Origin of the sequence: Pseudomonas coronafaciens pv. oryzae str. 1_6, from assembly GCF_000156995.2 — a bacterium.
Classification (GTDB): domain Bacteria; phylum Pseudomonadota; class Gammaproteobacteria; order Pseudomonadales; family Pseudomonadaceae; genus Aquipseudomonas; species Aquipseudomonas tremae.
This window is the reverse complement of the sequence record NZ_CP046035.1, coordinates 173,015-229,531: the sequence shown is the minus strand read 5'-3', so window position 1 is coordinate 229,531 and position 56,517 is coordinate 173,015. Positions and strand designations below refer to the sequence as shown.

Below are 56,517 nucleotides of genomic sequence, written 5' to 3'. Positions count from 1 at the left end.
AGAAAAGAGCCGCTTCTGCGCATCGGCAGCCGCTTCGGACCTGGACATGCCCACTGCCGTGCCGGTCGACCTGAAGAAAAAATCCGACGAATAGAATAACGTAACGTCGTGTGCCGAGTGCAGCCCCGGCGGGCTCGCTCGGCGAACACGTTATGCAGCCCCCCGCTCCAACGCCTCCAGCCCTCGCCCGACCCCCACAGCCTTCACCGACTGACTGAACACTCGGCCCCAAAAACGATCAATGGTAGGGCAAATTAAAAGAAGCCCCAGATTGCCGACGCTCAAGGAGCCGAATCGATGCAGAAAAAAGTGGCTGTAATCCTGTCCGGCTGCGGCGTCTACGATGGCGCCGAAATTCACGAAAGCGTTCTGACCCTGCTTCGCCTGGATCAACGTGGTGCGCAGGTTCAGTGCTTCGCACCGGACATCGCTCAGCACCATGTCATCAATCACCTGACCGGCGAAGAGATGCCTGAATCGCGCAACGTGCTGATTGAATCCGCGCGCATTGCCCGCGGCGAAGTGAAAGACATACGCGAGGCGAACGCCGAAGATTTTGACGCGCTGATCATCCCCGGTGGTTTCGGCGCAGCAAAAAACCTCTCTGACCTCGCCCTGCAGGGCCATTCGTGCCAGGTGGAAGCCGGAGTGCTGGAGCTGGCCGAGGCGTTCGCCGAAGCCGGCAAACCGGTCGGACTGATCTGCATCACGCCAGCCCTGGCGGCCAAGATCTATGGCCCGGGCGTTACCTGCACCATCGGCAACGACGCCGAAACCGCTGCAGCCATCACCAGGATGGGCGGCAGCCACATTGAATGCGCGGTTGATGACATCGTCGAGGACGAGGCACGCAAGCTGGTCAGCACCCCCGCCTACATGGTTGCCAAAAGCATCGGCGAGGCCGCGGCCGGCATCAACAAGCTGGTTGACCGGGTATTAGAGCTGACGCAACAAAGCGATGCCTGATCAGCCCGCTCGTGATTCACCACTCGTCAGGCGAGCGGTGAATCACGACACGTGTCGTGGCGATCCAATTCGGCTTATGCTGTACTGTATGCATAAACAGTACTTGAGTATAACCAGATGTCCAGCCCCTCTCCATTCCGTGGTCGTGGCACGGCAAGCAATCCGCATAACCGCTTTGCGCCCAGCCAGTCTGTGGACGAGGACGATGGCTGGTATCAGGAAGTCCCGCTGACGCAGGGCACACAGGTCACCCACGAGACCGCCAAAAGCATCATCACCCGCAACAGTTCTCCAGACATTCCCTTTGATCGTTCGATCAACCCGTATAGAGGCTGCGAGCATGGCTGCATCTATTGTTTCGCCAGGCCCAGCCATGCGTATTGGGATATGTCTCCGGGCCTGGATTTCGAAACCCGACTGATCGCCAAGACCAATGCAGCGGCGCTGCTGGAGCAGCAACTTTCCAAGCCAGGCTATCGCTGCGCGCCCATCACGCTTGGGGCTAATACCGACCCCTACCAGCCGATAGAGCGCGAGTACCGGATCACACGCGCCACACTTGAGGTGTTGCTGCGTTATCGTCATCCCGTCAGCATCATTACCAAAGGTTCACTGATCCTGCGGGACCTGGATCTGCTGGCGGAAATGGCAAAATTGCGGCTGGTATCGGTATTCATCAGCCTGACGACGCTGGACGACGAACTCAAATGCATTCTGGAACCCAGAGCCGCTGCACCTAAGGCCCGTCTGCGCGCCATCCGCGTATTGCGTCAGGCGGGCGTACCGGTTGGCGTCCTGTGCGCACCAATGATCCCGATGATCAATGACAGCGAACTGGAAGCACTGTTGAGCGAGGCGAAAGCCGCAGGTGCATTGAGCGCAAGTTACGTGATGCTGCGCCTGCCACTCGAGGTAGCTCCGTTGTTCGACGAGTGGCTGAAGACGCATTACCCGCAACGCGCGGATCATGTCATGAGCCTGATACGTCAAAGCCGCGGCGGGGCGCTTTATGACAGCGAGTTCGGGTCCCGGATGCGCGGTGAGGGACCGTTTGCCGACCTGCTGGCACAGCGTTACGCGATGGCGGTCAAACGTCTTGGGCTGAACCGTCGGGAAAGCTTCGCACTGGATTGCGAAGCGTTCTGCCCTCCCGGCGGGCAAATGTCACTGCTGTAACAACTTGGTACTATCGTGCAAACCCGCGAGCCAGAGCCATCGCATTCAGTTTCGCTTAAGCTTGGACGATTAGTCTGTAACCCTGAGTGTCACCAGCAATAACGCTCACAGGATTTTGTTCGTGATTCCTTGTTACAGGATCACATCCGGCTCTGGTCAAACAGGCATGAGAAATCCACATCAATCCGTCAGAGAGGATGAACAGATGAGAGACACGGATAACCAGCATTCGGCTACGTCGTCCAGCACAGACAGCCAAATGAGTAGCGCCGACGTAGCGTTGAAACAAATCGTCGATGGCTTTGTACATTTTCGTAACGAGGTCTTCCCCCAGCAGGAAGAACTGTTCAAGAAGCTGGCCACCGCGCAGTCGCCACGGGCTATGTTCATCACCTGCGCCGACTCGCGCATCGTGCCCGAACTGATTACCCAAAGCTCGCCTGGCGACCTGTTCGTGACGCGTAACGTCGGCAACGTCGTGCCGCCATACGGTCAGATGAACGGCGGTGTTTCAACCGCGCTGGAATATGCCGTGGTTGCGCTGGGCGTGCAGCATATTATCGTCTGCGGCCACTCCGATTGCGGCGCCATGCGTGCCGTGCTCAACCCGGACAGCCTGGACAAGATGCCGACGGTAAAAGCCTGGCTGCGTCATGCCGAAGTCGCCCGTACAGTGGTCGAGCAAAACTGCAATTGCAGCGGCGAGCTGGAAACCATGCAGGTCCTGACTCAGGAAAACGTGATTTCCCAGCTGCAACACTTGCGTACCCACCCTTCGGTTGCGGCGAAGATGGCCAGCGGTCAGCTGTTCATTCATGGTTGGGTCTACAGTATCGAAACCAGCGAAATCCTGGCCTACGATGCCGAGCGTGACAGCTTCGTACCCCTCGATGGCCAAGGCCCGGCACCTATGGCCTCCCCGAAAGCACGCTTTTCAGTCGACTGATATCCTTCACGACTGAAGGCAAGCACCTCTTTTTACGGTGACGGCTGCGCATGATGCGCGCCGTCAGCCTTGCCTCGCCTGAGGAATCACGGAGAAGCGTCATGGGAATTGCAGAACTGAAATCCGCCTTGCCACGGGAGCTTTTAGCTTCCGTGGTCGTGTTCCTGGTCGCTTTGCCGCTGTGCATGGGGATCGCGATCGCTTCTGGCATGCCGCCAGCGAAAGGTCTGATCACCGGCATCATTGGTGGTCTGGTCGTCGGCTGGATAGCCGGTTCGCCGTTGCAGGTCAGTGGTCCTGCCGCAGGTCTGGCGGTGCTGGTCTTCGAAGTCGTGCGTGAGCATGGCATGGCCATGCTGGGGCCAATCCTGCTGCTGGCCGGGCTGCTCCAGTTGCTCGCCGGACGCTTCAAGCTGGGCTGCTGGTTCCGGGTCACGGCACCCGCGGTGGTTTACGGGATGCTGGCGGGTATCGGTGTTCTGATTGTTCTGTCACAGGCTCATGTGATGTTCGACAGCGGCCCGCAACCTTCCGGGCTGCATAACCTGATCGGCTTCCCCGCCACAGTGATGCAGGCCATCGGGCCAGGCACCGGCATGCAAGCCGGCATGCTCGGTCTGGGCACCATGCTGATCATGTGGAGCTGGGAAAAATTTCGTCCTCAATCCTTGCGCTTCGTCCCCGGCGCCTTGCTGGGTGTCGGTATCGCAACCGGTATAAGCCTGTTCCTGGCCCTGCAGGTCAAGCGCGTTGAAGTGCCGGACAACCTGGCCGACGCTATTGACTGGCTGCGTCCGGCGGACCTGATGAACCTGGCTGACCCGGCAATCCTGATTGCTGCAGTCGTGGTGGCATTCATTGCCAGTGCTGAAACGCTGTTGTCTGCGTCGGCGGTCGATCGCATGCACAGCGGCGAGCGTTCCGACTTCGACAAGGAACTGAGTGCTCAGGGCGTGGGCAACATGCTCTGCGGCCTGCTCGGCGCGCTGCCGATGACCGGCGTTATCGTGCGCAGCTCGGCGAATGTTCAGGCCGGCGCAAAAACCCGTTACTCGACCATCCTTCACGGCACATGGCTGTTAGCATTCGTGCTGCTGCTGTCAAGCGTACTGCAAAGCATTCCGGTCGCAAGTCTGGCTGGCGTACTCGTCTATACCGGTCTGAAACTGGTCGATCTCAAGGCATTTCGTGGCTTGGGTCGTTATGGCCGGATGCCGATGTTCACTTATGCAGCAACCGCTGTGGCGATCATCTTCACCGATTTGCTGACTGGCGTTTTGGTCGGTTTCGGCATGACACTGGTGAAGCTGGCGTTCAAGGCGTCACGCTTGAAAATCAATGTTGTGAAACTGGAAGGCGAAAAAGACTACGAACTGCGTCTGGTAGGTGCAGCAACCTTTCTCAAGGTGCCGGCACTGACCAAGGCGTTGGGCACGATTGCGCAAGGCAGCACCTTGCATGTGCCGCTGGGCAACCTGTCCTATATCGATCACTCCTGCCTTGAACTGCTGGAAGAGTGGGGGCGTTCCAACGCCGCTCATGGAACCCGGCTGGTCATCGAGCCGCGCGGTTTGAAGCGTCGTCTGGAAGGGCGCATCCACACGACAACGGGTATCGGTTCAGCCGCAAGCTGATCGCCGCTACCTGGAAATGATGGGGGTCGGATGGGTCTTCGCGTAGCAGCGGAGCACTGTCGGGCCCCTTCCATTGCTGGCGAAGACATTCAGTCGGGCGCCTGAGTCAGACGACGGAGCGTTCCAGCTCCAGACCGATGCCAAGTTGTCGGGACAGGCTTGGCCAACGCTTCCACGCGGCTCCCGTATCAGGACTTATCAATTTCTCGCGATACGCCTCCACAGAGTCCAGTGCGAAACTGTCCTCATCGAGCAGTTGATCCACCGCATGATGGACCGCCTCGTCCAGCTGGTTGGCAAATTGCTCGCCAATCAATTGATGCGCGATCACGCTGGCCACCGTGGTGTTGGACGGTATCAGCGGCTGACCGAAATGCTTGATGTACAGATCGTTCACTTCCTCGACCAGCCTGTGCGCCAGATAAGCCTCATCCAGCAGGCCTTCCAACCCCTCATGCCCGGTCATACAGGCTGGCGGGGCGGCAAAGAATTGCTCGGCAATCTTCAACACCGGCTTGATCTGCCCTTCAATCCCGGCTTCCACCGCGACATCATGAGCGGCGTCCAGCAGGTCCGGCACCAGATCGATATAAGCGGTGACAAACCGCGTCAGAACATCTTTTGCATCGACATCCGGCAAGTGGATGGCTGGATGAAGATGGGGTAGCTTTTGTTCCAGTTGCTGCAATAGGTGGCCGGTTCGGGCCTCATGTTGATGGGCTTGTTGTATCTGCTCGCGCAATGCGGCGGTGTTCATGGCGTCAGGCACTCCCGAGGGTATTGAACCCCGTGGTTTGGTTAAGGAAAGTCATACGTTAGCTTGATTAACTAAATGCTTAAGACGTTTTTGTCATAACTGGTGCACGTTTATATATATCGGCTATATCGAACAGGGCTCTGGCCGCCCGATTGGTTATAAACGGCATGCTCAGAATTGCTGCAAGGCCCGGAGGCAATGGCCGGCCTTACCTTTTGCGCAGACCGGCTATTCTGATGTCGATCAACCCTTTCCCGACACACAGACTGATGTAAAAGTGAGCCCGCATGACTCGATCTGTTTCGCGAAGCCGCTTCGCTGGCCGGCTGATACTGCTGCTGATCATCATGTTCACGTGCGGATATGCACTGCCGCCGCTTTATGACTGGCTGATACGAGCCGTAAGCGGACATGACAAGACCGCCGATGCCTACAGCCAGCCGATTGATGCAGCCCGTCAGGTCGAGGTTCGTTTTGCCGCTACGACTGCAGCGGGCATGGTCTGGCAGTTCTATCCGCGTGCCGGGCAGATGATTGTGCATCCGGGCGCGATCAATGAAATGATCTTCATAGCGCAAAACCCCACGGACAAGCCGATGAAGGCCCAGGCAATACCGGGTATTTCACCCGGCAAGGCAGCGGCCTGGTTTCACAAGACCGAATGCTTCTGTTTCACCCAGCAAACTCTGCAGCCAGGCGAACGCATTGAAATGCCGGTGCGTTTCATCGTTGATCGCGATCTGCCTGCAGATGTGAGGCAATTGACGCTTGCCTATACATTGCTCGACGTCACCACGCCCTAGGTTCTGCCTTGGATATAGTCCATCATTCCCAACCCACGCCATCCAGCCAAAGTCATGACCAGAACCCAGAAGACCGTTTTTATCGTTGCCGCGCTGGTTGCGCTCATTCTGGGGCTGATCGTCAGCCGCTTGCTGCCCGATGACGGGCCAGCCAGCCAGGCAGCGCTCAATGACGCAGGTATTGTTCTGCTACCGAAAAGCCGGCAACTGCCAGCGCTGAGCATGATCGACCAGAACGGCGCTGCCATGCCCCTTGATGGGCTGAAAGACATGTGGACATTGATGTTTTTCGGCTACACCTTCTGCCCGGATATCTGCCCGACGACCTTGGCGCAGATAAAGCAGATTCGCAGCGAGCTTCCTGAAGCAACCGTCAAGCGAATGCGTGTGGTGCTGGTCAGTGTCGATCCCGCCCGCGATACCCCGCAGCAGCTCAAACAATATCTGGGCTATTTCGACACGCACTACGTCGGCTTGACCGGGCCGGTGGCCGACATCCAGAAACTGGCCAACAGCGTGAGCATTCCGTTCATACCCGCCGATACCAGCAAACCGAACTACTTTGTCGACCACAGTGGCAACCTGGCCCTGATCGGCCCGGACGGCACTCAGCGAGGCTTTATTCGCGCCCCGCTGAATACCCGAAAACTGGTGAAACAGCTTCCGGGGTTGCTGGAGAAGGATTAAAGCGTCCGAATCTCCAGCCTCGATCAGTTCAGATCAAAACGCCGGAATCACAGCGCCTTTGTACTTCTCGGCGAGGAAGGTTTTGACTTCCGGGCTTTGCAGAGCGGCGGCCAGCTTTTTCATGGCGTCCGAGTCCTTGTTGTCCGGACGGGCTACCAGAATATTCGCGTAAGGCGAATCGCCATTTTCGAGGATCAGCGCGTCCTTGGTTGGGTCAAGCCCGGCCGTCAGCGCATAGTTGGTGTTGATCAGCGCCAGATCGACTTGAGTCAGCACACGCGGCAGCGTAGCGGCTTCCAGCTCGCGGAATTTCAGGTCTTTCGAGTTGTTGACCACATCAGAAGGCTTGGACAGGATGTTGGTAGGGTCTTTCAGCGTAATCAAACCCGCCTTGGCGAGCAGCAACAATGCACGACCTTCGTTGGTGGCATCATTAGGCAACGCGACGTTGGCACCGCTTGGCAGGTCTGCGAGGGACTTGATCTTGTCCGAATACGCGCCGAAAGGTTCGATGTGAACCTTGGCCACAGCCACCAGATCGGCATTCTTGCCCTTGTTGTACTCGTCCAGATACGGCTGGTGCTGGAAGAAGTTGGCGTCCATACGATTTTGCGAAACCTGTACGTTCGGCTGGATGTAATCGTTGAATACCTTGATCTGCAGGTCTACGCCCTCTTTGGCGAGCGTCGGTTTCACGAACTCGAGGATTTCGGCATGCGGCACGGCCGAAGCAGCCACGGTCAGGGTTTCGTTGGCCTGCGCGGACAAGGCAGTAACAGCGGCCAGTACGGCCAATAGTTTTTTCATGCAACAACTCCTTTGAGGCCCGCACGTAACGGGCCGATGCCAACTGATTCGATCAGCGGTGCGTAAAGTGCGCAACCAGCCTGTCGCCGATGGTTTGCAGTATCTGCACCAGCACCAGCAACAATACGACCGTCACAAACATCACATCGTTCTGGAAACGCTGATAACCGTAACGAATAGCCAGGTCACCAAGCCCGCCAGCGCCAACCGCACCTGCCATCGCGGTGAAAGACACCAGCGCAATGGCGGTCACGGTGATCGCCGCCAGAATGCCGGGCCGCGCTTCTGGCAGCAGCGCCTTGAGAATGATCTGCCGGGTGGTGGCGCCCATAGCCTGAGTGGCTTCGATGATGCCGCGGTCCACTTCACGCAACGCGGTTTCTACCAGACGCGCAAAAAACGGCGTGGCGCCTGCGATCAGCGGCGGCAACGTGCCCAGAATACCCAGCGATGTGCCGGTGATGATTTCAGTCAGCGGCATCATCACGATCAGCAGAATGATGAACGGCAACGCACGCAGCATATTCACGATCAGGCCGACGGTGGCGTACAGCTGTTTGTGTTCCAGCAACTGACGAGGCGACGTCAGAAACATCAATACGCCCAGCGGCAGGCCTAAGAGGACGGTGAAGCCCAGCGACACAACGAGCATGATCATGGTGTCGCCGGTGGCGACCCATATCTCGTACCAGTCAACGTTGGAAAACAGGTTCAGAAAAGCGTCCATCAGCGCAGCACCTCCATATGGACATCGGCAGCGGTGAACCGCGCGAAGGCAGCGTCCATGTCGCCACCGGTGATCGCCAGCGTGAGTTGGCCGTAAGGGGTGTCCTTGATGCGATCGATACGACCGGCCAGGATGCTATAGTCGACACCGGTTTCACGCGCTACGGTGCCCAGCAGCGGCGCGTAGGTTGCCTCGCCCTGGAAGGTCAGGCGCACGATTCGGCCCTCTACATGAGCGAAGTCGTCACGCTGTTCGTTTTCATCGATCTGGTCGTCTTCCTGCACAAAACGCCTGGTGGTCGAGTGCTGCGGGTGCAAGAACACATCCGCCACCCTGCCCTGCTCGACGATGACGCCTGCGTCCATGACCGCCACCTGATCACAGACGCGACGAATCACGTCCATTTCATGGGTGATGAGCACGATGGTCAGTTTCAGTTCGCGATTGATCTCGGCCAGCAGTTGCAGGACCGACGCAGTGGTCTGCGGGTCCAGCGCGCTGGTGGCTTCGTCGCACAGCAGGATCTTGGGTTTGGTCGCCAGAGCGCGGGCAATGCCGACGCGCTGCTTCTGACCGCCAGACAATTGAGCCGGGTACTTTTTAGCGTGATCGGACAGCCCGACCCGCTCAAGCAACTCGGCCACGCGCTGATCGATCTGCTTGCGCGGCATGTCGCCCGCCAGGGTCAGGGGCATCGCAACGTTGTCGGCTACGGTTTTGGAGGCCAGCAGATTGAAGTGCTGGAAGATCATCCCGACTTGCTGCCGAAAGCGGCGCAGGCCGTTGGCATCGAGTGCCGTGACGTCTTCGCCATCAACCACGATCTGCCCGCCGCTAGGGGTTTCGAGCCGGTTGATCAGGCGCAGCAGGGTGCTTTTGCCAGCACCTGAATGGCCAATGATGCCGAATACCTGGCCGTCGTCGACGCGCAGGCTGGTGGGGTGCAAGGCCGGTATTTCCTTGCCTGCCACCCGATAGGTTTTGTGGACGTTATGAAACTCGATCACGGAGCGAACCTTGTGGGGGCGCGTTAAAAAATCAGCGCAGTGGATCATGCTCCACCTGCTTCGTTACCTCGGCCAGATTGAGCCGGGCGCGCATTTTAGCCTGTCCTGCCCGCTGTGCTTAGCATTTATTTGCAAGCGGGTCTGTGTATTGGGCATAACGCGACCGTTGGTACTAAACGCGCTCAATTGAACTGAACGGCTGTTTCCTGCACCTGTCACTTTCTCGATACCGTGATTTCCCGCTTGCATCAGGGAAGTCGTAATCAGCGAACCCAACTCAACGATTGGGTCCAGATAAGGAGTTGTTTCTGATGGCTAGCGAGAAAAATCCGCCCATTACCTCTACACCCAAAAGCGAAATGGCAGGCACCGACACACTGGACCGGGGCAACACCAACGCCAAGCTCGAGAGCCTTGAGCAGTTTCGTTCGGACGCGACCAGCCAGGCGCTGCGCACCAACCACGGCGTCAAGATCGCCGACAACCAGAACACCCTGAAAGTCGGCAGTCGCGGCCCTTCGCTGCTCGAAGACTTCATCATGCGTGAAAAAATCACGCACTTTGACCACGAGCGCATCCCGGAGCGTATCGTCCACGCCCGCGGCACCGCAGCCCATGGCTACTTTCAGACGTACGAAGACCAGGGCGCACTGAGTAAAGCAGGCTTCCTGCGTGATCCGGGCAAGAAAACCCCGGTTTTCGCACGCTTCTCGACCGTTCAGGGCCCCCGTGGCTCGGGCGACACCGTGCGTGACGTGCGTGGCTTTGCGGTCAAGTTCTACACCGACGAAGGCAACTTCGATCTGGTGGGCAACAACATGCCGATCTTCTTCATTCAGGACGCGATCAAGTTCCCTGACTTCGTGCATGCGGTAAAACCAGAACCGCACAATGAAATCCCTACCGGTGGTTCGGCGCACGACACCTTCTGGGACTTCGTGTCGCTGGTGCCGGAATCCGCACACATGGTGCTGTGGACCATGTCTGACCGTGCCATCCCGAAAAGCCTGCGCACCATGCAGGGCTTTGGTATCCACACGTTCCGCATGATCAATACCGAAGGCAAATCCACTTTCGTCAAATTCCACTGGAAGCCCAAGTTCGGCGTGTGCTCGCTGGTCTGGGACGAAGCACAGAAGCTGGCCGGCAAGGACACCGATTTCCACCGCCGCGACCTGTGGGAGTCCATTGAAATGGGCGACTACCCAGAGTGGGAACTGGGCGTGCAGATCGTCGCCGAGGAAGACGAACACAAGTTCGACTTCGATCTGCTTGATCCGACCAAGATCATCCCGGAAGAGCTGGTGCCGGTTACCCCGCTGGGCAAAATGGTGCTCAACCGTAACCCGGACAACTATTTCGCCGAGACTGAACAGGTCGCCTTCTGCCCAGGCCATATCGTGCCAGGCATCGACTTCTCCAACGATCCGCTGCTGCAAGGTCGACTGTTTTCCTACACTGACACGCAGATCAGTCGCCTCGGTGGTCCGAACTTCCACGAGATCCCGATCAACCGTCCGATTGCACCGAACCATAACGGTCAGCGCGACGCCCAGCACCGCACCACCATCGACAAGGGCCGTGCTTCCTACGAGCCGAACTCGATCGATGGCGGCTGGCCGAAAGAAACGCCAGCGGCCGCAGTGGACGGTGGTTTCGAGACTTACCCTGAGCGCGTCGAAGCGCACAAGGTACGTGAGCGCAGCGAGTCGTTCGGCGATCACTTCTCTCAGGCCACCCTGTTCTTCCAGAGCATGAGCCACCACGAGAAAGAGCACATCATCGCGGCCTACAGCTTCGAGCTGGGCAAGGTCGAGCGCGAGTACATCCGTGCCCGTCAGGTCAACGAGATTCTGGCCAACATCGATCTGGAACTGGCCAGCCGAGTGGCAGCCAACCTGGGCCTGCCGGCACCAACAGCCGGAACCGTGCCTGCACGTTCGACCTCGGTGAAAGAATCGCCGGCGCTAAGTCAGGTCAACCTGCTGTCTGGCGATATCGTTTCGCGCAAAGTTGCCATCCTCGTGGCCAATGGCGTAGACGGCAAGGCGGTCGAAGCCATGAAAGCCGCGCTGACTGCCAAGGGTGCACACGCCAAGGTACTCGGCCCGACGTCTGCACCGGTGAAGACTGCTGACGGCAAGAGCCTGCCAGTGGACGCTTCGGCGGAAGGCCTGCCTTCGGTAGCATTCGACGCGGTATTCGTACCAGGCGGCGCGGACTCGGTAAAAGCCCTGAGCACCGATGGCGTTGCGCTGCACTTCATCCTGGAAGCCTACAAGCACCTCAAGGCCATCTCCGTTGCCGGGGAAGCCAAGGATCTGCTGAGCTTGCTGAGACTGGAAGAAGACGCAGGATTGCTGGTTGTGTCCGACACCAAGTCGTTCGAAACCTTCTTCGATGCGATGGCACAACACCGCGTATGGGATCGTGAAGTGAAAGCCAAGGCTGTTCCGGCTTGATCTAAACGCCTGAGTGGCTAGATTAGCGGGGCCCCCCCCGCCGGGGGGGGGGGCGGTGTTGGTTGGGTGGGGGGGGGGGGGTTTTTTTTGGGGGGGGGGGCGCAACCGAGCAAAAAGCAAATGTGGGGATTTGCCATGCACAGCGTCACGCACGGTATTTCCGCGCGGAGCGTGAGGAACGATAAGTGCCTGAAAGTCCGCTTTTGAAACAGCAGGTCAGGACTTGGCAGGTGTCAGAATAATGTGCGCTTTTTCATTGCGCTCGATTTCCCGGCGCAATTGCAGCTCAAAATCCGGATTGGCCTTGACCACCCGCTTGGTCAGCAATGTAGCCAGCCACGGGTAATCTTCAGTGCGTGGCACCACTAACAGCACATCACAATTGAACGCCACGGTATCTGCCGCGATGTCGTCCAGCTGACGGCGCAGTGCACGCATATCGCCGATTTTCAGGTCAATCGTCGTACTTTCTGCAGAAGGATCGACAAGCTTGGCCACTCTTCGTGCTTCAGCCTCTTTCAAATCCGCTTCGGCTTTCTCCAGCTCTGCCTTGCGCGCATGAGCAATAGCGCCGTTGACTCCGCTGGTCAGCGCCGGCGCCTTGGGCATCAATGCTCGGGCGCGGCTCAGCGCACTGGCCGCTGCGTTCATGTCGCCCTTTTGCAGGCTGATCTGGCTGCGACTCAGGTATGCCTCTGCCAGACGGCGCTGAAAAGGCTCAAGACGGATGTCCGAAGCATTGGCAGCCTGCAACGTAGCGAGCTGATCCTCTGCGGTCGCCAGCTCGTTGCTGGCGATGTTCTGTTCCAGTTGCGCAAAGGCATCAGGCTGAACATCGGACGCAGGCGTCTCGGCATCAGGCGCGCTCTGACAGGCACCCAACAGGATGGAAAATGCGACCAGCAGCAGATAGCGTGGGGCGAGCGGCTTCATTCCTGCGATTCTCTAGTTTGCGCAAAAAACGAGCAAGTCTACACCGCTCGCCTGGGTAGAACAAAGCTGAGCAAGAACAACGCCGCAGCGGATACCACTATAGACGGTCCTGCCGGGGTGTCCTTGAACCATGATAATGACAGCCCGACACACACTGCAATCACGCCCAGCACGCTTGCGCCCAATGCCATCTGTTCCGGTGAGCGGGCGTGACGTTGTGCCGCAGCTGCCGGAATGATCAACAGCGAGGTAATCAGCAAGACCCCGACGATTTTCATCGCGACCGCGATCACCACAGCAATCAACAGCATCAGCGCCATGCGCAGTGCGGCGACAGGCAGGCCTTCGACACGTGCCAGTTCCTCATGCACGGTTATCGCCAACAGCGGTCGCCACAGCGCAACGATCAGCACCAGCACCAGCGCACTGCCGCCCAGGATCCAGGCCAGGTCATCAGGGCTGATTGCCAGCAAATCACCGAACAGGTAGGCCATGAGGTCGATGCGTACTTCATGCATGAAGCTGAGCACCACCAGCCCGAGCGACAGGGTGCTCGGCGCCAGAATACCCAGCAATGTGTCCGACGCCAGCGGCTGGCGTTGTTGCAGCGTCACCAGCACCACTGCCAGCAACAGGCAACCGAATGTCACTGCGATGGTCGGGCTGATGTCCAGCAAAAAGCCAAGCGCCACGCCGAGCAACGCGGCGTGGGACAGTGTGTCGCCGAAGTACGCCATGCGCCGCCAGACCACAAAAGACCCGAGCGGACCAGCAACTACAGCGAGGGCAACGCCTGCGAGCAAGGCATACAGTAGAAAATCAGCCATGCTTGCAGTTGTCTCCATGAACGTGAGTGTGGGGGTGCGTAGCGGCGTCAGTCACCACCGCACCATGCAAGTCATGAGCGTGGTCGTGATGATGGTGATAGATCGCCAGGCTTTGCGCATTCTTGCCGAACAATTCAACGAACGCCGGATCATGACTGACCTGTTCGGGATGACCGGAGCAGCACACATGGCGGTTCAGACACACCACCTGATCGGTCGTGCTCATGACCAGATGCAGGTCGTGGGACACCATCAGAACACCGCACCGGTGGCGATCGCGCAGCCGGGTGATAAGGCTGTACAACTCGGCCTGCCCGGCCACATCGACACCCTGCACGGGTTCGTCGAGCACCAGCAGCTCCGGCTCGCGCAACAGGGCGCGGGCCAGCAAGACGCGCTGCATCTCACCACCGGAAATGCCCTGCAAGGGACTGTCGATGACTTTCTCGGCACCGACTTCTTCGAGCGCCGACTGTGCGGCAGCACGACTCACACCGGGCACCAGCCTCAGGAAGCGCAGCACCGACAGTGGCAGGGTCTGATCGACGTGCAGCTTTTGCGGCATGTAACCGACACGCAACTTCGGTTTGCGCCAGACCGTGCCCGAATCGGGCTTGAGCAACCCCAGAACGGCGCGCACCAGCGTGGTCTTGCCTGCGCCATTAGGGCCGATCAAGGTGACGATTTCACCGGGGCGCACGCTGAGCTGGATGTTGTCCAGCACCACTTGCCCGGACAGCGTGACGGCAACCTGCTCCAGACGTATCAATGCATCTGTCATCAGGCGGCCTTGCAGCCGGAGCATACGCCGACGATCTCGACCGTCTGGCCTTCAACCGCGAAGCCCACGCCGGCAGCCGCGTCGACCACGGCATTGCTGATCGCGGGGTGTTGCAACTCGATAGCGGCATGGCACACACGGCAGATCAGGAACTGGCCCTGATGCGCGTGCGTCGGGTGATTGCAGCCGGTGAAGGCGTTGAGCGAGGCAATACGATGGACCAGACCATTCTCGAGCAGGAAATCCAGCGCGCGATAAACCGTAGGCGGTGCAGCGCGGCGACCGTCTTCTTCACTGAGAACCGCCAGGATGTCGTAGGCACCCAGTGGCTTGTGGCTTTGCCACACCAGTTCCAGCACGCGACGGCGCAATGTAGTCAGGCGCAGCCCCTGCTTTATGCACAAAGCGTCGGCTTCGGCGAGCGCCGAATGAACGCAGTGGGAATGATCATGGGGGCGACTGGCCAGGGGGGTATTGGGCATGAGCAGCGACGATATTGGCTAGAGACGTTATTATGTTACCTGTTCCTGACTTATATGAGTGATTCGCGTGCGTCGTCTTTTCAATCTACTTGCTGTTTTGTGGGTCAGCCTGCTGATCGTTGCTCCTGCTCAGGCCGAGGTCAGAGTACTGACCAGTATCAAGCCATTGCAGCTGATTGCAGCGGCTGTGCAGGACGGTGTCGGCAAGCCGGAGGTGCTGTTGCCGCCCGGAGCATCACCGCATAACTACGCTCTGCGCCCGTCCGACGTACGGCGCGTCGGGGAAGTCGATTTGCTCTACTGGATCGGCCCGGACATGGAAACCTTCCTGCCGCGCGTGCTTCAGGGCCGCAAGTTGCCTTCGGTAGCCGTGCAATCGCTACCAGGCATGCACTTGCGCCACTTTGGTGAAGACAACGCTTCTCACGATGATCACGATCATGCCCATGACCACGATGCAGATGAGCATGACCACGATCACCGACCTGGCAGTCTCGACTCGCACCTATGGCTGTCGACAGTAAACGCGCGGGTCATCGCAGCGAAGATGGCTGCTGACCTGAGCGCTGCAGACCCGGCCAATGCGGCTCGCTACACCAGCAACGCCGAAGCGTTCAGCAAGCGTCTCGATGCGCTGGACGCGCGCATAAAGGGTCGCGTGAGTGCTGTTGCAGGCAAGCCTTACTTCGTTTTCCACGAGGCATTCGACTATTTCGAAGAAGCGTACGGGCTCAAGCACGCGGGCGTGTTCGCCATCGCAGCCGAGATCCAGCCCGGCGCACAGCACGTCGCCGCCATGCGCGAGCGCCTGAAGGCGGTGGGCAAGACCTGCGTATTCAGCGAACCGCCGCTGCGCCCACGCTTGGCCGAGACCCTGAGCGCAGGCCTGCCGGTCAAGCTTGCGGAACTCGACGGGCTGGGCGGCTACACCCCGGCCACTGCGCAGGGTTACGAGCAGATGCTGGAAAAGCTGGCGAATGATCTGGCGGGTTGCCTGAGCAGTCTTTGAAGGCTTGAATGTGAGGCGCAGCGTGCGCCTCTGACTTTGGCCGGAGGTCGTGGGAGCGAGCCGGGCAACGCTTCGCTTGCTCGCGAAGGCGATAGCCAGACACAGAAAATGCAGTGAATGTACTGCCCTATTCGCGGACAAGTCCGCTCCCACAAGTTGCTCACAGGGCATTGTGGGAGCGAACTTGTTCGCGAAGGGGACTGTGTAATCGACGAAAATACATCGACTCACACACCGTCTTCGCAAGCAGGCGGGGCGTGGGGACGCTCATTCAGTTGCCTGGACGTCAGTCAGAGCGCAAACGGCAAAGCGATGTGTGGCGTCTGGCGCTCAGCCAGGCGGCGCTCGAACTCCGCAGGGTCGTGGATCAGCACATCCTGCCCGGCGAATGTCTCGGCAGCGATCAAACGTGACAGCCAGAAACGCACGCAAGCTATGCGCAACATGGTTGGCCAAAGCTTTGATTCCGCAGCAGTGAACGAACGCAAGCCGGCATAGGCGCCTAACAAGGCGCGCGCGCGGACCGCGTCGAGCTGGCCGTTTTCGCGTGAGCACCAGTCGTTGAGCGCGATCGCCAAGTCATAGAGCATCGGCCCCGAACAGGCGTTGTAAAAGTCGATCAGCCCGGTCAGGTGCGTCCCTTCGAACAATACATTGTCGCGAAACAGGTCGGCATGCAGGTTGGCGCGCGGCAGTGCCATGATCTGCGGCTTGAGGTCTTCGATTTCCTGAAGGCTGGTTTCCAACAACGTGCGCTGGGCATCCCCCAGGTGCGACAGGAAATTGCGGCCTTCGCTAAGCATCCACTCCAGACCTCGATCGGTCTTGCGCTCCAGAATCTGCTCGCGGGTCGCCAGATGCAGATTGGCCAGCAGTTCGCCGATCTGTACGCAATGCTGGGTATTGGGCTCGCTGATATGCTTGCCCGGCAAGCGCGGCTGCAAAAGCGCAGGCTTGTTCGCCAGCTCGCGCAGGGCCTGACCGTCAGTGGTACGCAAAGCGTAGGGCACCGGCAAGCTGGCATCGTGCAACACGTCGAGCAGCTCGATGAAGAACGGCATTTCCTGGACAGGACCGCGCTCGACCAGTGTCAGGACGAATTCGCCCTGCTCCAGGCTGATGAAGTAATTGGTGTTTTCACTACCGGCAGCAATGCCCTGATAGTCAAGCAAACGGCCGAGCCCGTAATGGGCGAGAAATGTTTCCAGCTCGGGCCGAGCCAGTGGGGTAAAAACGGACATATCAGGACTGCCAACAATTAAAGTGAATGTAAGGGTGCTACCAGCTGAATATTTCCCACTGAGGGATCAGCATATCCGGTTGGTCCGAACGAATGAAGTTAGGGCTTGTACCATCGGCGCGCACCAGAAAATAGGGTTTGCCGTGCTTCGGGGTGATCTTCACCGCATACAGGAAGCCGTTCTGGCGATATTCCTTGATGGTTCTGTCGCCGTCGGTGCGAATGGTAACGTCCGGCGCTGCCGACGGCGGATCTTCCGCTGCCACGGCAAGCAAAGGGCAAAGCGCCAACAGGCCGGTCAATAACAGTCGATTTACCTTGCGCATGATAACCTTGTCCCTTTGTCGTCAATGGTCCGTGCATTCTAGCGCCGACCCCGCCGAAAAGGTTGATTCTGCTCATGACCCAAGCGCCGCTCGTCCTGGTGGACGGTTCGTCCTACCTCTACCGCGCCTTCCACGCACTGCCTCCCCTGACCACGTCCAAAGGGTTGCCGACCGGCGCCGTCAAGGGCGTGCTGAACATGCTCAAGAGCCTGCGCCGCCAGTACCCCGAAAGCCCGCTGGCCGTGGTCTTCGATGCCAAGGGCGGGACTTTCCGGGACGCGCTGTACACCGACTACAAAGCCAACCGTCCCAGCATGCCGGACGACCTGCGTGTGCAGGTCGATCTGCTGCATGCCTGCGTCAAAGGCATGGGCTATCCCTTTCTGTGCGTCGAAGGCGTCGAAGCTGATGACGTGATCGGCACCCTGGCGCGCAGCAGCGCGGCGGCGGATCGCCCGGTGGTCATTTCCACCGGCGACAAGGACATGGCGCAGCTGGTCGACGGGCATATCACGCTGGTCAATACCATGACCGGCAGCGTGCTGGACGTTGCAGGCGTGAAGGAGAAGTTCGGCGTCGGCCCGGAACACATCATCGATTACCTGGCGCTGATGGGCGACAAGGTCGATAACATCCCCGGCGTGCCCGGGGTCGGTGAAAAAACCGCAGTCGGCCTGTTGGTCGGCGTCGGTGGCGGGATCAAGGAGCTTTACGACAACCTCGAGAAGGTCGCGACCCTGCCGATCAGGGGCGCCAAGACCCTCGCCGCCAAACTCGAAGAACACCGTGAGATGGCCTTCCTGTCATACGAGCTGGCGACCATCAAGATCGACGTGCCGCTGGACATCGAGCTGGACCAGCTGCATTGCGGCGAGCCCGACCGCGACACGCTGATGGAGCTGTACGCCGAGCTGGAATTCAAGAGCTGGATCGAAGACCTGCAGCGCGACGCCATGCGTGCCGGGCAGGAACTTGTGGTCGAAGAGCCCACCGTGGCGGCTAAAGAAGCCGCATACGAAGTCATCCTCGAGCAGGACCGTTTCGATGCCTGGCTGAAAAAGCTTCAGGCTGCCCCGCTGTTCGCCTTCGTGACGCAGAGCAACGGCAACGACGCCCAGCGCGCGCAGCTGGTCGGCCTGTCTTTTGCCATACAGACCCACGAAGCGGCTTATATCCCACTGACCCACTCGTACATGGGCGTTCCGCAGCAGCTGGATCGGGACACCGTGCTCAAGGCGCTCAAGCCGCTGCTCGAAGACCCGGACAAGACCAAGGTCGGTCAGCACGCCAAGTTCGCCATCAACCTGCTCGCCAACTGCGCGATCGGCGGCGATCAGGCTCATGGCATCGATTTGCAAGGTGTGCGGTTCGACACCATTCTGGAATCCTACGTGCTGGACTCCACCGCGACCCGCCATGATCGCGACAGCCTGGTAGCCAAGTACCTCACGCACACACCGGTCAACTTTCAGGACATCGCTGGCAAGGGCGCCAAGCAGCTGACCTTCGACCAGATTGCCATCGAGCAGGCTGGCAACTATGCCGCTGAAGAAGCCGACCTGACGCTGCGCCTGCATGAAGTATTCGAAACGCGCCTGGCAGCGATCCCGACCCTGCAGCCGGTACTGAGCGACATCGAGATGCCGCTGGTGCCCGTGCTGGCCCGTATCGAGCGCCAGGGCGCGCTGGTTGATGCAAACCTGCTGGGCATCCAGAGCGTCGAACTGGGCGACAAGATGACCGCACTGGAGTGCGAAGCCTTCGCGATTGCCGGTGAAGAATTCAACCTGGGCTCGCCCAAGCAGCTTGGCGTGATTCTCTATGAGAAACTCGGCATGCCGATCCTGAGCAAAACGGCGACCGGCCAGCCTTCTACTGCCGAGGCCGTGCTGTCCGAACTGGCCGAGCAGGACTTCCCACTGCCCAAGGTACTGATGCAGTACCGCTCGATGAGCAAGCTGAAAAGCACTTACACAGATCGCCTGCCCGAGCAGATCAACCCGCGTACAGGCCGTGTTCATACGTCCTATCATCAGGCAGTGGCCGTGACCGGACGCCTGTCCTCCAGCGACCCGAACCTGCAGAACATCCCGATTCGTACCGCCGAAGGGCGTCGTATCCGACAGGCATTCGTGGCGCCGAAGGGTTATAAGCTGCTGGCAGCGGACTATTCGCAGATCGAACTGCGGATCATGGCGCACCTGGCCAGGGACGAAGGCCTGCTGCATGCGTTCCGCAACGACCTGGACGTTCACCGGGCGACAGCGGCGGAAGTCTTCGGTGTCGAACTGGAAGGCGTCACCAATGACATGCGCCGCAGCGCCAAGGCGATCAACTTCGGCCTGATCTATGGCATGAGCGCGTTCGGCCTGGCCAAGCAGATCGGTGTGGACCGCAAGCAGTCACAAGCCTATGTAGACCGCTATTTCGCCCGTTACCCTGGCGTGCTGGATTACATGGAGCGCACTCGCGCCCAGGCTGCCGAGCAGGGCTTTGTCGAAACCATCTTTGGTCGTCGCCTTTACCTGCCGGACATCAACGCCAAGAACCCGTCCCTGCGCAAAGGCGCAGAGCGCATGGCAATCAACGCGCCGATGCAGGGCACGGCGGCAGACATCATCAAAAAGGCGATGGTGGCGGTGAATGGCTGGCTGGAAGAGTCCGGCCTGGATGCGCGGGTCATTCTGCAGGTCCACGACGAACTGGTACTGGAGGTTCGCGAAGACCTGGTCGAGCAGATCAGCGAGCAGATCCGTCCGCACATGAGCGGTGCGGCAGAATTGGCCGTTCCACTGCTGGTGGAAGTGGGTGTCGGCAACAATTGGGACGAGGCACATTGAGCCTGAAAAGACGAACCTGTAAGAAGGTTCGTCAAACCCTGAAGGAAATGTGAACTTTTCTTCACTGCTGGAACTTAACCTTTTGGAGAGCAGTCAGAGGTTCCGATTGATTGAAAAATCCATCGTGCTCCTAGTTGTGTTAAGTGTTGGCATATATCCAGATCCCACCCTAAGGTCTGGACCTTAAGCCCCGGAACTTCCCCCTCCCCATGCGAAGTCCGGGGTCTTTTTTTGCTTGCGATTTACTCCGCAGGCGCCTTGTCTTCCAGCGCCATCCAGTCGGCCAGAACGGTGTAGGCCTCTTCCAGCCCCATGCGCTTGGGCGCAGAGAACAGCTGGATGCTCACAGCATCGCCCCAGCCCTTGCGAATTTCGGCCTGAACCTTGAGCAGCGTGTTCTTGGCTGCGCCATAGGTCAGCTTGTCGGCCTTGGTCAGCAGAATGTGCATCGGCATGTTGCTGGCGATCGCCCAGTCCAGCATCAATAGGTCGAAGTCAGTCATTGGATGACGGATATCCATCATCAGGATCAAGCCCTTCAGGCTTTCGCGACTGCCCAGATAGGCTTCCAGGTGACGCTGCCAGTGCAGCTTGAGCGGGATCGGCACTTTGGCGTAGCCATAACCCGGCAGGTCGACCAGACGACGGTCTTCGTCCAGCCCAAAGAAGTTCAGCAGCTGCGTACGCCCTGGCGTCTTGGACGTTCGCGCCAGGCTGGCGTGGGTCAGGGTGTTCAGCGCGCTCGACTTGCCCGCATTGGAGCGACCGGCAAATGCGACTTCAAAACCTTCGTCATCGGGGCATTGGTCGACCTTGGCGGCGCTGAGCATGAACGTGGCCTGTTGGCACAGACCGAGAATAGGGTTTTTGAGTTGCATGTGATTTCCGGTGAAGGCCTTGCCTGCAAAGGGTGCGGCAAGAGGTGTCGATTTCATTGGGGTGCGCAGAGTATATAGTGCTGCAAATTCTGTGTGTGTTTTCGCCTGCCGTCTGCACGACAACAACGACGAAGCAAGACATATGCGCGCATTAGAACGCAGTCTGCTTTCATCCTGAAAGGTTTTTGCTGAGCATCGGGTCCGCCGGGGCAATGCGGCACCCGCCCAGAACCTTCGACGCCCCTTATTACAATGCTCTGGCGGACGCCTGGAACATTCAGACATGACCTGCTTCACTCCTTATGCAAAAAGGCCATCCAAGGCCGCCCATTTTTACAACCTCAGCGTTACACTAACGAACTCAGGCTTTCGCGCCCGGTCGAAACACCGTCGCTTGAAAGCGATCCAATCTGCTCAGGAGTAAAGCATGCGTAATCTGATCATCAGCGCCGCACTGGTTGCCGCCAGTCTGTTCGGTATGTCCGCCCAGGCCGCCGAGCCTATCGAGGCCGGCAAGCAATACGTCGAGCTGAAAAGCGCTGTGCCTGTGGCCGAGCCGGGCAAGATCGAAGTCATCGAACTGTTCTGGTATGGCTGCCCGCATTGCTACGCGTTCGAGCCGACCATCAACCCGTGGGTTGAAAAACTTCCGTCCGACGTACACTTCGTCCGTATCCCGGCCATGTTCGGCGGCCCGTGGGATGCTCATGGTCAACTGTTCATCACCCTCGACACCATGGGCGTAGAACACAAGGTTCACGCTGCGGTGTTCGACGCCATCCAGAAAGGCGGCAAGCGTCTGACCGACAAGAACGACATGGCCGATTTCGTCGCCACTCAGGGCGTCAACAAGGAAGACTTCCTCAAGACGTTCGATTCGTTCGCCGTAAAAGGCAAGATCGCGCAGTACAAGGAACTGGCCAAGAAGTACGAAGTGACGGGCGTTCCAACCATGATCGTCAATGGCAAGTACCGCTTTGACCTGGGCTCTGCCGGTGGTCCGGAAGCGACCTTGCAGGTAGCCGACCAGTTGATTGCCAAAGAGCGGGCGGCTGCTGCAGCCGCCAAGTAAGCGCTCGTCATGCGCCGCTGGGGCAAAGGTAGCCCGCGTATCGTTGGCCTGCATGATCCGCAGGTCAACGAACATCATCTGATGCAAAACGGCTTGCCGGAAGACGGCAGGCTGCGTTTGCTCAGCTTCAATATTCAGGTCGGCATCAGTACACAGCGTTACCACCATTACCTGACGCGCAGCTGGCAGCATCTGCTGCCGCATGGCGGACGTGCCGGCAACCTGCAGAAAATCGGTGAGCTGATCAACGATTTCGATCTGGTGGCACTTCAGGAAGTCGACGGCGGGAGCATGCGCTCCGGCTTCGTCAACCAGGTCGAGCATCTCGCTCAACTGGGCGGCTTCCCGTACTGGTATCAACAGCTCAATCGCAACCTCGGGCGCCTTGCCCAGCACAGCAATGGCGTGCTGAGCCGTTTGCGCCCAGCCAAGATCGAGGATCACCCGCTGCCCGGCCCTGCCGGGCGCGGCGCCATTCTCGTGCGTTTCGGCGAGGGCGAGGACGCGCTGGTGGTGGTCATGATGCACCTGGCCCTCGGCACGCGCACGCGCACTCGGCAACTGGCCTACATTCGCGAACTGATCGGCGGCTATCGTCATCAAGTGCTGATGGGCGACATGAACACCCACGCCAATGATCTGCTGGAACACTCGCCGCTGCGGGATCTGGGCCTGCTGGCGCCGCAGATCGAAGCCACCTTTCCAAGCTGGCGACCGCAACGTTGTCTTGATCACATTTTGCTCAGCCCGACCCTGACGCTCGAACGGGTGCAGGTGCTGGCCCAACCCATTTCCGATCACCTGCCGGTTGCCGTCGAGATTCGCCTGCCAGCTTCACTGCGTGGGGACTCACTGCCTGTGCCCTCTGGTGGAAGCCTTGCATGAGCGACGACGCGGAGCGTTGGAAAGAGAAATACCTTAAAGGGATCGAGCAACAGGACAGGCTCGAAAAGCGCTGGGATGCGCGGCTCGACTTGCTGCGTCGCGGTCTGGTGCGCAGCAGCCTCGCGGCAGAAGGCTCTGACCGGGCGGTCGATGAATGCATGAAGGAAATGCGCGAAATCGTCCGCACCGACGACATGGACGCCGGCCTTGCGGCCTTGATCCCGCGCCTTGAAAAAGCAGTGCTGGATTCCGAGCAACGCCGTGAAGTGCGGGTCGGGCAGATAAGCTCGGCACTGACTGCACTGGTTGCGCAATTGCAGGCACTTCCTCTGTCACGAGAGACGCGCAAGCCACTCAAGCGCTTCGCCAAAGACCTCGAAGAGCGAGCCTCGCAGGCACGCGAGCTGCCCCTGCTGCTCGGCGAGTTGAGCAACCTGCAGGGACAGGCCCTCAGCCAGCTTGAAAAAAGTGAAGAAGGGCCGCGCCAGGGCTTGCTGCAACGCTTGTTCGGCACTCGGGAAGGGCACGGTAGTGAACACCCTTCTGAAGCGGCGCAGGCTGAAACCGTTCAAACCGATACGCCCGCCCCTGCGCCACAACCTCGAGAAGAGACGCCTGAAGCGCTCGAATCGGCCACTGCGCCAACAGCATCCCCACCGCCCCTCACGCCAGCGCCGGTAGAGATCGCAGAGCCTGTCATCGAACACTCTGCAGTGCCTGAGCCTGTGACTGAAACCGCCCCACCGGCCACCGTAGCGCTCGCCGAACCTGATGCGCCCTCACCGGTTGTCGAGCCTGTTGCTACGTCAGCACCCGAATTCGCTGCCGTGCCGATCGCTGAAAGCGCCTATGCGTACGTCGAACCCGTCGATTTCACGGACAGGCTCGCGCCCATACCGAGCGTGCCTTACCAGCAACGCCCGGCGCCGGTCGTCATGCCACTCGACGAGCAGGAAGAAGCCCTCGCACCAGACCCGGAAGATGCTGAAGACGATGACGGTTACGCGCTGCCCTCTTCCCCCGAGCCCAGCTACAGCTCGGTAGCTTCTCACATTGAAGAAACACTGCTGGGCCTGCTCAACGACCTGACCTTGTCGGAGCATTTTCGGCCGCAGGTCGAGGATATGCAGCTACGCCTGAAACATGGGCTCAACTGGTATGAGCTGCTGCCTATTCTGGATGACCTGGCCGTGCTCATGCTGGCGATCAATAACGGTGGCCAGCAGGAATTCGGTATTTACCTCAAGCAGCTCAACGAGCGGCTCGAATCATTCCAGAGCCACTTGCAAGCCGCCAGTGAGGACCACGCCGAGGTTCAGTCCACTGCTCGTGACCTGAGCGAACAGTTGCGCGAACAGGTAGGCGGCCTGCAAACCAGCGTTCAGGACGCCTCCGACCTGACCAGTCTGAAGCAGGTGCTGGATAACCGCCTGGAAGGCCTGCTCAGCACCATGGACCACTATCAGCGTAAACGCGACGACCGCGAGCAAGAGGTTGCATCCCGACTGCAAAGCCTTTCGGCTCGTGTGGCGAGCATGGAACAGGAAGCACTGGGGTTCAGAAGCAACCTGGAAGAACAGCGCCAGAAAGCCTTGATTGACCCCCTCACCGGCCTTGCCAACCGTGCCGCCTGGGGCGAGCGCCTCGAACTCGAGATGACCCAGTGGCAACAAGCGAAAAACAGCCTGTTGGTGTGCATACTCGATCTGGATCACTTCAAACGCATCAACGACGGGTACGGCCATCTGGCAGGCGACAAGGTGCTGAAGATTGTCGCCAACGTCCTCAAAAAACGTCTGCGGCCGAACGACTTCATGGCCCGATTCGGCGGTGAAGAGTTCGTCATGCTGCTGCCCGCCACACCTATCGGCACAGGGCTGACGCTGCTTGACGAACTGCGCACGGCGGTCGAAGAGTGCCCGTTCCACTTCAAGGGCGAACGCGTCACGATCACCGTATCCCTCGGAGTCACCGCGCTGCGACAGGGCGAACGTAGCGATACGGCTATCAAACGCGCTGATCAGGCGCTGTACAAAGCCAAGGAAAACGGTCGCAACCGGGTAGAGCAAGGCTGACTGAAACATTTTGACTGAACGAATGTTTCGACGGTGAAGCATTTCTTCTGCGTTTTGTTATGATGTTTCATTACCTCCCGACGCTGCCAATCCCATGAAGCTGTATCTCTCTGCACTCCTCATGCTCATCCTCACGGCGTGCTCCAGCGGCCCCAAGCTGGACACCAGTCATCCGTCGGCGAATTTCGACAACCGGGTTCAGTATGTCGTGATGCACTACACCTCGACGTCGATGGAGCGATCCCTGCAATTGCTGACCCACGGCGAGGTCAGCGCTCATTACCTGATCGGCGACGACAAGCAGGCCACGATCTACAAGCTGGTGGATGAAAATGCCCGGGCATGGCACGCTGGCGAGAGCGAATGGGAAGGGCGCACATGGCTCAATTCCAGCTCGATAGGCATCGAGATCGTCAACCCGGGCTTCAAGGACACCCCGACAGGTCGCTTGTGGTATCCGTACACCGAGGCACAGGTCCAGTCGATCACGGTGCTGCTCAAAGACATCGTCAAGCGCAACAAAATCGACCCCAGGCACGTGATCGGTCACAGCGACATTGCGCCCTTGCGCAAGCAAGACCCAGGTCCGTTATTCCCGTGGAAACGCCTGGCCGCTGAAGGGCTTGGCGTCTGGCCCGATGAAGCACTGGTTGCGCAACGTCAGGCGCTGCTGGCAGTCAACCTGCCGAGCATCAGCTGGTTTCAGCAACAGCTCGCGCGCCTGGGCTACAGCACACCGCAGACCGGAGAGCTCGACGTCGCGACACGCGAGGTGCTGGCCGCCTTTCAGATGCACTACCGCCCTGCCCGTTTCGAAGGCGAACCTGACGCCCAGAGCGCGGCAATTCTGCAGGTGCTTAACCACTCGAACTGACCGCATGGCGCAATCAACAGCGTGTTGCCGCTTAACCCCTTAAAGCGGCAATGCCATGTAGAACTGCGTGCCCTGCCCCGGCCTTGAGTAGACGCCCATTCGGCCGCCGTGCAGCTGGACGATTTCCTTGCACAGCGCCAGCCCCAGGCCGGCACCACCTTTTTTGCGGCCGACCTGAACGAAGGGTTCGAAGATCCGGCCCTGCTGCCCGTAGGCAATGCCCTCGCCGTTGTCTTCGACACTGATGATCGCCCGCTCGCCGTGGCGTCTGGCCTGCAAACGGATAAGGCCTTTGGGCGGCGTATGGCGCAGGGCGTTATCCAGCAAGTTGTCCAGAACACGTTCCAGTTGAGACTGGTCGGCATGCAGGCGTGGCAAAGGCTCCTGGATGTCCAGCATCAGCACGATGTCCCGCTCCAGAGCCTGATCTTCGAAGCGCGCCTTGGCCTCTTCCAGCAACGTTTCGATGGAACACGGCGCCAGCTTGAGCTTCTGCAGACCGTTCTGATAGCGCGAGAAATTCAGCAGGTCGTTGATCAGTTGCATCAACCGCTGCATTTCTTCGGTCACCGTATTGAGCAAATCCGCTTCGCGCGATTCCGGGGCGAAATGCAGGCGCTCCTGCAACAGACCGAACGCCATGTGCATGCCGGTGACCGGTGTACGCAGCTCATGCGAAGCGCGCAGCACAAACTCGCTGCGTACTCGCTCGAAAGCCCGCTGCTCGGTAACATCGTGCAGCACCATCACTGCACCCAGGATATGGCCTTTGGTGTGGCTCACCGGCGTCATGCTATAGGTCAGCAATCGCGACTCGCCATCAATGTCGATGGCCAGATCTTCCGGCGCGCGCTCCAGCGTCCCGCCACGCAGGATCAGATGCAATTGCTCATCCAGTTCGGGGCGATTCAGTGCAGCGCCGAGACTCTCGCCGAGGCGACTCTCATCCCACCCGAGCTGAAGCTGGGCCACCGGGTTCAAGTGTTCCAGATGCCCTTGGCGATCAATCATCAACAGGCCATCGTCAATACTGTCAAGCACCGCCTGCAAGCGCTGTTGACCCGCCAGCAGCTCGTCGACATTGGTCGCCTGATGCTGACGCAGGGCCTCAGCCATGATGCCGAAGCGTCGGGTCAGCAGGTTCATTTCTGCAGCCGAAGATATCGGCAGAGTGACCTCATAGTCGCCTTCGCCGATGCGATCAGCCGCCTTGGCCAAGGCTTCGATCGGCGCACCGAAACGACGTGCAATACCGTGTGCGGTCACGAAACCGATACACAGCACTGCCAGCCCGACCAGTCCCAGCAGGCCCGCGATCCACAAAGCGCGGTCCCGCGAGTTGATCTCGGCATTGCTGATGTTTTCCAGCGCCTTGCGATGCACGTTCAACAGCCCGTTGCGCAACGCATTGAAGCTTTCGCTCAGTGGCGGCGTACCACGAATACCGCGCGGGTCGTCCCCCAGACGGTTCCAGACCTCGATGAAGTGCCGGTAGTCCCGTTTGGTGGACTCGAACCCGGTACGCACGTTCTGCTGCGGATCCTGCACCGAACCCTGCTCCAGCAACTCTTCGAACTGTGCCTGCATCTTCTGCAGTTCGGGCTTGTTGCGCTGCGAGCCGGTCATCAACACCAGTTGATCGCCCAGGTTCTGACGCAGCTTCAGGCCAAGATCCAGAATGGCGAAGTTGTGCTGAATCAATGATTCCTGAGTGCGGGCCATCTGCATGACGCTGACGAGCCCCAGCAACAATCCGAGCAGCGCGACCGTGATCAAGGCCGAGATGCTCAGAAAAAGGCGTGTGCGCAGCTTCATGGCCAGTTTCATCAGAAATTATTCACAAGTTGTACTGTTTACGTTTGCGGTAAAGCGTCGAAGCGTCGATACCCAGTGTCTTGGCTGCCTGATCGAGGGTTTCGCTGGTCGCCAGCACGGCCCCGATGTGAGCTTTTTCCAACTCGTCCAGACTCAGCGCCGCACCCACTCGTGGTGCATTATTCGTCGGTTGCTCAGCCATGCCGAGGTGACTGATCTCGACACGCTCCTGCGGGCAGATGATGCTGGCTCGCTCGATCACGTTGCGCAGCTCACGAATGTTGCCAGGCCAGCGATAGTTGAGCAGCGCGGCTCGCGCCTCTTCACTGAAGCCTCGGGCCGGTCGCGCGTATTCCTTGACGAAACGCGCCAGAAAACGGTCTGCGAGGGTCAGTATGTCTTCGCTGCGCTCGCGCAGGGCAGGCAGATGCAAGGTGATCACGTTCAGCCGGTACAGCAAATCCTCGCGGAAGCGCCCGCTACGCACCATGTCCTCCAGATTGAGGTTGGTGGCCGCCAGAATGCGCACGTCTGCACGACGGGTCACCGGGTCACCCACTCGCTCGTATTCCTTGTCCTGAATGAAACGCAGCAGCTTGGGTTGCAGCGTCAGCGGGAAATCACCGATCTCGTCAAGGAACAGCGTGCCGCCATCGGCCTGATTGACGCGACCCAGCGTGCTCTCGCTGGCACCTGTGAACGCGCCGCGGCTGTGACCGAACAGCTCGCTTTCCATCAATTCAGCAGTGAGCGACGGGCAGTTGATCGTGACGCAAGACTTCTTGGCCCGCTTGCTCCAGCCGTGTATCGCCCGTGCCAGCTCGCCTTTACCGGTACCGGACTCACCCAGAATCAGGATATTGGCATCCGTAACCGCCACCTGGCGGGCCGTTTCCAGAATGGCCATCATGGATGGGCTGTGCGAATCCAGGCCGTCTTTTGGCTTGCGAACTTCGCCTTCAAGCGCTTCGAGACGCGCCGACAGCTGACGTACTTCCAGCTGCTTGGCGGTCGCGAGACGCAATTGATCAGGGCTGCAGGGCTTTACCAGATAGTCGGCTGCGCCGGCCTGAATGGCATCCACCGCGGTGTCGACCGCCGAGTGCGCGGTGACGATGACCACGCGCATCCACGGTGCCTGAATACGCATCTGCGCCAGCACATCAAGGCCATTGTCTTCGCCCAGACGCAAATCGAGAAAGCAAAGGTCAAACACCTGGCGTTGCATAAGCGTGTCAGCCTGCGCTGCGCTGTTGGCAGTGGCGACACTGTAACCTTCGTCTTCCAGACAGTACCGGAAGGTGCGGAGGATGGCGGACTCATCGTCCACAAGCAGAATACGGCCCTGATTCTCAGTGGCTGCTTCCATTTTTCCTACGCTCCTTAATGAATTGTCTCAGTTAGTCTCGGAATCATCGGGCAAGTTGCATGGTCAATTCTGATTGATTCTGCGGCATGCATGGTAGCTCTCTGTTCGCCCAATGGCGAACGAGCCGATTAATCTGCGTTTATGCCGTTAAAACCGTCTATCCGGAGACGACAACCCACTTCAAAAGGAAAGCTCACATGTTCTCATTGAAAAAGATTGCCCTGATCACCGCGTGCGCTGCGCTGCTTGGCAGCGGCCCCGCTCTCGCCCAGGCTGACCTGCAGACCCAGCTTAGCGAGGCGCGTCAGGAAGGCTCTATCTGGACAGCCTTCGCATTGAACAAACATTTGAGCCCGTTCAAGATCGAAGTGGATGTCGAGCAAGGCACAGCCATTCTCAAAGGCAAGGTCGAGGATCAGGTTGATCGCGAGCTGGCCGAGCGTATCGCGCTAGACACAAAGGGTATTGAAAAAGTCGACAATCAGCTGGAGATCGATCCTTCCGTCGCCAGCGAGCCTGGCTCCAGAACAAATATGGCCCAGCGTTTCGAAGATGCGACGCTGGTCGCGACGGTCAAGTCCAAGCTGCTGTGGAGCAGCGTCACCGAGGCGCTGAACATCGACGTCGACAGCAAGGACGGCGTCGTGACCCTCAAGGGACGTGCGCAAAGCCCGGAGGCCAAGGAACTGGCGGGCAGTCTGGCGAGCAATACCGACGGTGTGGTCAGCGTCAACAACCTCATCAGCCTGAGTGCTGCCGATTCCATTGCCGCGAAAGCTCAGCCGCAAACGCTGACACCGACTGAAGAAATGAGTGACGCGTGGATCACCAGCAAGGTGAAAGCGAGCCTGATCTACAGCCGCAATCTGGACGGGATGAATATCAAGGTGGACACCAAAGCCGGTGTCGTCAGCCTCAACGGCGTGGTCGCCAACTTCGCCGAGAAAGAACTGGCCGTTGAAATCGCGCGAAATATTCGCGGCGTCAAAGGCGTCAACGGTGACGCATTGAAAGTCATGGCGCGCAGCGCAGGCTGAACCGAGCGGGCTTTTCAACGCCTCCTTCGTGCAGAACGCACGATTACAAAGGTGTAATCGTGCAGCTTGCTTGCAGAAGGCTTGGCGATTAGTTCGTAAGCCACTGATTTAGTTGATATTAAATACGATTATGAAGTTGGCATGCAGTCTGCAATATCCCTTTCAACGAGGTCGTTGTACCTAGACCCATCAGATTGAAAGCCAGCACAGGCCAGGGGAGTTTGCAGATGAACAGCCAGCGTATTGCACAGTTTCGTATCTCCCCTCTGCACCTTCAGCAAGGTTTGTTCTTGCTGCTGGCCTTGCTTGTCACTCTGATCGCCATTCAGCAGTTCCAGCGCTGGAATCCATCCAGCGAAGCAGCTCAAACCATTCAGCCGTTCATCCATAGCAATAGCATTTCCTATCGCGAAGTAAGCGCTTCTGCGAACAAGGATATGTCTTCGAGCGTCCGTCCTGTAGACGGCCTGGTTTCGGTGGATGAAGTCGCGCCACAGCAAAAATGGGTTTTTTGACCCGATTTGAAAAAAACGCAGCACCCTTTATTAATTAAAACGGCATCAAAAAGGAGTATCACTATGTTGAGTTGGGCTATCACGTTTCTGATCATCGCCATCGTCGCTGCAGTACTGGGCTTCGGCGGTATCGCAGGCACGGCAACCGGTATCGCCAAGATCCTGTTCGTCGTATTCCTGGTGATGTTCGTGGTGTCGTTCTTCTTCGGTCGTCGTGGTCGAGGCTAAAGATGCACACGTCATTTCGCACGCTGGCCGCCGCCCTGCTATTGGGCGGCAGTGCCATGGCCATGGCTGCCAACGATGGGCAGTCCAGGGTCAATGAGCTTTTGAGTTCTGCCCCTGAGTACCGCACAACCTGGACGAAAGTCGTCAAGAAGGAAGAGCGGTTGCCGGAGTGGGTGATAAACCTGTCTGGTGCCTCCGAGCAGCAAATGACGGCAGTTACCGAGGACGGTGACAATTATCTGGTGGGGCCGCTTTGCGAAACCGCCGATACGTGCAAAAGCAAGCGCCTGATCGTGGCTGTGAGCCTCGATAAGGAAGATGCCTACGCCATGTTGGTCGAAGTGCCTGCGGGTCTTCCTGCAGACAAATCGCCGACACGTCATGCGACTTATCGCTACCTGGGTAAGCCTGACGAAGGTATGAAAGGTCTGTTGCAAGAGCAATTGCGCAAAGACCCGAACTGGTATTGATTCATCCAGAAAGGCAGTGACTGCATAAGCCACTGCCTTTCTGCGTTGTGCGACCTGAAGAGGGTACGCACATGACCAGGGGGCCGGGATGCGTTGATCGAAAGGATCGACGTGACCTAGGAGTACAGGGAGTACTTCCATCATGGGCCGGGTCAGGCAAGCCGCCATGCACGTCCATAAGGCCACCTCGATTTATCAGGCGCCCTTCTGTCGCCATGCATGGCGCTTTATATTCCCCCCGAATTACTAGCCCTAGATGGCATCCCTCGGCAACATCAGCCCAAGCGGCAACCGTACTCTCGCTTCCAGTCCACCGCCCGACCGGTTTCTCAACTCGACATTACCACCGTGCATGGCAGCAATACGCTTGACTATCGCCAGCCCCAGACCGGTGCCTTTGCCGCTACGGGCACGATCGCCCCGGATGAACGGATTGAAGATGGTGTCCAGCTCGGACGGATCGATACCCGCCCCTCTGTCCAGCACGCTCAACACCACGTAAGGCGCATTTCTGTCGCCTGAGACATAAGCCGCCACTTCAATACCGTTACCTGCGTGATGGCGGGCATTGCCGATCAGGTTGGTCAACAGACGCTTCATCGACACTCTACGTAGCGGAAAGGGCGGTATGGGTTCCAGGCACAGTCGGATGCTGTCCTCGTCGTTGTTGAACGGCGCAACGACATCGCGAACCAGGTCGCCCAGATCGACCTCCTCGATTTCTTCGTCACGCCCATCACGAATGAATGCCAGGAACTGATCGAGAATCGCATCCATATCCTCGATGTCACGCACCATGCCTTCAGAAAACTCGTTGTCGTTCATCAGCTCCAGAGAAAGACGCAGACGAGTGAGCGGTGTGCGCAAATCGTGGGACACACCTGCCAGCATCAGTTCGCGCTCCTGACCTGCCTGTTCGACGTCTTCGGCCATCTGGTTGAAGGCTCGATACACTTCAGTCATCTCGCTGGGCGTGTCACTGACCGGTAGACGCACGCTGCGGCCCTGCCCCAACTGTCGAGCGGCAAACACCAGCCGCTTGAGCGGCTGATTCAACTGACGCACGAAGATCCAGGCTGATGCGGTGGACAACAACCCGATAGCCAGGAACCAGCCCAGCACGCTCCAGATTTTCTGCCCGCGCAACGGATGCGGATAGAGCGGTACTTTCAGCCAGCCATCCCCCAGGCTCGGCGCTCGTACCCAAAGTGCAGGCGGTGCATGCACACGCAGACGCACTTCGGTGTCGGCCCCCAGTTCAGCCTGCATCTGCCGCTGGTAAATCTCGCTGTACGGCCAGTGCTGCTCGCCTTCCGGCACGCCCCCGCCAACCACCCGGATAAGGCCGGCCGCCTCGGCAATCGCTTCGCGATCATTTTCATCGGCAGCCCAATACGCGCGCAGGGTCAGCGCAACGCCGTGGCTGTATTGCCTGTCGACCAGCACGTCCTCGTTCATCAACAGATAAACCAGCGTCAATGCCTTGGAAAACAGCACGACGATGAGCACCAGCCAGAGCGTGCGGGAAAAAAAGCTTTGCGGGAACCAGAGCGGTGTCTTCATAACTGCAGCCATACACTTTGCAAGGCGAGCGAGGCTCGCAGGTTTGCCGAACGCGGGCGAGACCCGATGGACGAACGCAAAAAACCAGCACGTCGATAACCTCCTGAAAGGTTATTGACGTAACTGGCAGGGATGACGAATTTCTGTGCTGACAGCCAGGCTGTCAGCGATTTCCGGCACCATCCGGAACGAATACATAGCCGACGCCCCAGACTGTCTGGATATAACGAGGCTTGGACGGGTCTGGTTCGATCAGGCGACGCAGACGGGATATCTGCACGTCGATGGACCGTTCCAGCGCATCCCACTCGCGGCCACGGGCCAGGTTCATCAGTTTGTCCCGGGTCAGTGGCTCCCGAGCATGCATTACCAGCGCCTTGAGTACTGCGAATTCGCCCGTGGTGAGCATGTGCACTTCTTCACCGCGCTTGAGTTCGCGTGTCGCCAGCGACAGCACGTAGTCGCCAAAACTGACTGATTCGTCCTCGCTGCCGGGCGCACCCGGCACCGGAGCTGCCTGACGACGCAATACAGCCTTGACCCGCGCCATCAGCTCATCCGGGTTGAACGGCTTGGCCAGGTAATCATCGGCACCCAGTTCGAGCCCCTTGATGCGGCTCAGCTCATCGCCCTTGGCGGTCAGCATGATAATCGGCACCTGATTGTTCGCGGCACGCAGCCGGCGGCACGCGGAAAGGCCATCTTCCCCAGGCAACATCAAATCCAGCACCACAAGGTTGAAAACCTCACGGGCCAGCAATCGGTCCATTTGCTCCACGTTTGCCACCGCGCGGGCGCGGTAGCCCTTGCTGGTAAAAAACCGTTCCAGGAGACTGCTCAACCCAGGATCGTCATCGACAATCAGGATTTTTTCGCCTTCAGCATTTTGTGCGGTGCTGCTCATCGGATGCTCCTCTGATCTCGGGGCGCATTATGGCGTAGCTGCGGTGATGCGCACCGTGTGCATTGTTAGCAGATTTTACTGGGGGCGACACTTGCGCCTGTCTTTTCGCTCAAAAACAGCTCGTTTATCGACCAATCCCCTAATCCGCCTTTGCCGGGTATAATGCGCCGCCTTCAAAGTCAGGCAAAGCCGTGCTTATGGCGGTTCGCCAGCCATACATATAAATGCTGGCGAACGAAATCCAGGCAAGACAATTCGTACGAGCCCCGTTTTTTGCTCACAACTCCAGGTGGTCTTATGGACAGCATCAACAGCCGCATCGCCGAAGAACTCGGTGTACGCCCACAACAGGTCGCAGCGGCCGTAGCACTACTGGATGAAGGCTCGACCGTGCCCTTCATTTCCCGCTATCGCAAGGAAGTGACCGGCAGCCTGGATGACACTCAATTACGCCATCTGGAAGAGCGTCTGCGGTATCTGCGCGAACTGGACGACCGGCGCGTCAGCATTCTTGCCAGCATCGAAGAGCAAGGCAAGCTGACCCCGGAACTGGCCCGAGACATCAAGCTGGCCGACACCAAGACGCGTCTTGAAGATTTGTATCTTCCTTATAAGCAGAAGCGCCGCACCAAGGGCCAGATCGCCCTTGAAGCCGGATTGGGCGAGCTGGCCGACGGCCTGTTCAACGACCCGAGCCTTGCTCCTGAAGCAGAAGCAGCCCGCTTTGTCGACGCCGAAAAAGGCGTGGCCGACGTGAAGGCCGCACTGGAAGGCGCCAAGTACATCCTGATGGAGCGCTTTGCCGAAGACGCTTCACTGCTCGACAAGCTGCGCGGTTTCCTCAAGCAGGAAGCGGTGATCAGCGCTCGGGTGGTGCCTGGCAAGGAGGAGGAAGGCGCCAAGTTCCGCGACTATTTCGAACATGACGAACCGCTCAAGAGCATGCCGTCACACCGCGCGCTGGCGATTTTCCGCGGGCGCAACGAAGGTTTCCTCAGCTCCGCACTGAAAGTCGGTGAAGAACTGCCGGGCACCATGCACCCCTGCGAGCTGATGATCGGCGAGCGTTTCGGTATCCAGAATCAGAACCGTCCTGCCGACAAATGGCTAGCCGAAGTGGTCCGCTGGACCTGGAAGGTCAAGCTGTACAGCCATCTGGAAACCGACCTGCTGGGCGAGCTGCGTGAAGGCGCCGAAACCGAAGCCATCAACGTTTTCGCCCATAACCTGCACGACCTGCTGCTCGCCGCTCCGGCTGGCCAGCGGGCCACAATGGGCCTCGACCCGGGCCTGCGTACCGGCTGCAAGGTCGCCGTGGTGGATGCCACCGGCAAGCTGCTCGACTACGCGACCGTTTATCCGCATGTACCGAAAAACCAGTGGGACCAGACCATCGCCGTGCTGGCAGCCCTGTGCGCCAAGCACTCGGTCGATCTGATTGCCATCGGCAACGGCACCGCCAGCCGCGAAACCGACAAGCTGGCCGCTGAGCTGATCAAGAAATACCCAGGTTTGAAGATGACCAAGGTCATGGTTTCCGAAGCGGGCGCCTCGGTCTACTCCGCCTCGGAACTGGCGGCCAAGGAGTTCCCGGACCTCGACGTGTCGATCCGTGGTGCGGTATCGATTGCCCGCCGCCTGCAGGATCCGCTCGCCGAACTGGTGAAAATCGACCCGAAATCCATTGGCGTCGGTCAGTACCAGCATGACGTATCGCAGCTCAAGCTGGCTCGCGGCCTGGACGCCGTGGTTGAAGATTGCGTGAACGCCGTAGGCGTGGACGTGAACACCGCATCGGTGGCGCTGTTGGCGCGCATTTCCGGCCTGAACACCACGCTGGCCCAGAATATCGTCGCGCATCGCGATGAAAACGGTGCGTTCAAGACACGCGCAGCGCTGAAGAAAGTCAGTCGCTTGGGCGAAAAGACGTTTGAACAGGCCGCAGGCTTCCTGCGTGTCATGACCGGTGACAACCCGCTGGACTCTTCCGCCGTTCACCCTGAAGCCTACCCGCTGGTACAGCGCATTGCGGCTGAAACCGATCGTGATATCCGTTCGCTGATAGGTGATGCCAGCTTTCTCAAGCGTCTGGACCCGAAGAAGTTCACTGACGAGACCTTTGGTCTACCGACGGTGACGGACATTCTGCAAGAGCTTGAGAAGCCTGGCCGCGATCCACGCCCGGAGTTCAAGACCGCCGAATTTCAGGATGGCGTCGAGGACCTCAAGGACCTGCAACTGGGCATGATCCTCGAAGGCGTCGTGACCAACGTCACTAACTTCGGTGCTTTCGTCGATATCGGCGTGCATCAGGACGGTCTGGTACACATCTCCGCGCTGTCCGAGAAATTCATCAAAGACCCGCGTGAAGCAGTCAAGGCCGGCGACGTGGTGAAAGTGAAAGTCATGGAAGTCGATATCCCGCGTAGACGTGTCGGTCTGTCGATGCGCATGAGCGACACACCCGGCGAAAAAATCGATGGTGCGCGTGGCGCGCGTCCAGGCTCGGCACCGCGTCAGCAGAACAACGCCCCGCGCAAGGAAACCTCTGCACCTGCACCGGCCAACAACGCCATGGCGTCGCTGTTTGCCAACGCCAAGCAGTTGAAGAAGCGTTGATGGACATTCCCGAGGATCTGACCCACAGCGCCTACTTCAAGATGCTCGGCTGCGAGCTGCGGCGTCTTGACGAAGGCGTTGCCGAAGTTGCACTGCCACTGGAAGCGCATCTGCGCAATCGCGGCAATGTGATGCACGGCGGGGCAATCTTCAGTCTGGTCGATATTGCCATGGGGCTGGCCTGTTCCAGCGTTCATGGTTTCGACCAGCGCAGCGTGACCATCGAGTGCAAGATCAACTATGTACGTGGCGTGTCGGACGGCGAAGTTCTGTGCATCGCCAAGGTCCTGCACGCGGGTCGCCGCACGCTGGTGGTAGAAGCGGAAGTTGTCCAGGGCGACAAGCTCGTCGCAAAAGCCCAAGGCACATTTGCAGTCATCTAGACTCGCTCAGAGGCTGATGCAATCAGTCATTGCGAAGTGGACCTAGCCGTACCGACATCATTTGAGTTAATTTCGGCACCATTAGCGTGGTGCCGAGTCCATTTGGGTGGTACGACGAAGAGCAATGATTGTGAACTGGCGTCAACGACCCGACCAGGCGACCACGCCAGTTCCTCTCCTCACCCTTGCAGACCATCAAGTCCACCCCCATATCGGGGCGACCGATGCGTGAAGGATTACACCTTGAGCGAACTTTTAAACCGCCGTCTTGCTTTGCTTGGCGAGCGCAACAACCTCTCTTTGCTGGAGCAGTGCCTGCACGGTATCGAGCGTGAATGTCTGCGCGTTACTGCAACGGCAGAACTGGCGTGCACGCCCCACCCTCAAGCTCTGGGTGCAGCACTCACCAACGGCCAGGTCACGACCGATTACTCCGAATCACTGCTGGAGTTCATCACGCCCGCACTGAAGAACCCGGCCGAGACCCTCGACAGCCTGGACAAGATCCATCGATTCGCCTACAGCAAGCTGAACAACGAGCTGCTCTGGAGCCCTTCGATGCCGTGCCCTTTGCCCGACGAAGAGCACATACCGATCGCGTATTACGGCACCTCGAACATCGGCAAACTCAAATACGTCTATCGCAAGGGTCTGGCGCTGCGTTATGGCAAGACCATGCAGTGCATTGCCGGTATTCACTATAATTTTTCGCTGCCGGAAGATGCCTGGGCGCTGCTCAAGCAGACCGAAGACTTTGCCGGCGACGCGCGGGACTATCAGTCGCATTCCTACATCGCGCTGATTCGCAACTTCCGCCGCTACAGCTGGCTGCTGATGTACCTGTTCGGTGCATCACCGGCGCTGGACGCAGGTTTCCTGCGCGGCCGTGAGCATCAGCTGGAACACTTTGACGCCGACACGTTGTACTTGCCGTACGCCACCAGCCTGCGCATGAGCGATCTGGGTTATCAGAGTGACGCTCAGGCTGACCTGACGCCGTGCTACAACGATCTGGTCAGCTACACCGACAGCCTGCGCAAGGCTGTGGCAACGCCTTATCAGCCATACGTCGATGTCGGTACTCATGACCAGAACGGCGAATGGATTCAGCTCAACACCAACGTGTTGCAGATTGAAAACGAGTACTACTCCAACATACGTCCCAAGCGCGTGACCTATAGCGGCGAACGCCCGATTCAGGCGCTGGTGGCCCGCGGTGTGCAGTACGTTGAAGTGCGCTGCCTGGACATCAACCCGTTTCTGCCGACCGGCATCAGCCTGGAACAATCACGCTTCATCGACGCGTTCGTGCTGTATTGCGCCCTTGAGGAAAGCCAGCAACTGGCTGGCCACGAGTGTTCCAATGCAAGCTCGAACTTCCTCTCGGTGGTCAAGGAAGGTCGCCGTCCGGGCCTGAACCTGCTGCGCGACAACAGCCCTGTCGAGCTCAAGGCATGGGCGACCGAGCTGTTGGAGAAAATCACGCCCATTGCCCGACTGCTGGATCAGGCGCAAGGCATAGATGAACACGTCAAATCCATCGACGTGCAACAGGCCAAGATCGACGACACCGCGCTGACCCCTTCAGCCCAGGTGCTGGCCAGCATGAAGGCGCACAACGAAGGCTTCACGGCGTTCTCCCTTCGCCAAAGCCAGGTCCACGCCGAATACTTCCGCACTCACCCGCTGAGCGCTGAAGAACAGGCACACTTCGAAGCCCTGGCCAAAACCTCCCTTGAGGAACAGGCCGAGCTGGAAGCGACGGAGGAAGTGGTGGATTTCGACACATTCGTGGGCTCGTATCAGGCGAGCATTCTGTCGATCAGCAACTGATGCGCAGGTGACGCCGAGCGTCACGAACCGCATTCCCACGCTGGAGGGTGAGGAACGACAGGTGTCTGTAAGAACACCTATCGTTCCCACGCTCTGCGTCCGCTCCAGCGCTTATATAGCCTTCTCGAAAATCTTCGAATTACGCTGATAGTTGTACAGCGAGGCGCGGGCGCTTGGCAGGCGGTCTACGCTGCTGGGCTCGAAACCGCGCTCGCGGAACCAGTGCGCAGTGCGGGTGGTGAGGACGAACAGGGTCTTGATGCCCAATGCCCTGGCACGGTTTTCAATACGCTCCAGCAACTCGTCACCGCGACCACCATGCCGGTACTCGGGGTTGACCGCCAGACACGCCAGCTCGCCTGACTCCGAGTCGGCAATCGGGTACAACGCGGCACAGGCAATGATCATCCCTTCACGCTCGACCACACTGAACTGGGTAATCTCGCGCTCCAGCACTTCTCTGGAGCGGCGTACCAGAATGCCCTGCTCTTCCAGCGGGGTGATCAGGTCCATCAGACCGCCGACGTCTTCGATGGCCGCCTCGCGCACCAACTCGAATTGCTCCTGCGCGACCAACGTGCCGCCACCGTCGCGGGTGAACAGCTCGGTCAGCAGTGCGCCATTCTCGGCATAGCTGACGATATGGCTGCGGGCCACACCACCACGACAGGCTTCTGCCGCTGCATCCAGCAATTCCGCCTGATAGTTGCTGCCCAGGCGCTGCAAATGGGCAGGCACCTGCTGAGGGCGCAACTCGCGTACCAGCCGTCCCTGCTCGTCCAAAAGGCCCTCATCGGCGCCGAACAGCAGCAGTTTGTCGGCGGCCAGATCGATAGCGGCGCGTGTGGCGACGTCTTCGCAGGCGAGGTTGAAGATTTCGCCGGTCGGCGAGTAGCCCAGCGGCGACAGCAGTACGATGTGACGCTCGTCCAGCAGACGATTGATACCCTTGCGGTCAACCCGGCGCACTTCGCCGGTGTGCTGATAATCGACACCTTCCAGCACGCCGATAGGCCGGGCGGTCACCACGTTGCCGCTGGTGACGCGTAACCGCGAACCTTGCATGGGCGAAGCAGCCATGTCCATCGACAGACGTGCCTCGATCGAGATGCGCAGCTGACCGACGGCATCGATCACGCATTCCAGTGTCTCGGTATCGGTGATGCGCAAATCGCGATGATAACGCGGGGTAATCCCGCGCTGGGCCAGACGGCTCTCGATCTGTGGACGCGAGCCATGCACCAGCACCAGCCGCACCCCAAGGCTGTGCAACAGCACCAGGTCGTGGACGATATTGCCGAAGTTGGGGTGTGCGACGCCGTCGCCGGGCAGCATGACGACGAAGGTGCAATCGCGGTGAGCATTGATGTAAGGAGATGCATCGCGTAGCCAGTTGACGTATTCGGGCATGACAACAAGAGCCTGTAGAAAAATGGACGAAGAGAAAAAGCACGCACAACGGTGTGGTGGTTATCGTCGGAACAGGCTTGGCACGCGCAATCTCCTTGTATTCGGCTCTTGTGGAACCTGACTCATTGAGGCGTCAGGCAATAATGTTCGATCAACTGACGTAACAGACGCACTGTAGGGTCCAGACGTGACATTTCGAGGTATTCCCCCGGCTGATGCGCGCAGGCAATATCGCCAGGCCCCAGCACCAGCGTTTCGCAACCGAGGCGCTGAAGATAAGGCGCTTCGGTGCCGAATGCTACTGCTGCCGCTGTGTGGCCGGTCAGTCGTTCGGCAACGCGCACCAGTTCGGCATCCGCCACCTGCTCGAACGGCGAACACTCGGGGAACAGTGGAGCGTAGTCGATCTGCACCTGATGCAGTTCAGCCAAAGGTTGCAGCTTGTGCCGGATCGCAGCACGCAATACGTCAGGGTCCATGCCCGGTAACGGGCGCAGATCGAACTCCAGCGAACACTGGCCGCAGATGCGGTTCGGGTTGTCGCCGCCATGAATGCAGCCCAGGTTCAGGGTAGGCTGCGGCACAGTGAACTGCGGATTACGGTATTCCGATTGCCATTGCGTGCGCAGGCCCTTGAGTTCGCTGATCGCGTCGTGCATGGCCTCCAACGCGCTGTGCCCCAGGCTCGGATCAGAGGAGTGGCCGCTGCGCCCGAGAATATGGATGCGCTCCATCATCACGCCTTTGTGCATGCGGATCGGCTTGAGACCGGTCGGCTCGCCGATTACCGCTGCGCGGCCCAGCGGGCGTCCGGCGTCTGCAAGCGCACGGGCTCCGGCCATCGAGCTTTCTTCGTCGCAGGTGGCGAGGATCAGCAGCGGCTGCTTGAACGGCTGATCAAGCAACCCGCGTACGGCTTCGATCACCAGTGCGAAAAAGCCTTTCATGTCGCAACTGCCCAGCCCGACCCAGCGGCCATCGACTTCGGTCAGCTTCAGCGGATCGGTTTTCCACAGCGCTTCGTCGAACGGCACGGTATCGCTGTGGCCGGCCAGCACCAGACCGCCAGGCCCGGTGCCGAAGGTGGCCAGCAAATTGAACTTGCCGGGTGACACCTGCTGAATATCACAGGCAAAACCCAGATCCCCAAGCCAGCCGGCCAGCAGATCAATGACAGGACGGTTGGTCTGGTCCAGGGAAGGCTGAGTGCAGCTCACCGAAGGCGCAGCGATCAAGGCGGCGAACTGGTCTTTCATGGACGGCAACGGCATGGACGCTTCCTGTAATCAAGACGAAACACAGCCCATCATAGGGCCATAGCAACCCAGGAATAAACCGTTTCGGGCCATGTCCTGTACACTGGCGCCATCAGCAGCCGTTCAGTCATGGGCTGCGCTTCCGTTATCAGTATCAGCGTTTGGATTCCCCCGGCCATGCAAAAAGAAACAGAAATCAAACTCCGCGTCAGCCGCGAGACCCTCGCTGCACTGCGCGAACACCCGTTGCTCAAGAAGCGCAACAAAAGTGGCTGGGAGCGCCTGGAACTGTCGAACCAGTATTTCGATACCCCTGAACGCGAACTGGCCCACGCCAAAGTGGCGCTGCGCATCCGTCGTGATGGCGATCAGATCATCCAGACCATGAAGACTCGCGGGCAAAGTGTGGCCGGCCTGTCCGAGCGCAACGAATACAACTGGGATCTGCCCAAAGCCAAGCTGGACCTGAAAAAACTCGAAGGCGACTGCTGGCCCGAGCAACTGGCCGAACTGGACAAGAAAACCATCAAGCCGCTGTTCACCACCGACTTTGTGCGTGAAAAAGCCGAAATTGCCTGGGGTCGTGGCAAAACCAAAGTGGTGATCGAAGCCGCGCTGGACCTGGGCCAGGTGGTTGCAGGCAAGCAGAAGGAAGAAATCTGCGAGCTGGAGCTTGAGCTGCGCGAGGGCGACCCTGCGGCGCTGCTGGAACTGGCCGCTGAACTGGCTGCAACGCTGCCGTTGATGCCCTGCGACATCAGCAAGGCTGAGCGCGGTTATCGCCTGCTCGACGCCAGCAGCTACTCATTGAGCCTCCCGGCGCCTGTTCTGAACGCAGAAACCCCGCTGGATGATGCTTACTCGGCGCTGGCCTGGCATTTGCTGGGCAGCAGCCAGCGTCTGGCCGAGCAGTACCGTTTCAACGGCCACTGGCGTTTGCTGCAGGACTGGGTCGAGATGCTCGCCGAATTGCGCGCACTGACCAGCAGCCTCGGCCAGGCCGCACCACGCACTTCGACGGCCCAGCTACGTACCTCGCTGGACGCGCTGCTGGAAGACTGGCGCCCACTGGTTCAGGCTGGTCAGGAAGATGGTGATGTGCGTGGCGCTGCTCACGAGCAGTTCCTTGAAGAATTGCAGGACACCCGCTGGGGCGAGTTTTCACTGAACACCTCGCGCTGGCTGCTGGCCCGCAGCTGGACCGCCGAGCGCAACACGCGTGGCAACCGCCAGGGCGCTGCCCTGCTGAGCAGTTGGCTGCCTCGCCTGCTGGGCGAAGAGGCGACGTCCCTGCAACTGAGCCGCTATCAGCAGCAACCGGAAGACCTGGCCGAGCAACTGCCACGGATCGAACGCATGCAAGCCTGGCTGCACTGGGCACGCGCCGCGCTGGACCTGCCAGAGCTCGATCGCCTGTACGGCGAAATGCGCAAACTGGAAGAACTGGCCCATCTGGACATCAGCGACGAAGTGCTCGATGCCCGTGTTCAGCAAGCCATCACTGTCTTCCAGAGCCGCGCATGGAAGACCTTGTTGCGTTTGTAAGGCTGGAGCTGTGTTCTCTCGTGTAACTATCGTTCCGCACGCTCCAGCGTGGGAATACCTCGGGTGACGCCCTGCGCCCTGCTTTGGGTGTGCGGCGCGGCAGGCAATTGGCAAGAGGTCATGAATTCAGCCTCCCTGGCGCAATAGCGGCAGGCTGGTGGTGGATTTGATCTCTGACAGTGCCACTGTCGAGTTCACTTCCTGAATACCGGGCACCAGCGACAGCTTTTCGAAGAAAAACCGCTCATAAGCCTCGATGTCCGGCGTCACGATGCGCAGCAGAAAATCCACCGCCCCCATTAACACATAGCACTCCAATACCTCTGGAAAACCACGAATCGCATCGGTGAACTCGGTGAAGTTGGAGCGCCCGTGGGCATTGAGTTTGACCTCGGCAAAAATCTGCGTGTTCAGACCGATTTTCTTGCGGTCCAGCAACGCGACCTGGCGCCGGATTACCCCCTCATCCTTGAGCCGCTGAATGCGACGCCAGCAAGGAGATTGCGACAAGCCGACCTGCTCGGCGATCTGCGCGCTGGAAAGCGAAGCGTCCTCCTGCAGCAAAGCCAGAATCTTGCGGTCGTACACATCCAGCTCGGTTTGCATAATTATTCTTCCGCAGCAGTCACTGACGCATTAACAAGTCTTAACAAGACTAATCCAGTTGATGATGGACCAGAAATTTCTTTTGCCGCATGTAAAGATTTCTACCATCGTTCTGGAGTATCAGCATGCCCAACCTCGAAGCCGTGACCACCCTCTCGCAACGCCCCGACAGCTGGTCATCCAGCAATGCTTCGTGCTGCGCGCGCTATCGGATTGTTGCCGAAGCCGAGCCAGCGTTGCTTTGCCAGGTGCTGAACCTGTTTGCGATGCAGTACCTGATTCCTCACCAGCTCAGCGTCGTGCAGCAGGAAAGCATGCTGGTCATCGACCTCCACGTCGCCAGGCTGAGCTGGCACCGGGCCCAGGTCATTGGTGAAAAAATGCGCAACCTGATCGACGTCTGCTCGGTGGATGTCGAACAAACCGACGCTCTCAAAACCCCACAGACTCACGTCGCGCTGGCCCGCGGCTGAATCAATTCGCCTGCTTCGGTAATTCCCGGTCGCACAGAACGAGTAACGCTGTCACGCTTGGCGTCTACGCTTGTTCAGCGTCACATGACCAAATTGCCCCAAGGAGCGCGCATGGCAGCCCTGTCCCCTTCTTCACAGGATCGCTGGCTCGATCTGAACGATGTGTTGCGTGACCTGGTTGCCGAAGGCTACCTGAGTCAGGACGACTCGGAGACCGCACTCGCGCAACGTCGCAGCGCGGTAAACATTCAACTGCACCCGCTCGAATTTCTGGCGTCGCTGCAGTTCGACGACCTGAAGCGTCCCGGCAAAAAGCTGGACGTAGAAACCCTGACTGCCTGGCTGGCAAAAATCTGTGGCCAGCCTTACATGCGCATCGATCCGCTGAAGATCAATGTCGCAGCGGTCACGCCACTGATGTCCTATGCATTCGCGCAGCGCCACAAGATTCTGGCCGTGGCAGTCGATCGCGAATCAGTGACCATCGCCAGCGCCCAGCCCTACGTGCGCTCGTGGGAAGCCGACCTCTCACATGTGCTCAAGCTTCAGGTGAAACGCGTCGTCGCCAACCCGGCAGACATCCAGCGCATGGCGATGGAGTTTTTCAGGCTGGCCAAGTCGGTCAGCGGCGCCAATGCGTCCGAACAGAAAATGAGCAACATGGGCAACTTCGAACAGTTGCTCAAGCTCGGGGCCAGTGATCAGGAGCCCGACGCCAACGATGCGCACATCGTCAATATCGTCGACTGGCTGTTCCAGTACGCGTTTCAGCAACGGGCCAGCGATATCCACATAGAGCCGCGCCGTGAACAAGGCACCGTGCGCTTTCGCATCGACGGCGTGCTGCACAACGTCTATCAGTTCCCGGCACAGGTCATCATGGCCATTGTCAGCCGCCTGAAGAGCCTCGGACGGATGAACGTCGCCGAAAAGCGCAAACCGCAGGACGGTCGGGTCAAGACCACCACGCCCGAAAATCGTGAAGTGGAGCTGCGCCTGTCGACCTTGCCCACAGCATTCGGCGAAAAGATGGTGATGCGGATTTTCGACCCGGAAGTACTGCTCAAGGACTTCGACCAGCTGGGGTTTTCCAGTGATGACCTGCGTCGCTGGCAGGAGATGACCCGCCAGCCCAACGGCATCATTCTGGTCACCGGCCCGACCGGTTCGGGCAAGACCACCACGCTGTACACCACTCTTAAAAAGCTCGCGACCTCTGAGGTCAACCTCTGCACCATCGAGGACCCTATCGAGATGGTCGAGCCCGCCTTCAACCAGATGCAGGTGCAGCACAACATTGATCTGAGCTTTGCCGCTGGCGTGCGCGCCCTGATGCGGCAAGACCCTGATATCATCATGATCGGCGAAATTCGCGACCTGGAGACAGCTGAAATGGCTATTCAGGCGGCACTGACTGGTCACTTGGTGCTGTCGACGCTGCACACCAACGACGCGCCCAGCGCCATCAGCCGCATGCTCGAGCTGGGAGTACCGCATTATCTGCTCAAGGCGACGATACTCGGCGTGATGGCCCAACGCCTGGTGCGTACGCTGTGCCCGCACTGCAAGGCGCCGATCAATCTGAACGAGACTGACTGGCAAACCCTGACACGCCCCTGGCAAGCCCCCGTACCGGCTGGTGCGCATCAGGCAGTTGGCTGCGTGGAATGTCGCGATACCGGCTATCGGGGCCGCGCCGGGGTTTACGAGATCATGGTCATGTCAGACAACATCAAGGCATTGATCTCCGCAGACCTGGACCTCACTGCCATGCGCCGTCAGGCCTTCAAGGAAGGCATGCGCAGCTTGCGCCTGTCGGGTGCACAAAAGGTCTCGGCTGGGCTGACTACACTGGAAGAAGTGCTGAGGGTGACGCCGCAGAGCGAGCAGCGCTGAGCGGGTTGAGCGCCCTCTTCAGCGGCTGTGCCAACAGGCTTGTTAAGGAAAATCCGCTAAAGTGAACTAGCCGGTACACATTGATTGAACTAGTTCGTGGGTTTAGCTATCCAACCCTCAGAACAACCACAGTTGGAGTACCAAATCATGCGTCTCAAGTTTGCTGTCGCCACCGTAGCCTTGCTTTCCATCCCGATGGGTTCAGCGATGGCTGACACCTTTTGGCGTAATGTGCTGTCCTCGGGCGCCACCACTGGCTCGACTTACCTGACCTTCAAGGATCACAAGCTGATCGTTGCCGCTCAAGATGACGCCGGCAGCTACGTTGCCAGCAATGGCGACATCCGCGGCCCGTTCCTCGAAGCCGCTATCCAGCAAGTGCGTAAAGAAAATCCGGGCCTGAAAGCCACGGACATGGAGCTGGCCAACGCGATCCTGGACAAGAACCTGGTCGCTGAAAACCAGTAAGCGTCACGCATAAAAAATGCCGCTCGATGAGCGGCATTTTTTTATCCGGCAATTACTCGCCGATGGCGCTTTTGTAACCTGCAGCGTCCAGCAGTTTGGCCAGATCAGCCTCAGCGTTGGCAGGTTTCAGCTTGAAGATCCAGGCACTGTAAGGTTCGCTGTTAAGCAATTCGGGCGAGTCGCCCAGTGCTTCATTGACCGCGACAACCTCACCCGCAACCGGTGAGTAGATGTCCGAGGCAGCCTTGACCGACTCGACAACACCAGCGGCATCACCGCCAGCGAATACCTTGCCGATCTCCGGCAGTTCGACGAACACCACATCGCCCAGCGCTTCCTGTGCGTGATCCGAGATACCGACGGTCACTGTACCGTCAGCCTCCAGGCGTGCCCATTCATGACTTTCGGCGAAACGCAGCTCGGCGGGAATATTGCTCATTTAGTCATCCTCAACATCGGGTCAGCGGAAAACCCGCCATAGGTTAAATCAAGGCTTTGCCATGCCGCACGAAGGCCGGCTGCACGACACGCACCGGATACCACTTGCCGCGGATTTCCACCTCGGCCCGGTCAGCAGTCGCCATCGGCACACGCGCCAAGGCAATGGATTTGCTCAGCGTAGGAGAGAAGCTACCACTGGTGATCTCACCTTCGCCAATTTCTGCGATTCTTACAACCTGATGCGCCCGCAAGACGCCGCGCTCTTCGAGCACCAGACCGACCAGCTTGGAGGCAATGCCGTCAACGCGTTCGCGCTCCAGAGCCTTGCGCCCAATGAAATCACGCTCGGAAGGCTCCCAGGCGATGCTCCAGGCAATATTCGACACCAGCGGTGAAACACCCTCGCCAATGTCCTGACCATAAAGGTTCATACCCGCTTCGAGGCGCAAGGTGTCACGGGCGCCAAGGCCGATGGGAGAAATGCCCGCACCGACCAGATCATTGAAAAAGCTCGGCGCCTGCTCGGCCGGCAGCATGATTTCCAGACCGTCTTCGCCGGTATAACCGGTACGCGCGATGAACCAGTCAGCGTCATCACGACCTTCGAACGGTTTAAGCTCATTGATCAACCTGGCGCGAGAGCTGGTCACCAGGTCGGCAATTCTGGCCCGCGAGCGTGGCCCCTGAATAGCTAGAATCGCCATCTCGCTCCGTTCGTTCAGCTGCACCTCGGCGTCGCCCAGTTGCGACTTCATCCAGGCCAGGTCCTTGGCGCCATTTGCGGCGTTGACCACCAGACGATAACCCTCGGCCGTGAGGTAGACGATCATATCGTCGATGATGCCGCCTGCGTCGTCCAGCATGACGCTGTAAAGCGCCCTGCCCGGCGTCTTGAGCCTGTCGACATCGTTGGCCAGCAGATAACGCAGCCAGCTTCGGGCATCACGACCGAGCACGTCGATCACGTTCATGTGAGAGACATCGAAGACCCCACAGTCGCGACGCACCTGGTGGTGCTCCTCGACCTGCGATCCATAATGCAATGGCATGTCCCAACCACCAAAATCGACCATTTTCGCCCCAAGGGCGAGGTGCAGGTCGAACAGGGGGGTACGCTGTCCCATGGGTTTCTCCTTCCGGGCGTGGCGAAGGTGCGGGCAGAAAATATCGGCAAGCCCCCCAATAAACCGGAGTTTGCAGCACATTACAGCTGACCGAATAATCTGACAGACCGCACCAATTGCGGCGCATTGTAGCCGCAAGGTGCGGGACCCGCACCTAACCAATCTGACGGGCAGAGCGCCGAATCAACACAATGACGGGTAATAATCCTACAAGCACAAGTGACAAAGCTGGCAACGCTGCTCGCGCCCACTCGCCCTCACTGGTCATTTCGAAGATCCGCACGGCCAGCGTATCCCAGCCAAACGGGCGCATAAGCAGGGTGGCAGGCATTTCCTTGAGCACATCCACGAACACCAGAAGCGCTGCGCTGAGCGCGCCAGGCACCAGAAGTGGCAAATACACGTTGAGAAACAACTTTGGCCCGCTGACGCCGAGGCTACGGGCCGCTTCGGGCAAGGAAGGACGAATGCGCGACAGACTGTGCTCCAGCGGACCGAAGGCCACCGCAATGAAGCGCACCAGATACGCCAGTAACAGAGCCGACAGGCTGCCCAGCAACAGCGGCTTGCCTGCGCCTCCCAGCCAACCCGAAAGCGGGACGACCAGCGCACGGTCCAGGTAACTGAATGCCAGCATGATCGACACCGCCAACACCGAACCCGGCAGCGCGTAGCCAAGGTTGGCGAGGCTGACGCCCGAACGTATGGCAGGCGTAGGCGCCATGCGTCGGGCGAAGGCCAGAACCAGCGCAACGCTGACGGTGATCAGCGCCGCCATGCCGCCCAGATAGAGGGTGTGCAGAATCAACCCGATGTAGCGCTCGTCCAGATCGAAACGGCCTCGCTGCCAGCCCCAGATGATCAACTGCAGCACCGGCACGACAAAAGCACAGATAAACACCAGTCCACACCAGGCGCTCGCGCCCCACGCCTTGAGGCCCCGCAACGGGTAGAGCGCGGCAGCCCGAGGCCGTTCGCTGGCGGGTCGGTTTGCACCTCTGGCCCGGCGTTCGCCGTACAACAGAATGAGCACCGCCAGGAGTAAGAGACTGGCCAGCTGAGCAGCGCTGGACAGGCTGAAGAAGCCATACCAGGTCTTGTAGATGGCGGTGGTGAAAGTGTCGAAGTTGAACACCGAGACAGCGCCGAAGTCTGCCAGCGTTTCCATGAGCGCCAGCGCCACACCCGCACCGATCGCCGGACGGGCCATGGGCAGCGCTACGCGCCAGAACGCTTGCAGAGGCGAGTCGCCCAGTACCCGCGCAGCTTCCATCAACCCTTTGCCTTGCGCCAGAAAGGCGGTGCGTGCCAGCAGGTAGACGTAGGGGTAGAAGACCAGCACCAGCACGATGATCACCCCGCCGGTAGAGCGCACTCGCGGCAGGCGCAGGCCTGAACCGAACCATTCGCGCATCAAGCTCTGCACCGGCCCGGAAAAATCCAGCAGCCCGACAAAGACGAATGCCAATACGTAAGCAGGGATTGCGAACGGCAGCATCAGCGCCCAGTCCAGCCAGCGCCGGCCCGGGAACTCGCACAGGCTGGTCAGCCAGGCCAGGCTAACCCCCAACAGCGTGACGCCGACACCGACCCCCAGCAGCAGGATCAGCGTGTTGCTCAACAGACGCGATATCTGGGTTTCAAGCAGGTGGGACCAGATCTGTGTGTCGACAGTCTCCCACGACAGCAGCAACACGCTCAGTGGCATTAATACCAGTACCGCGATGGCAAAAACCAGCGGGTACCAGCGGCGTTGGACGGGATGGGCCAAGGGGTTCTCGAAATCAGGAGTGATACGTCACTAAGTGATACATCTATCGAAACCGGAAGCAGAGCGTCCAGAACGGCGCTCCCACGCTGGAGCGTGGGAGCGATAAGGCGGTGGGTATTAAATCAATTCCAGCCGGCACGATCCATCATGCGTATCGCTTCCGCCTGACGCTTGCCTGCCACTTCAACCGGCAGGGTGTCGGCCTTGAACTGACCCCAGCTAGCCACTTCTTCCGAGGGCGACACCTTCGGGTTGGCCGGGAACTCCTGATTGACGCTGGAGAAAATCGTCTGGGCCTCAGGACCGGTCATCCACTCGACCAGCGCCTTGGCGGCTTCCGGGTGCGGGGCATATCTGGTCAGCCCGATGCCCGACAGGTTGACGTGTACGCCCCGGTCGGACTGGTTCGGCCAGAACAGTTTTACCGCCAGGTCCGGCTTCTGTTTGTGCAGGCGTCCATAGTAGTAAGAGTTGACGATGCCCACATCGCACTGCCCGGCGTTGATCGCTTCAAGCACTGCGATGTCATCGGAAAACACGTCGGTGGACAGGTTGTTCACCCAGCCCTTGAGGATCTTCTCGGAGGCTTCGGCGCCGTGGGTTTCGATCAGGGTGGCGGTCAGCGACTGGTTGTAGACCTTCTTCGCAGTGCGCAGGCACAGGCGTCCTTCCCAGTGCTTGTCGGCCAGCGCTTCGTACGTCGTCAACTCGGCTGGCTTCACCCGGTCAGTGGAGTAGGCAATGGTACGTGCGCGAAGGCTAAGCCCGGTCCAGCTGTGTGTGGACGAGCGATACTGAGGCGGAATGTTGGCGTCGATAACAGGCGAGGTGAACGGCTGCAGGATACCCATCTGCTCGGCCTGCCAGAGGTTACCGGCATCGACGGTCAGCAATAGGTCGGCGGTCGCATTTTCGCCCTCGGCCTTGATGCGCTGCATCAGCGGCGCTTCCTTGTCGGTGATGAACTTGATCTTCACGCCGGTTTTAGCGGTGTATGCATCGAAAACCGGTTTGATCAGCTCGTCGATACGAGAGGAGTACACCACCACCTCATCGGCAGCCTGGGCGGTGCTGCCCAGTAAAGTCAGTGTCAGGGCAGCCAGAAGACGCTTGCTTGCCTGCATCGGGGTATCTCGCGTTCGCAAATGAGGCGAGATGATAGTGAATCCCATTTGCTATCTCAATCGAAGAGGCGCCAGAGCCATTACCGGATGTTTCCGGCTTGCTCAGCACACCGCTTTCGCTCTGGAGAAGTTGGCAATTCTGCGCAGCCTTTCCACGTCGAACACTTCAAGATGCCCTTCATCAAGGCGCACAATCCTGCGCTCATGCAGGTCCTGCAGCACCTCAGCCAGGGCCGGAGGCGAGAGCGCCAGACGTTGTACCGCCTGAATGTCATTCAGCGCTATCACACGCCGGGCATGACTCAGCGGACCATAGCCCTCGCTCAGCATCAGCAGACGCCACGCGACACGAGCCCGGGGAGGCAGTTGTTGCATTTTTTCCGGATTTTGCAGTGGCAAACCGATTTTTCGGCTGAGCAGAGCCGCAAACGAAAGCCAGTATTCCGGCTGTCGGTCGAGCAATTCGACCAGATATTGCTGAGGGAAATGCAGAAAAATGCTCTGCTCCAGCGAACGGACCTCGAAACGGCGCGGCAACCCGTCGAACAATGAGACTTCACCGAACCAGCAGGGTGGACATACAGGCTGCATGTGCGACAACAGACGCTGCTCCCGGGGGGCGCCGATACGCACGCTGCCCTCCAGCAGTACATAAATGCCACACGGCGGATCGCCTTTTCTAAACAGCATTCTGCCAGGCGTCCTGCGCAACTGGTGCGCTGCCCCCAGCAGGCTATCCTGCAAACCTGCAGGCAAATGGGAGAACCAGTAATCGGACAGCAGCCTTGGCCGCCAAGACACTCCGTTTGTCATGTGTGCTCCCTTTTATCTCGGGCCTGCATGTTGTAAAACAACGTCAGCTCGACCGGCTTAACGTCTCAGGCAGGAATAATAATGAAAACCCTTGTCGATCATCTCAGCCAATACGCCGCTTATCACCGTGATTCGCGCAATATCGTGACGCACTTCGTGGGTATCCCGTTAATAGTGCTGGCAGTGGCAGTACTTTTATCGCGTCCTGGCTGGAACATCGGCGTGGTCTGGGTAGCGCCTGCGGCCTTGCTGGCGCTGGGTTCTACTGTTTTCTATCTACGGCTGGACCGGGCGCTGGGTGCGGTCATGGCAGTATCACTGGCGCTGTGCCTCTGGGCCGGGGCGAACCTTGCACAACAGACCACTATGGTCTGGCTGAGCGCAGGTGTCGGGCTGTTTGTGGTCGGCTGGGTTATCCAGTTCATCGGCCATTACTTCGAAGGCCGCAAACCGGCATTCATCGATGACCTGACGGGCCTGATCATCGGCCCGCTGTTCGTGGTCGCGGAACTGGCGTTCCTGATGGGCCTGCGCAAACCCTTGCAGCACGCTATCGAAGAACGCTCCGGGCCAGCGGGGCGCAACGTGCGCAAGGCTGCTGCGTGAGCAACGAGAGACTTCACTCCGGAACGAGCGCCCTCACTCCACCGCTTCAGAGCTTCTGCCACACCTTCGGTTTGAAGAACAATGTCTCGCCCTTGACAAGGCCCACCAGGCTGTCGTGATCCTTCACCACTTCGGCTTCGATCAGTTCGCTCTGCCCTTCGACCTTCAGCGTTACCCGCGTGGTTGCACCCAGCGGGCGGATGTCGCGGACTTCAGCGGCATGATGGTCTTCGAGCTCCTGACGCGACAGCGACACTTCATGCGGGCGAAACAGCACCTGACCTTCGTCGCCCAGGCTGAGCCGGTTGGAGTCGCCGAGAAAGTGGTAGACGAAATCGTTGGAGGGCTTCTCATACACCTCGCCCGGCGAGCCGATCTGTTCGATCACGCCCTTGTTCATCACCACGATGCGGTCAGCCACTTCCATGGCTTCCTCCTGATCGTGGGTCACGAACACCGATGTCAGGTTGATGTCTTCATGCAGGCGCGCCAGCCAGCGACGCAGCTCCTTGCGAACCTTGGCGTCCAGCGCGCCGAACGGCTCGTCCAGCAGCAGCACCTTGGGCTCTACCGCCAGCGCGCGGGCCAGGGCGATACGCTGACGCTGACCACCTGACAACTGCTCCGGGTAACGATCCGCCAGCCAGTCCAGTTGCACCATGTTCAGTAGTTCGTGAACTTTTTCAGCGATGCGCGTTTCATTCGGGCGCTCGCGCTTGGGCTTCATGCGCAGGCCGAAGGCGACGTTGTCGAACACGGTCATGTGGCGGAACAGCGCGTAGTGCTGAAACACGAAACCGACGTTGCGATCGCGCACGTCATGACCGGAAACGTCCTCGCCGTGGAAGACGATGCTGCCGTCGTCCGGGGTTTCCAGACCGGCAATAATGCGCAGCAGCGTGGTCTTGCCGCAGCCTGAAGGGCCGAGCAAGGCCACCAGCTCGCCACTCTGGATGTCCAGACTGATGTTGTTGAGCGCCTTGAAAGCGTTGAAATTTTTGCTGACGTTACGGACTTCGATCGACATGATTATTCCTCCGCCGCGTTATGGCGCAGACGGTTAATGCGCGATTCGCTCCACTGCTTGAGCAGCAGGATGAACAGCGCCAGGATCAGCAACAGGCTCGCCACGGCAAAGGCTGCGACGTGGTTGTACTCGTTGTAGAGAATTTCTACATGCAGCGGCAGGGTGTTGGTAACGCCGCGAATGTGCCCGGACACCACTGACACAGCGCCGAACTCACCCATCGCCCGCGCGGTACACAGCACCACACCATAGATCAGGCCCCATTTGATGTTCGGCACCGTGACGTGCCAGAACATCTGCCAGCCATTGGCGCCGAGTAGCCGCGCGGCCTCTTCTTCCTGCGTGCCCTGCTCCTGCATCAGCGGGATCAGCTCACGTGCCACGAACGGCACGGTGACGAAAATGGTCGCCAGCACAATGCCTGGCAGCGCAAATACGATCTGGATGTCGTGATCCTGCAGCCACGGCCCGAACAGGCCCTGCGCGCCGAACATAAGCACGTAGACCAGCCCGGCGATGACCGGCGAGACCGAGAACGGCAGATCGATCAGCGTGACCAGAATGCTCTTGCCGCGGAACGAGTATTTGCTCACGCACCATGCGGCGCTGACGCCAAACACCAGATTGAGCGGCACCGAAATCAGCACCGCAATCACAGTCAGCTTGAGGGCCGACAAGGCATCCGGTTCAAGAATGGCGGTGAAGAAAGCGCCCAGGCCGTTCTTCAGCCCCTGAGACACCACGATGAACAGTGGCAAGCCCAGAAACAGCACGAACACCAGCCAGCACAGGCCGATCAGGATACGCCGCGAGACCTTGCTGCCACGGCGGGCGGCGTTGGCTGAGGCGGCGGCTGAAACAGATGAATAAGACATGTTCTGCGCCTCCTCAGGATGGGGTTTCGATGCGCCGCTGCAGCAGATTGATCAGCAGCAGCAGAATGAAGGACACCACCAGCATCATCACGCCGATGGCGGTCGCGCCGGTGTAATCGTACTGGTCGAGTTTGACCATGATCAGCAGCGGCAGAATCTCGGTTTTCATGGGCATGTTGCCGGCGATGAAAATAACCGAGCCGTACTCGCCTACACCACGTGCAAACGCAAGGGCGAACCCGGTCAGCCAGGCAGGCAGCAATGCCGGCACCAGAATGTGGCGGAATACCTGCCACGGGCGCGCGCCCAGGCAGGCAGCGGCTTCTTCGACTTCTCGGGGGATATCCGCCAGCACCGGCTGCACCGTGCGCACCACGAACGGCAGCGTGACGAAGGTCAGCGCGAGGGTGATGCCCAGTGGCGTGTAGGCGATCTTGAAGCCCAGGTCGGCAGCGAACTGGCCGACCCAGCCATTGGGTGCGTACAGCGCTGTCAGGGCGATGCCGGCCACAGCGGTCGGCAGGGCGAACGGCAGATCGATCATCGCATCGATGATCTTGCGACCGGGAAAGGTGTAACGCACCAGCACCCAGGCCAGCAGCGTGCCGATCACACCATTGATAAGGGCCGCATAGAAGGCAGTGCCGAAGCTCAGTTTGAGGGCAGCGATCACGCGAGGCGCGGTGATGATGGTCCAGAACTGATCCCAGGTAAGCTGCGCGGCATGCACGAACATGGCGGCCAGCGGTATTAGCACAATCAGACTGAGGTACACCAAGGTGTAGCCCAGCGTCAGCCCGAAGCCGGGTATGACGGGGGAGATACGACGCGACATAAAAGTCCCTGGTTTCACTTGCACGAAGCCCGGACGTCAGTCCGGGCTGCTTTACCCTGTCTGCGATGCCACTCGCGCAGCACCCGCAGTCGGCTTATTGCGCCTGGTAAATCTGGTCGAACACGCCGCCGTCATTGAAAAACTTCGGCTGAGCAGTCTTCCAGCCACCAAAGTCTTTGTCGATAGTCACCAGATCGAGTTTCGGGAATTGCTTCTCGTACTTGGCAGCGACTTCGGCATCACGTGGACGATAGAAGTTTTTTGCAGCAATTTCCTGACCTTCCTTGCTGTACAGGTGCTTGAGGTACTCGGTGGCAATCTCGGTGTTGCCCTTCTTCTCGGCATTCTTGTCGACCACAGCCACTGGCGGCTCGGCGAGGATCGACAGCGAAGGCACGACAATGTCGAACTTGTCCTTGCCGCCGTCTTCCTTCAGCGCGAGAAACGCTTCGTTTTCCCAGGCCAGCAACACATCGCCCTGACCGTTGTTGACAAAAGTAATGGTCGAACCGCGTGCGCCGGTGTCCAGAATCGGCACGTGCTTGAACAGTGTTTGCACGTACTCCTTGGCCTTGGCTTCGTCACCACCGCCGGCTTTCAGGCCGTAGGCCCAAGCGGCGAGGAAATTCCAGCGCGCACCGCCCGAGGTTTTCGGGTTGGGCGTGATCACCGACACGCCCTCTTTGGTGAGATCGCCCCAGTCCTTGATGCCTTTCGGGTTGCCCTTGCGTACCAGAAACACGATGGTCGAGGTATACGGCGTGCTCGCGTCCGGCAGGCGGGTCTGCCAGTTTTCAGGCAGGGACTTGCCCAGCTTGGCTATTTCGTCGATGTCACCGGCCAGCGCCAGCGTCACCACGTCGGCACGCAGGCCGTCGATCACGCCACGCGCCTGCTTGCCCGAACCACCGTGGGACTGCTTGATATCGACCTTGTCGTCCGGGTGCGACTTCTTCCAGTAATTGACGAATTCTGCGTTGTAATCCTGATACAGCTCGCGTGTCGGATCGTACGACACGTTGAGCAGCTCGTAATCCTTGGCAACAGCCGAACCTGCGAAAACAGCACTGGCGATAGCCGCCAGTGCAAAATGGCGAATGGACATGATTGAAGCTCCTGGAAATTCTGTGTGTCGGCTGTTTGAATTCTTCTTCGCGCGTCAGAACGGCATTCGTGCTGGCGAGCTGCTTTTCAGGGTGTATCAGGAGTTGGAATGAAGCCCTCCGGTGGACCAGTCGGGTGTCGCCTCAGCTTTGCTTGGGAGTAGAGTTCTGCAACCGAAATTTTTCCTTCCGCTCGATCTGTACTACTTGCGCG

At 59.2% G+C, this 56,517-nt stretch carries 53 protein-coding genes and 2 pseudogenes (2 of these 55 only partly in view); 27 read left to right on the top strand and 28 right to left on the bottom strand.

The genetic code is table 11. From position 1 onward, the window contains the following. The 5 genes from POR16_RS01120 to POR16_RS01100 form a co-directional block, all read left to right on the top strand. A protein-coding gene (locus tag POR16_RS01120) for a DedA family protein (RefSeq protein ID WP_005888013.1) crosses the window boundary here: on the top strand, window positions 1–94 show its final stretch. It extends 569 nt beyond the left edge of the window; the window shows 94 of its 663 coding nt (coding positions 570–663); its start codon lies off the left edge, out of view; its stop codon occupies window positions 92–94. Between the two features lie 203 nt (window positions 95–297). Then, a complete protein-coding gene (gene elbB, locus POR16_RS01115; protein WP_005888012.1) occupies window positions 298–966 on the top strand; it encodes an isoprenoid biosynthesis glyoxalase ElbB in 669 nt (222 codons plus the stop codon). Between the two features lie 117 nt (window positions 967–1,083). Then, on the top strand, window positions 1,084–2,142 hold the full coding sequence (locus tag POR16_RS01110; protein WP_005888011.1) for a PA0069 family radical SAM protein: 1,059 nt from the start codon (window positions 1,084–1,086) through the stop codon (window positions 2,140–2,142). 205 nt (window positions 2,143–2,347) lie between these two features. Next, window positions 2,348–3,088 carry a carbonic anhydrase gene (locus POR16_RS01105; RefSeq protein ID WP_024669173.1) on the top strand — a complete coding sequence of 247 codons (741 nt, stop codon included), beginning with the start codon at window positions 2,348–2,350 and terminating at the stop codon, window positions 3,086–3,088. A 101-nt stretch (window positions 3,089–3,189) separates the two neighbouring features. Continuing rightward, on the top strand, window positions 3,190–4,722 hold the full coding sequence (locus POR16_RS01100; protein ID WP_005888009.1) for a SulP family inorganic anion transporter: 1,533 nt from the start codon (window positions 3,190–3,192) through the stop codon (window positions 4,720–4,722). A gap of 106 nt (window positions 4,723–4,828) precedes the next feature. On the opposite strand, the gene POR16_RS01095 is transcribed toward POR16_RS01100, so the two are convergent. Then, the gene (locus POR16_RS01095; RefSeq protein WP_005888008.1) at window positions 4,829–5,479 is read right to left on the bottom strand and encodes a hypothetical protein; all 651 of its coding nucleotides are present in this window, start codon (window positions 5,477–5,479) and stop codon (window positions 4,829–4,831) included. A gap of 287 nt (window positions 5,480–5,766) precedes the next feature. Here POR16_RS01095 and POR16_RS01090 point away from each other — a divergent pair, with 287 nt between their 5' ends. After that, window positions 5,767–6,282: a cytochrome c oxidase assembly protein gene (locus POR16_RS01090; RefSeq protein WP_005888006.1), complete on the top strand. Its 516-nt coding sequence runs from the start codon at window positions 5,767–5,769 to the stop codon at window positions 6,280–6,282. A gap of 54 nt (window positions 6,283–6,336) precedes the next feature. After that, window positions 6,337–6,969, top strand: a complete 633-nt coding sequence (locus POR16_RS01085) for an SCO family protein (RefSeq protein ID WP_005888004.1) — start codon at window positions 6,337–6,339, stop codon at window positions 6,967–6,969. Window positions 6,970–7,002: 33 nt separating this feature from the next. Here the strand turns inward: POR16_RS01085 and POR16_RS01080 are convergent, their stop codons facing one another. The 3 genes from POR16_RS01080 to POR16_RS01070 are packed head-to-tail and all read right to left on the bottom strand — an operon-like array spanning window position 7,003 to window position 9,510. Next, window positions 7,003–7,776 (bottom strand): MetQ/NlpA family ABC transporter substrate-binding protein, encoded by a 774-nt coding sequence (locus POR16_RS01080; protein WP_005888002.1) that lies wholly within the window; start codon window positions 7,774–7,776, stop codon window positions 7,003–7,005. 52 nt (window positions 7,777–7,828) lie between these two features. Beyond that, on the bottom strand, window positions 7,829–8,503 hold the full coding sequence (locus POR16_RS01075; protein ID WP_005888000.1) for a methionine ABC transporter permease: 675 nt from the start codon (window positions 8,501–8,503) through the stop codon (window positions 7,829–7,831). Beyond that, the gene (locus POR16_RS01070) at window positions 8,503–9,510 is read right to left on the bottom strand and encodes a methionine ABC transporter ATP-binding protein (RefSeq protein WP_024669171.1); all 1,008 of its coding nucleotides are present in this window, start codon (window positions 9,508–9,510) and stop codon (window positions 8,503–8,505) included. The genes POR16_RS01075 and POR16_RS01070 overlap by 1 nt, the downstream gene beginning before the upstream one ends. A gap of 311 nt (window positions 9,511–9,821) precedes the next feature. Between POR16_RS01070 and katE the strand changes: the two genes are divergently transcribed. Beyond that, entirely contained in the window at window positions 9,822–11,972 is a 2,151-nt protein-coding gene (gene katE / locus POR16_RS01065) for a catalase HPII (protein ID WP_005887996.1), read from the top strand. Window positions 11,973–12,188: 216 nt separating this feature from the next. On the opposite strand, the gene POR16_RS01060 is transcribed toward katE, so the two are convergent. Genes POR16_RS01060 through POR16_RS01045 form a run of 4 tightly spaced genes read right to left on the bottom strand, consistent with a single transcriptional unit; the run spans window position 12,189 to window position 14,995 of the window. Continuing rightward, window positions 12,189–12,905 carry a PA5502 family lipoprotein gene (locus tag POR16_RS01060; RefSeq protein ID WP_005887994.1) on the bottom strand — a complete coding sequence of 239 codons (717 nt, stop codon included), beginning with the start codon at window positions 12,903–12,905 and terminating at the stop codon, window positions 12,189–12,191. A 38-nt stretch (window positions 12,906–12,943) separates the two neighbouring features. After that, window positions 12,944–13,732: a zinc ABC transporter permease subunit ZnuB gene (gene znuB, locus POR16_RS01055; RefSeq protein ID WP_005887992.1), complete on the bottom strand. Its 789-nt coding sequence runs from the start codon at window positions 13,730–13,732 to the stop codon at window positions 12,944–12,946. After that, the gene (gene znuC / locus POR16_RS01050; protein WP_005887990.1) at window positions 13,725–14,513 is read right to left on the bottom strand and encodes a zinc ABC transporter ATP-binding protein ZnuC; all 789 of its coding nucleotides are present in this window, start codon (window positions 14,511–14,513) and stop codon (window positions 13,725–13,727) included. The genes znuB and znuC overlap by 8 nt, the downstream gene beginning before the upstream one ends. Further along, the gene (locus tag POR16_RS01045; RefSeq protein WP_005887988.1) at window positions 14,513–14,995 is read right to left on the bottom strand and encodes a Fur family transcriptional regulator; all 483 of its coding nucleotides are present in this window, start codon (window positions 14,993–14,995) and stop codon (window positions 14,513–14,515) included. The genes znuC and POR16_RS01045 overlap by 1 nt, the downstream gene beginning before the upstream one ends. Before the next feature lie 67 nt (window positions 14,996–15,062). On the opposite strand from POR16_RS01045, the gene znuA reads away from it, so the two are divergent. Next, window positions 15,063–16,004, top strand: a complete 942-nt coding sequence (znuA, locus tag POR16_RS01040) for a zinc ABC transporter substrate-binding protein ZnuA (protein ID WP_005887986.1) — start codon at window positions 15,063–15,065, stop codon at window positions 16,002–16,004. A 290-nt stretch (window positions 16,005–16,294) separates the two neighbouring features. On the opposite strand, the gene POR16_RS01035 is transcribed toward znuA, so the two are convergent. Together POR16_RS01035 and POR16_RS01030 are read right to left on the bottom strand one after the other, a co-directional pair. After that, a complete protein-coding gene (locus POR16_RS01035; RefSeq protein ID WP_005887984.1) occupies window positions 16,295–17,245 on the bottom strand; it encodes a homoserine kinase in 951 nt (316 codons plus the stop codon). 37 nt (window positions 17,246–17,282) lie between these two features. Beyond that, window positions 17,283–17,570, bottom strand: coding sequence for a DUF2782 domain-containing protein (locus POR16_RS01030; protein WP_005887983.1), 288 nt, complete (start codon window positions 17,568–17,570; stop codon window positions 17,283–17,285). A gap of 74 nt (window positions 17,571–17,644) precedes the next feature. Here POR16_RS01030 and polA point away from each other — a divergent pair, with 74 nt between their 5' ends. Next, a complete protein-coding gene (gene polA, locus POR16_RS01025) occupies window positions 17,645–20,410 on the top strand; it encodes a DNA polymerase I (RefSeq protein WP_005887981.1) in 2,766 nt (921 codons plus the stop codon). A gap of 242 nt (window positions 20,411–20,652) precedes the next feature. On the opposite strand, the gene yihA is transcribed toward polA, so the two are convergent. Then, window positions 20,653–21,288, bottom strand: coding sequence for a ribosome biogenesis GTP-binding protein YihA/YsxC (gene yihA / locus POR16_RS01020; RefSeq protein WP_005887979.1), 636 nt, complete (start codon window positions 21,286–21,288; stop codon window positions 20,653–20,655). A gap of 427 nt (window positions 21,289–21,715) precedes the next feature. Between yihA and POR16_RS01010 the strand changes: the two genes are divergently transcribed. The 5 genes and pseudogenes from POR16_RS01010 (at window position 21,716) to POR16_RS00995 (ending at window position 26,194) form a co-directional block, all read left to right on the top strand. After that, window positions 21,716–22,360: a thiol:disulfide interchange protein DsbA/DsbL gene (locus POR16_RS01010; protein WP_005887977.1), complete on the top strand. Its 645-nt coding sequence runs from the start codon at window positions 21,716–21,718 to the stop codon at window positions 22,358–22,360. 9 nt (window positions 22,361–22,369) lie between these two features. Next, window positions 22,370–23,245 (top strand): endonuclease/exonuclease/phosphatase family protein, encoded by an 876-nt coding sequence (locus POR16_RS01005; protein WP_005887975.1) that lies wholly within the window; start codon window positions 22,370–22,372, stop codon window positions 23,243–23,245. Next, window positions 23,242–23,802 (top strand): annotated as a pseudogene (locus POR16_RS26945) (hypothetical protein); the annotation flags it as partial. The gene POR16_RS01005 and the pseudogene POR16_RS26945, both read left to right, overlap by 4 nt. Window positions 23,803–24,018: 216 nt before the next feature. Then, window positions 24,019–25,320 (top strand): annotated as a pseudogene (locus POR16_RS26940) (GGDEF domain-containing protein); the annotation flags it as partial. Window positions 25,321–25,414: 94 nt separating this feature from the next. Next, window positions 25,415–26,194, top strand: coding sequence for an N-acetylmuramoyl-L-alanine amidase (locus POR16_RS00995; RefSeq protein WP_024669163.1), 780 nt, complete (start codon window positions 25,415–25,417; stop codon window positions 26,192–26,194). A 39-nt stretch (window positions 26,195–26,233) separates the two neighbouring features. Here POR16_RS00995 and POR16_RS00990 read toward each other — a convergent pair whose 3' ends face one another. Both POR16_RS00990 and algB read right to left on the bottom strand, forming a co-directional pair. Continuing rightward, window positions 26,234–28,021 carry a KinB sensor domain-containing domain gene (locus POR16_RS00990; protein WP_005887970.1) on the bottom strand — a complete coding sequence of 596 codons (1,788 nt, stop codon included), beginning with the start codon at window positions 28,019–28,021 and terminating at the stop codon, window positions 26,234–26,236. A 10-nt stretch (window positions 28,022–28,031) separates the two neighbouring features. Beyond that, window positions 28,032–29,378 (bottom strand): sigma-54-dependent response regulator transcription factor AlgB, encoded by a 1,347-nt coding sequence (gene algB / locus POR16_RS00985; protein WP_002555682.1) that lies wholly within the window; start codon window positions 29,376–29,378, stop codon window positions 28,032–28,034. Window positions 29,379–29,575: 197 nt separating this feature from the next. Between algB and POR16_RS00980 the strand changes: the two genes are divergently transcribed. From POR16_RS00980 to POR16_RS00965, 4 genes are all read left to right on the top strand, one after another. Further along, window positions 29,576–30,415, top strand: coding sequence for a BON domain-containing protein (locus POR16_RS00980; protein ID WP_005887968.1), 840 nt, complete (start codon window positions 29,576–29,578; stop codon window positions 30,413–30,415). 227 nt (window positions 30,416–30,642) lie between these two features. Then, complete coding sequence (locus tag POR16_RS00975; RefSeq protein WP_005887966.1) at window positions 30,643–30,930, top strand: hypothetical protein; 288 nt, start codon at window positions 30,643–30,645, stop codon at window positions 30,928–30,930. A 63-nt stretch (window positions 30,931–30,993) separates the two neighbouring features. After that, on the top strand, window positions 30,994–31,158 hold the full coding sequence (locus POR16_RS00970; protein WP_002555679.1) for a DUF1328 domain-containing protein: 165 nt from the start codon (window positions 30,994–30,996) through the stop codon (window positions 31,156–31,158). Window positions 31,159–31,160: 2 nt separating this feature from the next. After that, window positions 31,161–31,628, top strand: coding sequence for an inhibitor of vertebrate lysozyme family protein (locus POR16_RS00965; RefSeq protein ID WP_005887964.1), 468 nt, complete (start codon window positions 31,161–31,163; stop codon window positions 31,626–31,628). A 252-nt stretch (window positions 31,629–31,880) separates the two neighbouring features. On the opposite strand, the gene POR16_RS00960 is transcribed toward POR16_RS00965, so the two are convergent. Together POR16_RS00960 and ompR are read right to left on the bottom strand one after the other, a co-directional pair. Further along, entirely contained in the window at window positions 31,881–33,191 is a 1,311-nt protein-coding gene (locus POR16_RS00960; protein ID WP_003380228.1) for an ATP-binding protein, read from the bottom strand. Between the two features lie 163 nt (window positions 33,192–33,354). Further along, complete coding sequence (gene ompR / locus POR16_RS00955; RefSeq protein WP_005887962.1) at window positions 33,355–34,095, bottom strand: osmolarity response regulator transcription factor OmpR; 741 nt, start codon at window positions 34,093–34,095, stop codon at window positions 33,355–33,357. A 297-nt stretch (window positions 34,096–34,392) separates the two neighbouring features. Between ompR and POR16_RS00950 the strand changes: the two genes are divergently transcribed. From POR16_RS00950 to gshA, 3 genes are all read left to right on the top strand, one after another. Continuing rightward, window positions 34,393–36,714, top strand: coding sequence for a Tex family protein (locus POR16_RS00950; RefSeq protein ID WP_005887961.1), 2,322 nt, complete (start codon window positions 34,393–34,395; stop codon window positions 36,712–36,714). Next, complete coding sequence (locus POR16_RS00945) at window positions 36,714–37,097, top strand: PaaI family thioesterase (RefSeq protein WP_005887960.1); 384 nt, start codon at window positions 36,714–36,716, stop codon at window positions 37,095–37,097. Before POR16_RS00950 ends, POR16_RS00945 begins: the two co-directional genes overlap by 1 nt. Before the next feature lie 243 nt (window positions 37,098–37,340). Continuing rightward, window positions 37,341–38,930 carry a glutamate--cysteine ligase gene (gene gshA, locus POR16_RS00940; protein ID WP_005887959.1) on the top strand — a complete coding sequence of 530 codons (1,590 nt, stop codon included), beginning with the start codon at window positions 37,341–37,343 and terminating at the stop codon, window positions 38,928–38,930. A gap of 111 nt (window positions 38,931–39,041) precedes the next feature. On the opposite strand, the gene argA is transcribed toward gshA, so the two are convergent. Together argA and argE are read right to left on the bottom strand one after the other, a co-directional pair. Then, on the bottom strand, window positions 39,042–40,340 hold the full coding sequence (gene argA / locus POR16_RS00930; protein WP_005887958.1) for an amino-acid N-acetyltransferase: 1,299 nt from the start codon (window positions 40,338–40,340) through the stop codon (window positions 39,042–39,044). Window positions 40,341–40,462: 122 nt separating this feature from the next. Next, a complete protein-coding gene (gene argE, locus POR16_RS00925; protein WP_005887957.1) occupies window positions 40,463–41,611 on the bottom strand; it encodes an acetylornithine deacetylase in 1,149 nt (382 codons plus the stop codon). Between the two features lie 162 nt (window positions 41,612–41,773). On the opposite strand from argE, the gene POR16_RS00920 reads away from it, so the two are divergent. After that, window positions 41,774–43,141: a CYTH domain-containing protein gene (locus POR16_RS00920; protein ID WP_005887956.1), complete on the top strand. Its 1,368-nt coding sequence runs from the start codon at window positions 41,774–41,776 to the stop codon at window positions 43,139–43,141. A gap of 126 nt (window positions 43,142–43,267) precedes the next feature. On the opposite strand, the gene POR16_RS00915 is transcribed toward POR16_RS00920, so the two are convergent. Continuing rightward, window positions 43,268–43,747, bottom strand: a complete 480-nt coding sequence (locus tag POR16_RS00915; RefSeq protein WP_005887955.1) for an Lrp/AsnC family transcriptional regulator — start codon at window positions 43,745–43,747, stop codon at window positions 43,268–43,270. A 125-nt stretch (window positions 43,748–43,872) separates the two neighbouring features. Here POR16_RS00915 and POR16_RS00910 point away from each other — a divergent pair, with 125 nt between their 5' ends. From POR16_RS00910 to POR16_RS00900, 3 genes are all read left to right on the top strand, one after another. Then, complete coding sequence (locus POR16_RS00910; protein WP_005887954.1) at window positions 43,873–44,220, top strand: hypothetical protein; 348 nt, start codon at window positions 43,873–43,875, stop codon at window positions 44,218–44,220. 111 nt (window positions 44,221–44,331) lie between these two features. Further along, window positions 44,332–46,116 (top strand): type IV pilus assembly ATPase TfpB, encoded by a 1,785-nt coding sequence (tfpB, locus tag POR16_RS00905; RefSeq protein ID WP_024669156.1) that lies wholly within the window; start codon window positions 44,332–44,334, stop codon window positions 46,114–46,116. A gap of 147 nt (window positions 46,117–46,263) precedes the next feature. Continuing rightward, window positions 46,264–46,584, top strand: coding sequence for a DUF2388 domain-containing protein (locus POR16_RS00900; RefSeq protein ID WP_005887951.1), 321 nt, complete (start codon window positions 46,264–46,266; stop codon window positions 46,582–46,584). Between the two features lie 52 nt (window positions 46,585–46,636). Here POR16_RS00900 and gcvH read toward each other — a convergent pair whose 3' ends face one another. The 5 genes from gcvH to POR16_RS00875 form a co-directional block, all read right to left on the bottom strand. Next, window positions 46,637–47,023, bottom strand: a complete 387-nt coding sequence (gene gcvH, locus POR16_RS00895; protein ID WP_005887950.1) for a glycine cleavage system protein GcvH — start codon at window positions 47,021–47,023, stop codon at window positions 46,637–46,639. Window positions 47,024–47,066: 43 nt separating this feature from the next. Beyond that, entirely contained in the window at window positions 47,067–48,149 is a 1,083-nt protein-coding gene (gene gcvT, locus POR16_RS00890; RefSeq protein WP_005887949.1) for a glycine cleavage system aminomethyltransferase GcvT, read from the bottom strand. Between the two features lie 154 nt (window positions 48,150–48,303). After that, complete coding sequence (locus POR16_RS00885; protein ID WP_122381200.1) at window positions 48,304–49,920, bottom strand: ABC transporter permease; 1,617 nt, start codon at window positions 49,918–49,920, stop codon at window positions 48,304–48,306. A gap of 122 nt (window positions 49,921–50,042) precedes the next feature. Beyond that, on the bottom strand, window positions 50,043–51,044 hold the full coding sequence (locus POR16_RS00880; RefSeq protein ID WP_054991211.1) for an extracellular solute-binding protein: 1,002 nt from the start codon (window positions 51,042–51,044) through the stop codon (window positions 50,043–50,045). Window positions 51,045–51,146: 102 nt separating this feature from the next. Further along, window positions 51,147–51,857 carry a Crp/Fnr family transcriptional regulator gene (locus POR16_RS00875; RefSeq protein WP_042932011.1) on the bottom strand — a complete coding sequence of 237 codons (711 nt, stop codon included), beginning with the start codon at window positions 51,855–51,857 and terminating at the stop codon, window positions 51,147–51,149. A gap of 81 nt (window positions 51,858–51,938) precedes the next feature. Between POR16_RS00875 and POR16_RS00870 the strand changes: the two genes are divergently transcribed. Then, window positions 51,939–52,463, top strand: coding sequence for an Mpo1 family 2-hydroxy fatty acid dioxygenase (locus POR16_RS00870; protein WP_005887941.1), 525 nt, complete (start codon window positions 51,939–51,941; stop codon window positions 52,461–52,463). A gap of 46 nt (window positions 52,464–52,509) precedes the next feature. Here the strand turns inward: POR16_RS00870 and POR16_RS00865 are convergent, their stop codons facing one another. From POR16_RS00865 to oscA, 5 genes are all read right to left on the bottom strand, one after another. Then, entirely contained in the window at window positions 52,510–53,490 is a 981-nt protein-coding gene (locus tag POR16_RS00865) for a sulfate/molybdate ABC transporter ATP-binding protein (RefSeq protein WP_055004638.1), read from the bottom strand. Between the two features lie 2 nt (window positions 53,491–53,492). After that, window positions 53,493–54,365, bottom strand: coding sequence for a sulfate ABC transporter permease subunit CysW (gene cysW / locus POR16_RS00860; protein WP_005887936.1), 873 nt, complete (start codon window positions 54,363–54,365; stop codon window positions 53,493–53,495). Between the two features lie 13 nt (window positions 54,366–54,378). After that, on the bottom strand, window positions 54,379–55,200 hold the full coding sequence (gene cysT, locus POR16_RS00855) for a sulfate ABC transporter permease subunit CysT (protein ID WP_005887934.1): 822 nt from the start codon (window positions 55,198–55,200) through the stop codon (window positions 54,379–54,381). A 94-nt stretch (window positions 55,201–55,294) separates the two neighbouring features. Continuing rightward, entirely contained in the window at window positions 55,295–56,305 is a 1,011-nt protein-coding gene (locus POR16_RS00850) for a sulfate ABC transporter substrate-binding protein (RefSeq protein WP_005887932.1), read from the bottom strand. A 142-nt stretch (window positions 56,306–56,447) separates the two neighbouring features. Beyond that, window positions 56,448–56,517, bottom strand: the 3' end of a protein-coding gene (gene oscA / locus POR16_RS00845) for a sulfur starvation response protein OscA (RefSeq protein WP_005887929.1). 113 nt of this gene lie beyond the right edge of the window; 70 of the gene's 183 nt are visible here — the last part of the coding sequence; its start codon lies beyond the right edge, outside the window — the gene reads right to left on this strand; its stop codon occupies window positions 56,448–56,450.

Excerpts from the sequence above, each read along its gene's own strand:
- gcvH (WP_005887950.1), bottom strand. The coding sequence starts at position 47,023 with ATGAGCAATATTCCCGCCGAGCTGCGTTTCGCCGAAAGTCATGAATGG.
- POR16_RS01105 (WP_024669173.1), top strand. The coding sequence starts at position 2,348 with ATGAGAGACACGGATAACCAGCATTCGGCTACGTCGTCCAGCACAGAC.
- POR16_RS00965 (WP_005887964.1), top strand. The coding sequence starts at position 31,161 with ATGCACACGTCATTTCGCACGCTGGCCGCCGCCCTGCTATTGGGCGGC.
- cysT (WP_005887934.1), bottom strand. The coding sequence starts at position 55,200 with ATGTCGCGTCGTATCTCCCCCGTCATACCCGGCTTCGGGCTGACGCTG.
- POR16_RS00850 (WP_005887932.1), bottom strand. The coding sequence starts at position 56,305 with ATGTCCATTCGCCATTTTGCACTGGCGGCTATCGCCAGTGCTGTTTTC.
- POR16_RS00975 (WP_005887966.1), top strand. The coding sequence starts at position 30,643 with ATGAACAGCCAGCGTATTGCACAGTTTCGTATCTCCCCTCTGCACCTT.
- POR16_RS01035 (WP_005887984.1), bottom strand. The coding sequence starts at position 17,245 with ATGTCCGTTTTTACCCCACTGGCTCGGCCCGAGCTGGAAACATTTCTC.
- POR16_RS00865 (WP_055004638.1), bottom strand. The coding sequence starts at position 53,490 with ATGTCGATCGAAGTCCGTAACGTCAGCAAAAATTTCAACGCTTTCAAG.
- POR16_RS00870 (WP_005887941.1), top strand. The coding sequence starts at position 51,939 with ATGAAAACCCTTGTCGATCATCTCAGCCAATACGCCGCTTATCACCGT.
- POR16_RS00970 (WP_002555679.1), top strand. The coding sequence starts at position 30,994 with ATGTTGAGTTGGGCTATCACGTTTCTGATCATCGCCATCGTCGCTGCA.
- POR16_RS00920 (WP_005887956.1), top strand. The coding sequence starts at position 41,774 with ATGCAAAAAGAAACAGAAATCAAACTCCGCGTCAGCCGCGAGACCCTC.
- POR16_RS01045 (WP_005887988.1), bottom strand. The coding sequence starts at position 14,995 with ATGCCCAATACCCCCCTGGCCAGTCGCCCCCATGATCATTCCCACTGC.
- POR16_RS00960 (WP_003380228.1), bottom strand. The coding sequence starts at position 33,191 with ATGAAGACACCGCTCTGGTTCCCGCAAAGCTTTTTTTCCCGCACGCTC.
- POR16_RS01090 (WP_005888006.1), top strand. The coding sequence starts at position 5,767 with ATGACTCGATCTGTTTCGCGAAGCCGCTTCGCTGGCCGGCTGATACTG.
- POR16_RS00995 (WP_024669163.1), top strand. The coding sequence starts at position 25,415 with ATGAAGCTGTATCTCTCTGCACTCCTCATGCTCATCCTCACGGCGTGC.
- POR16_RS01085 (WP_005888004.1), top strand. The coding sequence starts at position 6,337 with ATGACCAGAACCCAGAAGACCGTTTTTATCGTTGCCGCGCTGGTTGCG.
- POR16_RS00990 (WP_005887970.1), bottom strand. The coding sequence starts at position 28,021 with ATGAAACTGGCCATGAAGCTGCGCACACGCCTTTTTCTGAGCATCTCG.
- argE (WP_005887957.1), bottom strand. The coding sequence starts at position 41,611 with ATGCCGTTGCCGTCCATGAAAGACCAGTTCGCCGCCTTGATCGCTGCG.
- cysW (WP_005887936.1), bottom strand. The coding sequence starts at position 54,365 with ATGTCTTATTCATCTGTTTCAGCCGCCGCCTCAGCCAACGCCGCCCGC.
- POR16_RS01075 (WP_005888000.1), bottom strand. The coding sequence starts at position 8,503 with ATGGACGCTTTTCTGAACCTGTTTTCCAACGTTGACTGGTACGAGATA.
- POR16_RS00945 (WP_005887960.1), top strand. The coding sequence starts at position 36,714 with ATGGACATTCCCGAGGATCTGACCCACAGCGCCTACTTCAAGATGCTC.
- POR16_RS00980 (WP_005887968.1), top strand. The coding sequence starts at position 29,576 with ATGTTCTCATTGAAAAAGATTGCCCTGATCACCGCGTGCGCTGCGCTG.
- POR16_RS00915 (WP_005887955.1), bottom strand. The coding sequence starts at position 43,747 with ATGCAAACCGAGCTGGATGTGTACGACCGCAAGATTCTGGCTTTGCTG.
- gcvT (WP_005887949.1), bottom strand. The coding sequence starts at position 48,149 with ATGGGACAGCGTACCCCCCTGTTCGACCTGCACCTCGCCCTTGGGGCG.
- polA (WP_005887981.1), top strand. The coding sequence starts at position 17,645 with ATGACCCAAGCGCCGCTCGTCCTGGTGGACGGTTCGTCCTACCTCTAC.
- POR16_RS00875 (WP_042932011.1), bottom strand. The coding sequence starts at position 51,857 with ATGACAAACGGAGTGTCTTGGCGGCCAAGGCTGCTGTCCGATTACTGG.
- POR16_RS00910 (WP_005887954.1), top strand. The coding sequence starts at position 43,873 with ATGCCCAACCTCGAAGCCGTGACCACCCTCTCGCAACGCCCCGACAGC.
- ompR (WP_005887962.1), bottom strand. The coding sequence starts at position 34,095 with ATGAGCAGCACCGCACAAAATGCTGAAGGCGAAAAAATCCTGATTGTC.
- znuC (WP_005887990.1), bottom strand. The coding sequence starts at position 14,513 with ATGACAGATGCATTGATACGTCTGGAGCAGGTTGCCGTCACGCTGTCC.
- katE (WP_005887996.1), top strand. The coding sequence starts at position 9,822 with ATGGCTAGCGAGAAAAATCCGCCCATTACCTCTACACCCAAAAGCGAA.
- argA (WP_005887958.1), bottom strand. The coding sequence starts at position 40,340 with ATGCCCGAATACGTCAACTGGCTACGCGATGCATCTCCTTACATCAAT.
- yihA (WP_005887979.1), bottom strand. The coding sequence starts at position 21,288 with ATGCAACTCAAAAACCCTATTCTCGGTCTGTGCCAACAGGCCACGTTC.
- tfpB (WP_024669156.1), top strand. The coding sequence starts at position 44,332 with ATGGCAGCCCTGTCCCCTTCTTCACAGGATCGCTGGCTCGATCTGAAC.
- POR16_RS01100 (WP_005888009.1), top strand. The coding sequence starts at position 3,190 with ATGGGAATTGCAGAACTGAAATCCGCCTTGCCACGGGAGCTTTTAGCT.
- POR16_RS00900 (WP_005887951.1), top strand. The coding sequence starts at position 46,264 with ATGCGTCTCAAGTTTGCTGTCGCCACCGTAGCCTTGCTTTCCATCCCG.
- POR16_RS01010 (WP_005887977.1), top strand. The coding sequence starts at position 21,716 with ATGCGTAATCTGATCATCAGCGCCGCACTGGTTGCCGCCAGTCTGTTC.
- znuB (WP_005887992.1), bottom strand. The coding sequence starts at position 13,732 with ATGGCTGATTTTCTACTGTATGCCTTGCTCGCAGGCGTTGCCCTCGCT.
- POR16_RS01030 (WP_005887983.1), bottom strand. The coding sequence starts at position 17,570 with ATGCGCAAGGTAAATCGACTGTTATTGACCGGCCTGTTGGCGCTTTGC.
- algB (WP_002555682.1), bottom strand. The coding sequence starts at position 29,378 with ATGGAAGCAGCCACTGAGAATCAGGGCCGTATTCTGCTTGTGGACGAT.
- POR16_RS01110 (WP_005888011.1), top strand. The coding sequence starts at position 1,084 with ATGTCCAGCCCCTCTCCATTCCGTGGTCGTGGCACGGCAAGCAATCCG.
- POR16_RS01095 (WP_005888008.1), bottom strand. The coding sequence starts at position 5,479 with ATGAACACCGCCGCATTGCGCGAGCAGATACAACAAGCCCATCAACAT.
- elbB (WP_005888012.1), top strand. The coding sequence starts at position 298 with ATGCAGAAAAAAGTGGCTGTAATCCTGTCCGGCTGCGGCGTCTACGAT.
- POR16_RS01005 (WP_005887975.1), top strand. The coding sequence starts at position 22,370 with ATGCGCCGCTGGGGCAAAGGTAGCCCGCGTATCGTTGGCCTGCATGAT.
- POR16_RS01080 (WP_005888002.1), bottom strand. The coding sequence starts at position 7,776 with ATGAAAAAACTATTGGCCGTACTGGCCGCTGTTACTGCCTTGTCCGCG.
- POR16_RS00880 (WP_054991211.1), bottom strand. The coding sequence starts at position 51,044 with ATGCAGGCAAGCAAGCGTCTTCTGGCTGCCCTGACACTGACTTTACTG.
- POR16_RS00950 (WP_005887961.1), top strand. The coding sequence starts at position 34,393 with ATGGACAGCATCAACAGCCGCATCGCCGAAGAACTCGGTGTACGCCCA.
- POR16_RS01060 (WP_005887994.1), bottom strand. The coding sequence starts at position 12,905 with ATGAAGCCGCTCGCCCCACGCTATCTGCTGCTGGTCGCATTTTCCATC.